The sequence below is a fragment of the Bradyrhizobium sp. AUGA SZCCT0431 genome (assembly GCF_018131065.1).
Classification (GTDB): domain Bacteria; phylum Pseudomonadota; class Alphaproteobacteria; order Rhizobiales; family Xanthobacteraceae; genus Bradyrhizobium.
Window position 1 is genome coordinate 1 of sequence record NZ_JAFCLR010000057.1, and the last position, 45,028, is coordinate 45,028.

General features: G+C 62.9%; 41 protein-coding genes and 2 pseudogenes. 18 read left to right on the forward strand and 25 right to left on the reverse strand.

The window, feature by feature from the left end; translation table 11 throughout:
• Positions 1-651: 651 nt before the first annotated feature.
• From JQ567_RS34695 to JQ567_RS34705, 3 genes are all read left to right on the forward strand, one after another.
• Positions 652-1,266 (forward strand): hypothetical protein, encoded by a 615-nt coding sequence (locus tag JQ567_RS34695; protein ID WP_212442987.1) that lies wholly within the window; start codon positions 652-654, stop codon positions 1,264-1,266.
• A 40-nt stretch (positions 1,267-1,306) separates the two neighbouring features.
• A complete protein-coding gene (locus JQ567_RS34700; RefSeq protein WP_212442988.1) occupies positions 1,307-2,032 on the forward strand; it encodes a hypothetical protein in 726 nt (241 codons plus the stop codon).
• Positions 2,033-2,341: 309 nt separating this feature from the next.
• Positions 2,342-2,992, forward strand: a complete 651-nt coding sequence (locus JQ567_RS34705) for a glutathione S-transferase family protein (protein WP_212442989.1) — start codon at positions 2,342-2,344, stop codon at positions 2,990-2,992.
• A gap of 73 nt (positions 2,993-3,065) precedes the next feature.
• On the opposite strand, the gene murI is transcribed toward JQ567_RS34705, so the two are convergent.
• Together murI and purB are read right to left on the reverse strand one after the other, a co-directional pair.
• Positions 3,066-3,863: a glutamate racemase gene (gene murI, locus JQ567_RS34710; RefSeq protein ID WP_212442990.1), complete on the reverse strand. Its 798-nt coding sequence runs from the start codon at positions 3,861-3,863 to the stop codon at positions 3,066-3,068.
• A 345-nt stretch (positions 3,864-4,208) separates the two neighbouring features.
• Positions 4,209-5,516: an adenylosuccinate lyase gene (gene purB, locus JQ567_RS34715; protein ID WP_212442991.1), complete on the reverse strand. Its 1,308-nt coding sequence runs from the start codon at positions 5,514-5,516 to the stop codon at positions 4,209-4,211.
• A gap of 541 nt (positions 5,517-6,057) precedes the next feature.
• Between purB and JQ567_RS34720 the strand changes: the two genes are divergently transcribed.
• From JQ567_RS34720 to JQ567_RS34730, 3 genes are all read left to right on the forward strand, one after another.
• A complete protein-coding gene (locus JQ567_RS34720; protein WP_212442992.1) occupies positions 6,058-6,654 on the forward strand; it encodes a TetR family transcriptional regulator in 597 nt (198 codons plus the stop codon).
• 119 nt (positions 6,655-6,773) lie between these two features.
• Entirely contained in the window at positions 6,774-7,526 is a 753-nt protein-coding gene (locus JQ567_RS34725) for a metallophosphoesterase (protein WP_212442993.1), read from the forward strand.
• Positions 7,527-7,529: 3 nt separating this feature from the next.
• On the forward strand, positions 7,530-8,978 hold the full coding sequence (locus JQ567_RS34730) for a bifunctional serine/threonine-protein kinase/universal stress protein (protein ID WP_212442994.1): 1,449 nt from the start codon (positions 7,530-7,532) through the stop codon (positions 8,976-8,978).
• 4 nt (positions 8,979-8,982) lie between these two features.
• Here JQ567_RS34730 and JQ567_RS34735 read toward each other — a convergent pair whose 3' ends face one another.
• Entirely contained in the window at positions 8,983-9,873 is an 891-nt protein-coding gene (locus JQ567_RS34735; RefSeq protein WP_212442995.1) for a LysR family transcriptional regulator, read from the reverse strand.
• 120 nt (positions 9,874-9,993) lie between these two features.
• Between JQ567_RS34735 and JQ567_RS34740 the strand changes: the two genes are divergently transcribed.
• A complete protein-coding gene (locus JQ567_RS34740; protein ID WP_212442996.1) occupies positions 9,994-10,719 on the forward strand; it encodes an SDR family oxidoreductase in 726 nt (241 codons plus the stop codon).
• A gap of 26 nt (positions 10,720-10,745) precedes the next feature.
• On the forward strand, positions 10,746-11,126 hold the full coding sequence (locus tag JQ567_RS34745; protein WP_249165923.1) for an Atu4866 domain-containing protein: 381 nt from the start codon (positions 10,746-10,748) through the stop codon (positions 11,124-11,126).
• 48 nt (positions 11,127-11,174) lie between these two features.
• Here the strand turns inward: JQ567_RS34745 and JQ567_RS34750 are convergent, their stop codons facing one another.
• From JQ567_RS34750 to JQ567_RS34770, 6 genes are all read right to left on the reverse strand, one after another.
• Positions 11,175-11,351, reverse strand: a complete 177-nt coding sequence (locus JQ567_RS34750) for a hypothetical protein (RefSeq protein ID WP_212442997.1) — start codon at positions 11,349-11,351, stop codon at positions 11,175-11,177.
• Positions 11,352-11,457: 106 nt separating this feature from the next.
• A complete protein-coding gene (locus tag JQ567_RS34755; RefSeq protein ID WP_212442998.1) occupies positions 11,458-11,643 on the reverse strand; it encodes a hypothetical protein in 186 nt (61 codons plus the stop codon).
• Positions 11,644-11,646: 3 nt separating this feature from the next.
• Positions 11,647-11,778 (reverse strand): hypothetical protein, encoded by a 132-nt coding sequence (locus JQ567_RS38755; RefSeq protein WP_283816608.1) that lies wholly within the window; start codon positions 11,776-11,778, stop codon positions 11,647-11,649.
• 197 nt (positions 11,779-11,975) lie between these two features.
• The gene (locus JQ567_RS34760; protein ID WP_212442999.1) at positions 11,976-12,428 is read right to left on the reverse strand and encodes a hypothetical protein; all 453 of its coding nucleotides are present in this window, start codon (positions 12,426-12,428) and stop codon (positions 11,976-11,978) included.
• 107 nt (positions 12,429-12,535) lie between these two features.
• Complete coding sequence (locus tag JQ567_RS34765; RefSeq protein ID WP_249165924.1) at positions 12,536-13,123, reverse strand: hypothetical protein; 588 nt, start codon at positions 13,121-13,123, stop codon at positions 12,536-12,538.
• A 219-nt stretch (positions 13,124-13,342) separates the two neighbouring features.
• A complete protein-coding gene (locus tag JQ567_RS34770; RefSeq protein WP_212443000.1) occupies positions 13,343-13,894 on the reverse strand; it encodes a hypothetical protein in 552 nt (183 codons plus the stop codon).
• Between the two features lie 124 nt (positions 13,895-14,018).
• On the opposite strand from JQ567_RS34770, the gene JQ567_RS34775 reads away from it, so the two are divergent.
• A complete protein-coding gene (locus JQ567_RS34775; protein ID WP_192734137.1) occupies positions 14,019-14,312 on the forward strand; it encodes an antibiotic biosynthesis monooxygenase in 294 nt (97 codons plus the stop codon).
• A gap of 241 nt (positions 14,313-14,553) precedes the next feature.
• Positions 14,554-16,260, forward strand: a complete 1,707-nt coding sequence (locus tag JQ567_RS34780) for a phospholipase D-like domain-containing protein (RefSeq protein WP_212443001.1) — start codon at positions 14,554-14,556, stop codon at positions 16,258-16,260.
• A 15-nt stretch (positions 16,261-16,275) separates the two neighbouring features.
• Here JQ567_RS34780 and rpe read toward each other — a convergent pair whose 3' ends face one another.
• Positions 16,276-16,977, reverse strand: a complete 702-nt coding sequence (gene rpe, locus JQ567_RS34785) for a ribulose-phosphate 3-epimerase (protein WP_212443002.1) — start codon at positions 16,975-16,977, stop codon at positions 16,276-16,278.
• A gap of 258 nt (positions 16,978-17,235) precedes the next feature.
• Here rpe and JQ567_RS34790 point away from each other — a divergent pair, with 258 nt between their 5' ends.
• Complete coding sequence (locus JQ567_RS34790; RefSeq protein ID WP_212443003.1) at positions 17,236-17,982, forward strand: EF-hand domain-containing protein; 747 nt, start codon at positions 17,236-17,238, stop codon at positions 17,980-17,982.
• A 121-nt stretch (positions 17,983-18,103) separates the two neighbouring features.
• Here JQ567_RS34790 and JQ567_RS34795 read toward each other — a convergent pair.
• The 5 genes and pseudogenes from JQ567_RS34795 to JQ567_RS34815 form a co-directional block, all read right to left on the reverse strand.
• A pseudogene (locus JQ567_RS34795) lies at positions 18,104-18,193 on the reverse strand (IS5/IS1182 family transposase); the annotation flags it as partial.
• A gap of 124 nt (positions 18,194-18,317) precedes the next feature.
• Positions 18,318-18,851, reverse strand: coding sequence for an isoprenylcysteine carboxylmethyltransferase family protein (locus tag JQ567_RS34800; protein WP_249165925.1), 534 nt, complete (start codon positions 18,849-18,851; stop codon positions 18,318-18,320).
• 73 nt (positions 18,852-18,924) lie between these two features.
• A pseudogene (locus JQ567_RS34805) lies at positions 18,925-19,685 on the reverse strand (IS5 family transposase).
• A gap of 160 nt (positions 19,686-19,845) precedes the next feature.
• Positions 19,846-20,841: a P1 family peptidase gene (locus JQ567_RS34810; protein WP_212443005.1), complete on the reverse strand. Its 996-nt coding sequence runs from the start codon at positions 20,839-20,841 to the stop codon at positions 19,846-19,848.
• An 83-nt stretch (positions 20,842-20,924) separates the two neighbouring features.
• The gene (locus JQ567_RS34815; RefSeq protein WP_212443006.1) at positions 20,925-23,705 is read right to left on the reverse strand and encodes a PAS domain S-box protein; all 2,781 of its coding nucleotides are present in this window, start codon (positions 23,703-23,705) and stop codon (positions 20,925-20,927) included.
• A gap of 363 nt (positions 23,706-24,068) precedes the next feature.
• Between JQ567_RS34815 and JQ567_RS34820 the strand changes: the two genes are divergently transcribed.
• On the forward strand, positions 24,069-24,470 hold the full coding sequence (locus JQ567_RS34820; protein ID WP_212443007.1) for a response regulator: 402 nt from the start codon (positions 24,069-24,071) through the stop codon (positions 24,468-24,470).
• A 16-nt stretch (positions 24,471-24,486) separates the two neighbouring features.
• Here JQ567_RS34820 and JQ567_RS34825 read toward each other — a convergent pair whose 3' ends face one another.
• The 7 genes from JQ567_RS34825 to JQ567_RS34855 form a co-directional block, all read right to left on the reverse strand.
• A complete protein-coding gene (locus JQ567_RS34825) occupies positions 24,487-25,989 on the reverse strand; it encodes an HWE histidine kinase domain-containing protein (protein ID WP_212443008.1) in 1,503 nt (500 codons plus the stop codon).
• Positions 25,990-26,003: 14 nt separating this feature from the next.
• Positions 26,004-32,285: a HAMP domain-containing protein gene (locus JQ567_RS34830; RefSeq protein ID WP_212443009.1), complete on the reverse strand. Its 6,282-nt coding sequence runs from the start codon at positions 32,283-32,285 to the stop codon at positions 26,004-26,006.
• 310 nt (positions 32,286-32,595) lie between these two features.
• Positions 32,596-33,714 carry a branched-chain amino acid ABC transporter substrate-binding protein gene (locus tag JQ567_RS34835; RefSeq protein ID WP_212443010.1) on the reverse strand — a complete coding sequence of 373 codons (1,119 nt, stop codon included), beginning with the start codon at positions 33,712-33,714 and terminating at the stop codon, positions 32,596-32,598.
• 174 nt (positions 33,715-33,888) lie between these two features.
• The gene (locus JQ567_RS34840) at positions 33,889-34,638 is read right to left on the reverse strand and encodes an ABC transporter ATP-binding protein (RefSeq protein WP_212443011.1); all 750 of its coding nucleotides are present in this window, start codon (positions 34,636-34,638) and stop codon (positions 33,889-33,891) included.
• Positions 34,635-35,480 carry an ABC transporter ATP-binding protein gene (locus JQ567_RS34845; RefSeq protein ID WP_212443012.1) on the reverse strand — a complete coding sequence of 282 codons (846 nt, stop codon included), beginning with the start codon at positions 35,478-35,480 and terminating at the stop codon, positions 34,635-34,637. Before JQ567_RS34845 ends, JQ567_RS34840 begins: the two co-directional genes overlap by 4 nt.
• Positions 35,477-36,778 (reverse strand): high-affinity branched-chain amino acid ABC transporter permease LivM, encoded by a 1,302-nt coding sequence (livM, locus tag JQ567_RS34850; protein WP_212443023.1) that lies wholly within the window; start codon positions 36,776-36,778, stop codon positions 35,477-35,479. Before livM ends, JQ567_RS34845 begins: the two co-directional genes overlap by 4 nt.
• 35 nt (positions 36,779-36,813) lie before the next feature.
• Positions 36,814-37,731, reverse strand: coding sequence for an ABC transporter permease subunit (locus tag JQ567_RS34855; protein ID WP_212443013.1), 918 nt, complete (start codon positions 37,729-37,731; stop codon positions 36,814-36,816).
• Positions 37,732-38,097: 366 nt separating this feature from the next.
• Between JQ567_RS34855 and JQ567_RS34860 the strand changes: the two genes are divergently transcribed.
• Together JQ567_RS34860 and JQ567_RS34865 are read left to right on the forward strand one after the other, a co-directional pair.
• Positions 38,098-38,259: a hypothetical protein gene (locus JQ567_RS34860; RefSeq protein ID WP_212265932.1), complete on the forward strand. Its 162-nt coding sequence runs from the start codon at positions 38,098-38,100 to the stop codon at positions 38,257-38,259.
• A gap of 199 nt (positions 38,260-38,458) precedes the next feature.
• Positions 38,459-38,968, forward strand: a complete 510-nt coding sequence (locus JQ567_RS34865; protein ID WP_212443014.1) for a hypothetical protein — start codon at positions 38,459-38,461, stop codon at positions 38,966-38,968.
• Here JQ567_RS34865 and JQ567_RS34870 read toward each other — a convergent pair.
• The 3 genes from JQ567_RS34870 to JQ567_RS34880 form a co-directional block, all read right to left on the reverse strand.
• Positions 38,948-39,340 carry a carboxymuconolactone decarboxylase family protein gene (locus tag JQ567_RS34870; RefSeq protein WP_212443015.1) on the reverse strand — a complete coding sequence of 131 codons (393 nt, stop codon included), beginning with the start codon at positions 39,338-39,340 and terminating at the stop codon, positions 38,948-38,950. The genes JQ567_RS34865 and JQ567_RS34870 overlap by 21 nt on opposite strands.
• Positions 39,341-39,482: 142 nt before the next feature.
• A complete protein-coding gene (pcaD, locus tag JQ567_RS34875) occupies positions 39,483-40,265 on the reverse strand; it encodes a 3-oxoadipate enol-lactonase (protein WP_212443016.1) in 783 nt (260 codons plus the stop codon).
• A 103-nt stretch (positions 40,266-40,368) separates the two neighbouring features.
• Complete coding sequence (locus JQ567_RS34880) at positions 40,369-41,724, reverse strand: 3-carboxy-cis,cis-muconate cycloisomerase (RefSeq protein ID WP_212443017.1); 1,356 nt, start codon at positions 41,722-41,724, stop codon at positions 40,369-40,371.
• Between the two features lie 257 nt (positions 41,725-41,981).
• Between JQ567_RS34880 and JQ567_RS34885 the strand changes: the two genes are divergently transcribed.
• The 4 genes from JQ567_RS34885 to JQ567_RS34900 all read left to right on the forward strand — a co-directional run bounded on the left by JQ567_RS34885 (position 41,982) and on the right by JQ567_RS34900 (position 44,950).
• Complete coding sequence (locus tag JQ567_RS34885; RefSeq protein WP_211996306.1) at positions 41,982-42,428, forward strand: CoxG family protein; 447 nt, start codon at positions 41,982-41,984, stop codon at positions 42,426-42,428.
• Between the two features lie 221 nt (positions 42,429-42,649).
• Positions 42,650-43,135, forward strand: coding sequence for a (2Fe-2S)-binding protein (locus JQ567_RS34890; RefSeq protein ID WP_212443018.1), 486 nt, complete (start codon positions 42,650-42,652; stop codon positions 43,133-43,135).
• A gap of 65 nt (positions 43,136-43,200) precedes the next feature.
• Complete coding sequence (locus JQ567_RS34895) at positions 43,201-44,004, forward strand: xanthine dehydrogenase family protein subunit M (RefSeq protein WP_212443019.1); 804 nt, start codon at positions 43,201-43,203, stop codon at positions 44,002-44,004.
• A gap of 37 nt (positions 44,005-44,041) precedes the next feature.
• Entirely contained in the window at positions 44,042-44,950 is a 909-nt protein-coding gene (locus tag JQ567_RS34900; protein WP_212443020.1) for a MoxR family ATPase, read from the forward strand.
• Positions 44,951-45,028 lie beyond the last annotated feature (78 nt).

Below are 45,028 nucleotides of genomic sequence, written 5' to 3' on the forward strand. Positions count from 1 at the left end.
GGCCTTCCCTGCGCAATGGCTTTACGGCTTATAACGCGATCTCCCCGGTGAACGGGCTTTCTTGCCACCGTCGCTCCTGATCAGCTTTTGGCCTCTCAGGAACTTGACACCAGCAACGGGGTGTCAGGACCACGCGCCTTCGCCGTACGCCTCTGTCGCGTTACGTCTTCGCAACTTCAGCGTCCACCGCAACCCGTCCAACGTCCGTGACGACGGCCGACGCCCTCTGAGTGGGACGGGATGGCCAAATATGTATGCCTGATTTGGTTTCTGGAAAAGCGAAATATTTTTTATTTCGGGGCTTGACATCATTTCCGAAAATCAGAACTGATTTGCCCGTCGGGTTGATTTGTCGCACCCGGATCGCGAGATTGCGCTTGCGCGCGAGGCGACGCAGTTCGCGAAATGACCGGTCCCGTTCACCGAAAATTAGCGCTCGCTTCGGATTCCAGTTTACAACCGTTGGATGTGACGGCTAGCTTTACGGCGAGGTGGCGAGCGTCCATTCTCCTTTGTCGCGCAGCCGCAAAGAGTGGAAGTGCGAGGGACGAGCGCCATCGACAGTGCGGTGTCCGAGGTCGTTCACGAAAGGTACGGGAAGCCAGAGTGAACCGACGCCTCTTATTGGGAATTACGTTCGGAGCGATGTTGATGGCAGGAGGCGAAAACGCCGTCGCGACATCTGCCGAAACCTCTCCGCCAAAGCCCCCGAACTGCCCTGATCTGCCTGAGCGTAAAAACCTGATCCTGGCCGACGGGTCGATTGCAGATGTGAGAATTGTGCAATTCGGCCCTACAAATCTCTACATACCGAACAGTTGGGTACGGCCTTATTGGTTTTACAAAGATCCTGTCACCGGGACGATTTTATCGGGCGGTCTCGCTTTTGTTCCTGAACTCCATGAAGTGGAGTGCCCGGGAGTGGTCCACACGCTCAGCCCTGATCAAAGCGGTCCAGTAATGACGTTGTGGTCGAGCAAAAAAGGACCTTTGCCGACCATCTCGGTTGGCGAGGTGTCGATGTTGCGCATCACCGCTGATTTGCCCAACCCGGGCGAACGGCTGCGTGTTGTTTATGGCCGCTTGCACCACTTGCCCAAATTGAAGCCCGTGCCGGGTATCGTGGTCTATCTGGGAATAGATGCGGAAATTCGAACAACAAACGTAGAGAGCCCGGCCATCGAGGATTTGGTTCGCTGGATGGCTTCACCGCCCAATCGCCGCGACAACGCGCGTGAATTTGTATTGAAGGTCGAAAGTCGATGACTGCGAGATGCAGCGCATGGTAACGCGGGCATGCTATCGCATGGGCCTGACGCTTGCTGCTGCCGTATTCGCGTGGGCGGTGCCAATTGGCATCTGTACCTCTTCTGCCCGCGCGGATTATCTTCACTTCTCCTCGCTCGATATGACCCCGGTCCGGATCAGCCTGGTCAACAAAGTTGTCGGGAAGGCCGACTTCCCCGATCTCGTAGTGCCGCGGGCCTACATATTTTTCGTCAATGGCTTTCCGCCAAGCGAGGGACCGTTACCCTCGCAACTGAGTTCGAACGACGTCAACCTGATGTTCGTTGACGGTACAGGTGAAGCCTGGACGGTGGCAACGGCGGATCGGGCGCGACGAGACGGTATCGACCCCGCCACGGCCGGTCATCGCATGCGCGCTGAAGAGACGATCGTTCAGATCAGCCCCAGCAAAATATCGAGTGTAGCCTATGCGGATGCGATGCGCGACGACGTGCCGCGATCTGCCCCGAAGCGTCAGGACGACGATTTCGACGGACTGGCGCATTACCGGGGCGTCTCCAGTTTTTCCTACTATGTCGGCGGCTCCGACGACGAGTTTTTTTCAGCGCGCTGTCAGGAGGCGCTGAACCCTGTATTCCAGTGCCTCTACACGATGTCGATTACCGAAGGCGTCGTGGGCTCTGCCACGTTTGTCGACTTTCGCCTTTATGGCGGTCGCGCCTATGCCAACCGCCGGCTGCGCTTTGCTCGCGAGGTGGCGTGCCGTTATCTCACCCGCTGCTGAGCCCGGTCTAAGCAGCTACCTCAACCGCTGCTCATAGATCAGGTGAAGCGACTGATATCGGCGGCAAAGCTGTCTTGCGGGTACGCTGGCCAACCCTGGCACAGGTTGCTTGAACGAGACCTTGCGGGCTTCAATCCGTCCTGCGGGCTTCGCCGAGAGAGGGGTTTCAGGTCGTTCGCCGGTACGGCCGCGCGCAGAAGGTGAAGTCCTCCAGCCAAAAAAGACGAGGTAAGCTGTCGGGAGCCGCGCCGGTCGTTCGTCCTCCGAACGCAAATCTCGACGGCATCATGCAAAAACCGGAGCCCTCCAATGATCCCCACCATCACGGCCTTTGAAAGTTCGCCCGACCGCGGCAAGGGACAGGCACGTGACATGCGTGTTCGTTGGGCATTCGAAGAAGTAGGCCAACCTTACGACGTTCGTCTTGTTTCGTTCAGCGAGATGAAGGAGCCCGCGCATTGTGCGCTTCATCCTTTCGGGCAGATTCCGACCTATCAAGAAGGCGATCTCGCTCTGTTCGAGTCGGGGGCGATCGTGTTTCATATCGCGGAGCGCCATGCAGGCCTGTTGCCTGACGATGCGAATGCCCGGGCGCGCGCGATCACATGGATGTTCGCCGCGCTCAGCACGGTGGAGCCGCCGATCGTTGAATTCGGAATGGCCAGGCTTTTTGAGGGCGACAAGCCCTGGTCCGCGCAACGCATGCCTCTCCTCGAGGAGCGCGTCCGTCACCGGCTGGGCCAACTTTCGCTTCGCCTTGGCGATGCCGACTGGCTCGATGGTGCGTTCAGCGCCGGTGACCTGATGATGGTGGCTGTGCTGCGCAGGCTGAATGCGTCGAGCATATTGGACGAACATCCGAACCTCTCCGCCTATGTCGCCCGCGGCGAAGCGCGGCCGGCCTTCAAGCGTGCTTTCGATGCTCAATTGGCGGTTTTTACCGCGGCTTCGAATCCGTAGGATCGGTGGAGCCAACGGGTCGCGCGATTGCGCGCCCGGTGACAGGCTCCGCGATGGCTTAATCCAACGTCCGCTACGCCGGCACCCGCCCGCCGAAAAACGGCATTAGTGCCTGGCTCAGCGTGTGCGGCCGCTTCGAGGTAAAAACCATCTCGGCGCCGGCGGTGTCGGATTCGCGGCCGGGTCCGCCGAGCAGATCGGAGACGCGCCGCGCGATGGCGGGTGCGGGGTCGATCCAGTCGACCGGCCATGGCGCCAACTTCACCAGGCGATCCAGCAACAGGGGATAGTGGGTGCAGGCCAGCACGACGGTATCTGTGCGGGCGGCATCGCCGGCGCCGTTGCCGACGAAGCAGGGCGCCAGTTCGGTCGAGATGTCCTTGTCGCTGACGTAAAAGCCGCTGAGCGCGCGTTCGGCCAATGCGGCGAGCTCGGCCGAGCCGACCAGCGTGACCTCGCAGCCCTGCGCGAAATCGTCGATCAGCTTTCTGGTGTACTCCCGCTTCACCGTGCCCTTGGTGCCGAGCACCGACACGCGTTTGGTTCTTGAGCTGGCGCAGGCCGGCTTGATCGCGGGCACGGTGCCGACGAACGGCACAGAATAGGCGCTGCGCAGATGCGACATGACCAGCGTGGAGGCGGTATTGCAGGCGATCACCACCAGATCGGGGGAGTGGGCCGCGATCAGTTCGCCGACCAGCGGCACGACGCGGGCGATGATCTGTTCTTCGGTATGGTGGCCATAGGGGAAGAATGCATCGTCGGCGACATAGACGTAATGGGCGTCGGGCCGTGCGCCCACGATCTCGCGCAAGACGGTGAGGCCGCCAAGGCCGGAATCGAAGACAAGAATCGTTGGAGGAGCTGCCACGCTGCGACTTTAGCCGATCCGCGGTTACCGTTGGGTTGATTTGAGGGTCCCGGCGGCCTGTTCATCGGGCCGTCGCCAGCGCAAGAACTTTGGAATAAGCCAATTTGGGATGATTCAAATCGCTTTGGCAAGGGCGGAAAGCCATGGCAGCGCCGTGACAGCCGCGGACTCGATTCACCTCTCCCGCTTGCGGGGTTGAGACGAGCGAAGCTCGCTCTAAGGTCGACGCACGAAGTGCGGCGGGTTGGGGCTCTCTCCACACGAACAGTCTGACTCGCGGCAGCACCCCCACGCCAGCCCAGCCCTGCCCGCAAGCGGGAGAGGGGGCGCAGTCCCTACGCGTCGTCAGCTCTCGCCGAACACGCGCTTGAAGATCGTGTCGACGTGCTTGAAATGATAGCCGAGGTCGAAGCGTTCTTCGATTTCGGCGTCGCTCAGATGCTTCTTCACGTCGGGGTCTTTTTTCAGCAACGTCAGGAAATCGCCTTCGCCGCGCCATACCGGCATGGCGTTGCGCTGCACGTATTTGTAGGCGTCCTCGCGGCTGGCGCCCTTTTGCGTCAGCGCCATCAAAATCCGCTGCGAATGCACGAGGCCGCCGAGGCGGTCGAGGTTCTTCTGCATGTTCTCGGGGTAAACCAAAAGCTTCTCGACCAGGCCGGCGAGGCGCATCAGCGCGAAATCGAGCGTCACGGTGGCATCGGGGCCGATCATGCGTTCGGCGGATGAGTGCGAGATGTCGCGCTCGTGCCAGAGCACGATGTTCTCCATCGCCGGCATCGCATAGGCGCGCACCATGCGCGACAGACCGGTGAGATTTTCCGACAGTACCGGGTTGCGCTTGTGCGGCATCGCCGAAGAACCCTTCTGGCCCTCGGAGAAGAACTCTTCGGCTTCCAATACTTCCGTGCGCTGCAGGTGGCGAATTTCGGTGGCGAGGCGTTCGACCGAGGAGGCGATGACCCCGAGGGTTGCAAAATACATCGCGTGGCGGTCGCGCGGGATCACCTGCGTCGAGATCGGCTCCGGCGTCAGTCCCATCGCCTTGGCGACATGTTCTTCGACGCGCGGATCGATCTGCGCAAAGGTGCCGACGGCGCCCGAGATCGCGCAGGTGGAGACTTCCTTGCGGGCGGCGATCAGGCGCTCGCGGGCGCGGGAAAATTCAGCATAGGCATAAGCGAGCTTGAGGCCGAACGTCACGGGCTCGGCATGAATGCCGTGGGAGCGGCCGATGGTCGGCGTCATCTTGTGTTCGAAGGCGCGCTTCTTCAGCGCGGCCAGAACCTTGTCGATATCGGTAAGCAGCAGGTCGGCGGCGCGGGTGAGCTGCACGTTGAAGCAGGTGTCGAGCACGTCGGAGGAGGTCATGCCCTGATGAATGAAGCGCGCCTCGGGGCCGACGATCTCGGCCAGATGGGTCGTGAAGGCGAGGACGTCGTGCTTGGTCTCGCGTTCGATCTCGTCGATGCGGGCGATGTCGAAGGTGACGTTACGCGCCTTGGCCCAGACGGTTTTGGCGGCTTCCTTGGGGATGACGCCGAGTTCCGCCTGCGCGTCGGCTGCATGCGCCTCGATCTCGAACCAGATCTTGAAGCGGGTCTGCGGCTCCCAGATGGCGGCCATTTCCGGGCGGGTGTAGCGGGGGATCATCGACGACTCCGGCGAATTGTTTTTTACGCCGTGCTTTAGCAGGGCCGCCCAAATGAGACAAACAAAGCGAGACAAACGGCCGGGAAAAACGGCTGGGTAACGCCGGGCCAGGCTGGGGCGGAGTGCCCGGCGGAAGGGGCGGCCGGAAGGGGGTCCCAATCACGAAAAACTGAATGACAGATATTGAAATCTGTCAGCGAGACATGCTATATCCTTCTTCGACGCCACGGATAGGGGCGTCATCCGGGTTCGCTGGCACTGAGCCCGGGTATTTGAAGAGGACTTAAGCCATGACAATCGAAATCATTAATCTGACGACACAAATCACCCGCTGGCTGAACGCCCGGGTGGCCCGCCATCTGGAAGCCCAGGCGACCCGTTTGGGACCGCTGAAAAGCTGAACCTTCTAAAGGCTAGAGCATTGATGCTCTAGCTTCCTGTTTTGACGCGTTTTCTTCACGCGAACCGGTATGCACTTCGCTCGAAAACGCTCTTAGGGGGATTAAATGACCACCCGTTCCATCATTTCGCAGGTGTGCGCATGAACGAAGTCGTGGTTTTGACCCCTGAGCGAATTCTCGAGGTTACCGAGGACGTATTGCGCCGCTACGGGCTGGCCAAGGCCACGGTGGTCGACGTTGCCCGTGCGCTGGATGTCAGCCACGGCAGCGTCTACCGCCATTTCCCCAGCAAGGCGTCACTGCGCCAGGCGGTTGCAAAACGCTGGCTCGACCGCGCCAACGCGCCGCTGCAGAAGATCGCGGAATCCTCCGGACCGGCGCCGGCCAGGCTCGAGAAGTGGCTGCGCACGATGTTCGAGATCAAGTACAAGAAGGTCTCCGAAGATCCCGAGATGTTCCAGACCTACCTGACGCTGGCCCGCGAGGCCTGCGAGGTCGTCCACGCGCACAAGGAGCGCCTGGTCGGTCAGGTCGCGGATATTCTGTCCGACGGCGTGAAACAGGGGGTATTCCAGGTCGCCGACGTCAAGGTTTCAGCGCGCGCGGTGTTCGACGCCACCATCCGCTACCATCACCCCGCGCATTCGGACGAATGGAGCAATCCGGAAACGGCTGCTCGGATCGACGCGCTGCTGGCGCTGGTGATCAAGGGCCTGGAAGCGCCAAAGAAGCGCTGATCCGAGCGGGCCCCTGACATCCCAGTCTTCCGCATCATTGCGGGCCGCATGCCTCCCGGTGTTTGATATCCATCAAGGCACGTGCCGGCAGCGGCGCGATCATGGACGCGGAGGAAGCTGTGCGTCTCGCAATCTTTGCGGATATCCATGCCAACCGGCAGGCGTTCAGCGCCTGTCTTGCGGCGGCACGCGCGCGCGGCGCGGAGCGGATCATCTGCCTCGGCGACATCGTCGGCTATGGCGCCGACCCCGAATGGGCGGTCGAGACCATGATGGACCTTGTCCATGACGGCGCCGTCGCCGTGCGCGGCAATCATGACAACGCCATCGGCACGCCGTCCGAGACCATGAATGCCGCGGCCCAGGCCGCGATCGAATGGACGCGCGGCCGGCTGAGCGCGCCGCAGCGGCGGTTCCTCGCCGAATTGCCGCTGACGCGGCAGGAGGACGATCGCCTCTACGTGCATTCCGAAGCAAGCAGTCCGGCGCGATGGCGCTACGTTGAGGGTACGGCGGAAGCCGCCCGCAGTATCGAAGCGACGGACGCACAGCCCCATGTCCACGTTACCTTATGCGGTCATATCCATCAGCCCGCGCTTTACTCGATGTCGTCGGCGGCGAAGATGACGAGCTTCGTGCCGACCTCGGATGTCCCGGTGCAGTTGCTCGGTGGCCGGCGCTGGCTGGCCGTTGTCGGCTCGGTCGGGCAGCCGCGCGACGGCAATCCGGCGGCGGCGTTTGCGATGCTCGATACCGCGACGCGCGAGATCACCTATTGCCGCGTGCCGTACGACGTCGAGACCGCGGCGGACCGGATCCGCGCCAACGGCCTGCCGCGCTGGCTGGCCGATCGCCTGCTCGAGGGGCGCTGAGCGATGGCGAAGCCTTCGATTGAGTCGGGCGCCGAGCTCGACGGTTTTGCGATCGGCGAGCGCGTGCATCAAGGCGGCATGGCGACGCTGTGGAGCGTGACCCATCCCGGCATCAATGTGCCGCTGCTGATGAAGATCCCGAGGATTTCCGAGGGCGAGGATCCGGCCGCGATCGTCTCATTCGAGATGGAGCAGATGATCGTGCCGCGGCTCGCCGGCCCGCACGTGCCGCTTTGTTTCGGCTCCGGCAATTTCGACCGGCAGCCTTATGTGGTGATCGAGCGCATCCCCGGCAAAACGCTGTATGACCGGCTCGGCGATCTGCCGATCCCGTATGAAGAGGCGAGGGTGATCGCCGGCAAGATCGCGACCGCGCTCGCCGACCTGCACCGGCAGAACGTCATCCACCACGACATCAAGCCGAGCAGCATCATGTTTCGCGAAACCGGCGAGGCCGTGCTGACCGATTTCGGGCTGTCGCATCACAATCAATTGCCCGATCTGCTGCAGGAAGAATTCCGTTTGCCCTACGGCACCGCGCCCTACATGGCGCCGGAGCGCCTGCTCGGCGTGCGCGACGATCCGCGCAGCGATTTGTTTTCACTGGGCGTGCTTTTGTATTTCTTCACGACGGGCGTACGGCCGTTCGGCGAAAGCGAGACCCTGCGCGGCATGAAGCGGCGGCTGTGGCGCGATCCGTATCCGCCGCGCCAATTGCGGCCGGATTATCCGCTTTGGCTGCAGGAAATCGTGCTGCGGTGCCTGGAAATCGAACCGGTGTGGCGTCACCCGACGGCGTCGCAACTGGCGTTCGAGCTGGCGCATCCGGATCAAGTCAAACTCACCGCGCGGTCGGAGCGGTTGCAGCGCGATCCGATCACCACGGTGTGGCGCCGCCGCTTCAATCGCGGGCTGACGCTGCCGAAACCCAAATCGGATGTGGCAGCGCAACTGGCGTCGGGGCCAATCGTGGCCGTCGCCATCGATACCGAAGAAGGTTCGGGACCGCTCAATGAATGCCTGCGCATGTCAGCCGAGCAATTGCTGGCGACGCTGCCATCGGCGCGGCTCGCCTGCATCAATGTCCTGAAACTCGGCCGCATCACCATCGACCGGACGCTCGACGAGGAGGGCAACAACAAGCACATCGACCGGCTGGTCGCGCTCCGGCACTGGGCCTCGCCATTGAAACTCGATGAGAGCCGGCTCACGGTGCATGTGCTGGAAGCGATCGATCCCGCATCCGCGATCCTGGAATTCACCGGGGTCAATCAGGTCGACCATATCGTCATCGGCGCGCGACGGAATTCGATGATGCGGACGTTTCTGGGCAGCGTCTCGGCCAAGGTCGCGGCTGAGGCGGCCTGCACGGTGACCGTGGTGCGGCCGCCGCGGTCGGCCATGGCGCCGGTGCAGCAAGATGGGCGCAAGCCGAACGCGATCGAGGCTTAAGGTTTCATCTGAAGCGCTGGACGTGATCGATCAGCGCGCGCAGTTTCGGGGCCGTGTTGCGGCGGCTTGGATAATACAAGTAGAAACCGGCGAAGCGCGGGCAATATTCTTCCAGTACGGACACGAGCTCACCGCGCTCGATCGAGGCGCGAAAGCTCGCTTCCATGCCAAAGGTGATGCCATAGCCGGCGATGGCGAGCTTGATCATCAGCGCCATGTCGTTGGTCGTGATCTCGGGTGCGACGGCGACGCTGAACTCCTTGCCGCGCTCCGCGAATTCCCAGCGATAGGGTGCGACCTTGGGCGCGGGGCGCCAGCCGATGCAGCGATGGCCTGCAAGCTCGCTCGGATGTAAAGGCAGCCCGAACCGGTCGCGGTACGCCGGCGCGCAAACCGCAAGCTGCCGCTCGTCGCCCGCGACGGACACCGCGATCATGTCCTGCTCGATCACTTCGCCGAGCCTGACGCCGGCATCGTATCCCTCGGCGACGATATCGAATTCCTCGTCGGTCACGGTGATGTCGATCTGGATTTGCGGATTGGCCTCGGCAAACGCCGCCAGGAATGGGCCTGCGAGAAAGCGTTCCGCGATCGAGGAGACGGCCAGCCGCAGCTGCCCGCGCGGCAGCCCGCGCAAATTCCCTGTGGTCTCGATGGCCGCACGCATCTCCGCAATCGCGGGCGCCGTCGCGGCGTAAAGGCGTTCGCCGGCCTCGGTCAGGCTGACGCTGCGCGTCGTGCGCTGCACCAGTGCAATCCCGAGGGTCTCTTCCAGCCGCCGGATGGTCTGGCTGACCGCCGAGCGCGTGACCCCCAGGCGGTCGGCCGCCGCGCGAAAACTCCGCTCCTCGGCCACGAGGGCGAAAACGGCCAGCGCATTGAGATCCGGCTCCATTGGTTAGATTTTCTTTCCATGTTGGGAAGAAATGGTCGTCTTCCGGCGACAATGGGCCAGATCTAACTTCCTGGCAACCGCTCATGGCGGCTCGCAAACCAGCCAGGAAAGAGACCAGACATGTCCCTCAACAAAGTCATCCTCGTCACGGGCGCTTCGAGCGGCATCGGCGCCGCCATCGCCCGGGAGGTCGGCGCCGCCGGCGCGAAGGTCATGCTCGGTGCGCGCCGCACCGACCGGCTGGACGCGCTCGCGGAGGAAATCAGGGCCAGGGGCGGGGAGGCCATGCCGCGCCGCGTCGACGTCACCGACCGCGCCGATGTCGCGGCGTTTGCGGAAGGCGCGCGGCAGACCTGGGGCCGCGTCGACGTCATCGTCAACAATGCCGGCGTCATGCCGCTTTCGCTGATGGCCTCGATGAAGGCCGATGAGTGGGATCGGATGGTCGACGTCAACATCAAGGGCGTGCTGCACGGCATTGCCGCGGTGCTGCCGGAGATGACGTCCCGGGGCTCCGGCCATGTCGTCAACATCGCCTCGATCGGCGCGCTTTCGGTTTCACCAACCGCCGCGGTCTATTGCGCGACCAAATATGCGGTGCGGGCGATCTCGGATGGGTTGCGGCAGGAACACGACAACATTCGCGTCACCTGCATCCATCCCGGCGTGGTCGAGAGCGAGCTTGCCGATACGATCACCGATCCGGTGGCCGCGGAAGCGATGAAAACCTACCGCGCCATTGCGCTGCAGCCCGACGCGATCGGCCGCGCCGTCCGCTTCGCCGTCGAACAGCCCGATGATGTCGACGTGAACGAGATCGTTATCCGGCCGACAGCCTGCAAATAAGGAGGCAGCCATTTAAGGAGGCAACCATGGGTCTTCGTTTTCACAGGCAACCGCCAACGCGCAGTTACATGATTGCCGCTATCGCGCTGTTCGCCGGCGCTGTCGTGTTACCCCTCGAGAAAGGTCTTGCTCAGATGAACTCAGGTCAGAAATCTGCTGCCCAGCCGGCACAAAACCATTCCTACGCCGGGATGTGGATCACGGCCGACGGGAACATCCGCCACAATCTGCTTCCGAACGGCCGCTACGACGAAGCCCGCGGCAATCGCGAGAGCGCCTACCAGGGGCGCTATGAGATCAGGGGAAATCACATCGATTACTGGGATGACACCGGTTTCACCGCCGATGGCGAATTCATCGACGGCGTGCTGCATCACGGTGGCATGATCCTGCGTCGGAAGGAATAGCGGTTCCGCGCCAGCACCCCACGCACAGGCAGCTTGGGCCGCCTGGCGTCAGGCGGCGCGAACCTGATCGATCGGGCGCTTCACGTCGCGTGACGGTTTGGTGTCGCGGTCCTGCCAGACGTCGAAGAACTGGATGATTTCGCGGCAGGGTTCGCAACGGAACATATTGCGCGACGACGTCGTCTCCGACATCTCGTTCAGACAGCTTGGGCAAAGCGGATTCATGGCTCTCTCGAAATTCTTTGACTGTAAAATTCTTAGCTTGAGCGAACAGTTCCCACGCACGGCGCAAAAATGCGAACAGGCCGGCTTCGATTTGGGGGAACGGTGTTTAGCGGCGATCCTGTAACTGCGTCCGGCTTTCCAATTCGTAAAGATCGGACCGGGAACCGCTATCGAGCCGGTCCATCGCCGGCCGGCGCCGCTCATACCGGCTGCAGAAGAATTCGAGATCGGGACGCGGGCGCCGCGCGATCAGGCGCTTGCGCCTCATCGATCGCCTGGCGATCACGCCCATGGTTCACATCCAGCGGGGAGCGCGATTGTCTGTTCGCCTCTTGTTGCCGGGCTCTGCCGCTACCAGGCAAACGGTGACGGCTGCATTCAGGGCCAGCCACAACGCCACGCCGGTCCAGACAAATGTCATCGTCATGATGCCGCCCTCCGCGAAATTCGGAAGCGCGTTGTGCGTGATTTGCCTGAATCCGTGAAGACCGGTCTTCTACGGTAGGCCGCATCAATATTGAGCATGCGGCAGCGCAATATGAATTGCTGCAGGTGCGGTGCGTAACCTGCGTGACGGTATTATTCGCGAGCCAGCGGATCGTCCACGCTAGCTATGCGCCGGACTCACTCGAGTGTTTGCACAGGCGGCGGCGTCGTTGCCGCGGGCGCTGCTGTCATCGCTGCAGGCGCTGGTGACGTTGCCGCAGGCGCCGATGGCCTCACGCTCGGCGTCGCAGGGTTTGCTTCGTTCCTGGTCGTCGCGACACGCGCATCTTTTTCGACGCGAGCGGCGGCGGGCCTGGTTTCGCGAGCAACTTCCGCTCGCGCGCCGCGCACGCGCTCTTTCGAGGCTTGCCGGCGCGGACGCTGCGATCCGGATCGATCAATTCCCCAGGACCGCGCGATCGCCGGTCCTGCCGAATAGCCGATGAAGGCGCCTGCGACCGCGCCAATCGGCCCCAGCACCACAGCGCCCGACACCGCACCCAGTGCGGCGTCGCCAGCCCGGTGCTGCGCAAAGGCTACGGAGGGCGCAAGCAGCAGGATCATGGCGGCTGCGGTGAGGGCTTTGGTCATGGACTGGTTCCGTCGAGAATGAACCGCGACGGTGTTCCGGCTTTATGGCCAGACAATGAAGGTTAATGGCCAACACGATGGCCAAGACGATGACGCTTTGGGTTCCATCAGCCGCGAGCGGAACCCTGGCGAGTGCCAGCCGGCCGGGCCGCGTCTTCGCGACGTGCACGCTCGAGGATATCGCGCACCGCTACGGCGTCTCGAATGCAGTGAAACCCGTAATGGCCGGTGTAAGCGGTATCGGAAGCACGGGGCGAAATGCCGGACGCGAAAAACAGGGCGCAGGGGCGGCCGCGGCCAATGTCGAGAATCTCGAAGGTCGCGTCCATATCGCTGAACAAGGTGTCGGTCACGGTTGGCTTGCCGAAGGTGCGCACGATCAGCGCGCGGCGATTGGTGATCACGTACAGCGTCTGCAGGTCGCGCAGCAGCACCAGCAGAGGTGTGCCCACCATCGCCACCCCGAGCACCAGGAGGACCTTGGCCGATTCGGCGATCCAGCCCCTGGTGACCGCAATCGCGACGAGAGCCAGCCAGGGAATTCCGATCCACCACAGAAATCGCCAAAACATCATGCGGGCAATGCCATCGGGCTGCCCCTGCCACAGCACGCGCTCGCCGCGTTGCAGCGACTGGGCCAGCAGCCATCGCAGCTTCGCGGTAAACAGCGTCGATCGGATTTCATCCATGCTCATGCCCCGTTGGTCGCTTGGAGTGCAGGAATGGTTCGGACCGCGCCGCCACAACGTTGGATGGCACGGTTGCGCAAGCGGGATGTGGCGGAAACGCTAGAGCGTGATGATTTCTCTTCGATTCATCATCCCGCTCTAGTCTTTTGTTTGAGCATGATCTCCGCGCAAACGCTGCGCGTTTGTCGCGAGGGAAAACCGGTTCCCACTTTTCCGGATCATGCTCTAGTCGCGCTGCGTGTTTCCGCTACGTGCGCGCTCGAGAATGTCCCGCACGGCGGAGGGATTTCGAATGCAACGAAACCCGTAGCGGCCGGTATAGTCGGTATCGGGCGACCGGGTCGAAACACCGGACGCGAAATTCAGGTGGCCTGCGCCGCGGCCGATGTCGAGGATCTCGAATGTCGCGTCCATGTCCTCGAACGAGGTACCCTTGACGGTCGGCCTGCCCCAGGCCGTGCGCAGAATCAGCGCGCGGCGATTGGTGATCACGCATAGCGTCTGCCAATCGTACAGCAGCATCACCAGGGGTGCCGCGATCATCATGGCGCCGAACAGCAGAAAGAACACCGCCGATTGATCGATCCAGCCTTTGGCGGTAGCGACGACGGCGAGCGTCAGCCACGGGAATCCGATCCACCACAAAAACCGCCACATCATCATGTCGGCGACAGCGTCGGGCTGGCCCTGCCAGAGCACGCGTTCGCCGCGTTGCAGTGCCTGGGCAAGCAGCCGCCGCAGCTTCGCGGAAAACAGTGTCGATCGAATTTCATCCATGCTCACGCCCGTTGGTCGCTTGCGGTGCAAGAATGGTTCGGACCGCAACGTTGGATGGCGCGGTTGCCGGGGATGGCGTAATATGCGGCGTGGGGCTTCTGCTACCGGTGAAGGAGGGTTTCCCATGTATGCCGCCATTCGTCAGGGCAAGGCAAAGACCGGCATGGCCGAAGAACTGGCACGCAGGATCAAGGAAGGCGCGATTCCGATTATCAGTGATGTCGAAGGGTTCATGGCCTACTACGTGGTCTATGCGCCCGACGACACCGTGACGGCGATCAGCATCTTCAACAATTACGCAGGCGCCGAGGAGTCGAACCGGCGCGGGATCGCCTGGATCGAACAAAACCTGACGCCGTTGCTCACGGGACCGGCGACGGCGGTTGCCGGACCGGTGATCGTCCATACGCTGGCGTAATCGGCAGATCGCAGCGGCGTTAAAGAGAGCCCGGATTAATTTCCCCTTCGCGGGTGCGGACCGCAGTGCGCTGCAGGTCAAGTGAACTTGCAAGCCTGAATTTGTAAGCTGCGTCACATTTGCGCTGGCCAATTCCTGCTATCGTTTAGGTTGCATTTATGCAATGGCAACCAAATTGCGGCCGGCGCAATTAGCGCGGGTCCAGTCAGGTATTGCAGGCAAGTTTTGCCAAGGGGGAGATATGAGCAGCGAGGATTTCCAGGTCACCGGCACCAACAAGGCCGCGCTTTTCACATTGAAACTTCACCGCGGCGATGGGATGTGCCTTGTCGCGATGAACTGGAAAAAGGGCAAACCGCCCCCGGATTTCGTCGGCTTTGCGATCGAAAGCAAACCACCGGACCAAAATAAGTTCTTTCCGTTGAACAACCGCGTAGCGTTCCCGACCGCGGACGGGGAGGTCAACCCCATTCAACTATCGACGCTGGTCTCGCCGATCCAGAAATTCCGCTGGGTTCACTTCCCGCGCAATGCCAATCTCGCGGGCGATTTTACCTATCGCGTCACGCCGATATTCATGGATGACGAAGACAGGCTGAGCCAAGGCGAGCCACAGGAAGCTGCCATCGAACTTCGGCGCGAGACCTATCCGGGTCAGCTCAATGTGACATTCACCCGTGGCTTCGTGTCGTCCCAGGCATTCGTCGATCGGTTCGACAAGTTCGGGCCGATCAAAACGCTGCTTCCGGCCAAGGCCGACCAGGGGCTCAAGTTCAAACCGACGCATCCCCAAACAGAGAAGGCGCTGGCCTGGATGGGGTTCGAGGCGCGCGAGACCATCCTCGATCTGCTCGACCAGGCGATCAAGGACAAGGCCGATGTCCGCGTTGTCGCCTATGACCTCAGCGAGCCCGAGGTGGTCAGTCGGCTCGAGAAGATCGGCAAACGCCTCAGGATCATTATTGATGACAGCAAGGAGCATGGCGAGACCACGTCCGGTGAAAGCCAGGCCGCGAAGCGCCTGGTCAAATCGGCGGGCAAAGCGAACGTCAAGCGCCAGCACATGAAGAGCCTGCAGCACAACAAATCCATCATGGTGAGCGGTCCGACCGTGAAGAAGGTCGTGTTTGGGTCTACCAATCTGAGTTGGCGCGGCCTCTATGTGCAAGCCAACAACGCGCTGGTGGTGGAGGGCGCCAAGCCGGTCGCGTTGGCGTTCGCGGCGTTCGACAATTACTTCGACAATGAAAAGACATTCGATGACACCGCCTCCGCCGAGATGGTGGATCTGGGTTTGAAGAACATCAACGCCAAGGTCGCGTTTTCCCCGCACTCGAAAGCGAATTCGTTGCTCGATCAGATCGGCAAGGACATCGCCGGAACCACGTCCTGTCTGTTTTACTCGCTGGCCTTCCTCTCGATCACGCCCGGCGTGATCAAGGAAAGCATCAAGAGGGTATCGAAGAAGACGGGCATCTTCGTTTACGGCATTGCCGACAAGAAGGTCGGCGGTATTGACCTGCAAATGCCGAACGGCAATATCGCGCCGGTATTCGCCGCGGCACTCGACAAGAACATTCCCGCGCCGTTCAACAAGGAGCCTACCGGCGGCGGCGGAAACCGGATGCATCACAAGTTCGTGGTAATCGATTTCGACAAGCCGACGGCACGGGTCTATCTCGGCTCCTACAATTTCTCGATCCCGGCCGACCGGAAGAATGGCGAAAACCTGCTACTGATCCGTGACCGGCGCGTAGCGGTGTCCTATACCATCGAGGCGCTCCGCATTTTCGACCACTATCATTTTCGTATTGCGCAACGCGAGGCCAAGAAGGCGAGGAAGAAGCTGCAGCTCGCCAAGCCGCCGCGCCATCGAGGCGAGAAACCTTGGTGGGATGACGACTATACCGATCCGCGAAAGATCAGGGACCGCGAGCTGTTCGCGTAACAGGGACGCGAGGAGCTAGATCGCTTCGCCGCGCGCCATTGCGGCGGCATTGCGGATCGCTGATATATTGGTCTTGTAGGCTTCCACGGTGCCGCCCTTGAATACCGCGGAGCCGGCGACCAGTGCGTTGGCGCCGGCGGCGGCGAGTTCGCCCGCGACCTCAGGACCGACGCCGCCGTCAACTTCAATGTCGATCGGACGGCCCGCGGTCATCGCACGGATGTCGCGGACCTTGCCGAGCGCCGAGCGGATGAAGGCCTGGCCGCCGAAGCCGGGATTAACCGACATCACAAGCACGAGGTCGATCAGGTCGATCACGTATTCGATTGCGCTTACCGGCGTGCCCGGATTGAGCGAGACGCCGGCCTTCTTGCCGAGCGCGCGGATCGCCTGCAGCGAGCGATGCAGATGCGGACCGGCCTCGGCGTGGACGGTGATTTGATCGCACCCGGCCTTGGCGAAGGCTTCGAGATAGGGATCGCACGGTGCGATCATCAAATGCGCGTCGAAGATTTTCTTGGTATGCGGGCGCATCGCCTTGATGACGTCGGGGCCGTAGGAAATGTTCGGCACGAAGTGCCCGTCCATCACGTCGAGATGGATCCAGTCGGCGCCGGCGGTGTCCACCGCGCGGACTTCCTCGCCCAGTTTGGCGAAATCCGAAGCCAGGATCGACGGGGCGATGATGAGCGGACGCGACGCAAATTGCTGGGACATGTGCGCTCCGGTGCACTTGGGACAGAATGGCCCCGCGTATCATGCAGCGCGGCCGGGGGCAATGCGGCCGCTATGACTCCGGTCGGGCGGAAAAATCTGCCGCGGCGGGCAGCTATTGCCGGTCATGTTCCCGCCTTGGCGGACCGGCCGGGATCAGGAAAACCGCGGTTTTGTTGGGTTTCTCGCCGTGGCACGGCGCTTGCTGAGGAACCGGCATGAACGAGGGGCCGCGCTGAGCGGCGTTGTTGGGGTTCTGTCATGTTGCTTGCTCTTGGTGCCGCGTCATCAGCGATCGATGCCCTGCAGGCGCTGACTTCCTCGAAGTCGTCGTCCGCAAAGGCCACCGGAACTGCCAAGGCTGGCCTGTTCGACTCGTTCGCGAGTGCCTCGGCCTCGACCGGTTCGAGCAGCAGCGCCGGAGGTAACGGCGGTTCGCAGATCTCGCCGGCAACCATGAGCGCGCTGCTGGCTGCGCAAAGCCAGTCCTCGACGGGGTCGACGTCACCGGCGTCGACGAGCCGCTCGGACTCGCTCAAGAGCCTGTTCTCGCAAATCGACGGCAATGGCGACGGCAAGATCACCAAATCGGAATTCAACGATGCGCTCGGCGCCGGCGGCACCAATCTGGATAATGCCGACAGCGTCTTCGGGAAGCTCGACAAGGACGGCGACGGTTCGGTCAGCCTTGGCGAATTGGCGTCGGCGCTGAAGGGCGGCAAGGGCCGCCACCATCGCGCCGCCGGCGGTTCGGGCGAGAACGGATCGAATTCCGATCCCCTGATGCAGGCGCTGCAGGGCGCATCCAGTACGTCCGTCACCAACAGCGACGGTTCGGTGACGACATCGCTGACCTATGCGGACGGTTCCAAGGTCACGATGACGTCGGCTGCATCGGGAAGTTCCTCGAGCGCCGCAACGTCTTCGTACAATTTCATCGAGCAGATGATTCAGCGTCAGGCGCAGGCGATTTCAGCCTCGGCCGCATCGCTCTCGCTTAGCGCCTGAACCTTTTTGTTTTGACGCGTTTTCTACCGCAGATAAGTATACGCTATCTGCGTAAACTTGATTGCTATGCGAACCGGGGTCCACTTCGCTTGAAAACGCTCTAGGGTCCAGACTCAATTGATTAAAGCCAGAATGCCACGGCGGCAACGAGGCACAGGGCTGAGAAGTAGTTCCGAGCGAGTTTGTCGTAGCGCGTTGCGATGCGCCTGAAACCCAACCGCTTCGCCAATGGGGAGATGTTCTTTTCCGAGGGCCGTTAGCGTGCCTGCTCGCGGCGCCGGTGAAGCGTCCGAGACCGGTCGCGAGCAGCGGCTCGCACAACCGCGGGCCACCGATCATTTCGACCGCCATGGGGTCATCCGCGGTATCCAGCGCGGGACGGCGGCGCGGAACGCCTCGTACTCTCTCCCAAACGTCCGCTCGAGCGTGGGTTCTTCGTACGCCACGACGAAGACGTGGAAGGCGAGCCAGAGCAGCGCGCCGTAGACGATGAGGCGCCAATCGCCCATCAGCACCGCTTGACCCAGGATGATGGCAACGACCGCGACGTATATTGGATTACGCACATAACGGTAGAGACCGGTCACCACGAGATTCCGGGTCGGCGCGATGGGCGCGGGGGTGCCGAGACCCTGCAGCGCGAAACGCGCAAATGCGTCAACGAGCCCAGGCACGCCTGCGCGAATCATTATCGCGCCGATGCCGCGCGTCAGCTCCAGACCAAGGAACGGCGGCCGGAGTTGCCAACCCGTGATCGACCATGGAACGAGCCCCGCCAGCGTACATGGGGCGACCACGAAGAAAACCGCCGAGCCCAGGACGGCAATGGTTCGTTGCACGGCGGTTCCCGACACTCGCTGCGAGCTCATTTCATGGTTTCCCGTCGTCATCCGGGTGCCGACACGCTCGCCATGTTATCCCAAAAGCGGAAACCGCGCACGACTAAAGCCAGAATGCCACGGCGGCAACGAGGCACAGGGCTGAGAAGTAGTTCCGAGCGAGTTTGTCGTAGCGCGTTGCGATGCGCCTGAACTCCTTGAGCCTGCAGTAGCCGCGCTCGATGACGTTGCGATCCTTATAGGCTTGCTTGTCGTGACGTATGCGTTTCTTCCGATTTGACCGGCCTGGGATCACCGGTTTGATGCCGTCCTTGCGCAGAGACTTGCGGAACGAGTTGCTGTCATAAGCCTTGTCACCGAGCAACTCGGCGATGCCGTCGAGCAGACTGACACATGGCCGGCCCGACTGTGCAGTCGGCGGTGTTGCCAGGCGTGAGGATCAAGACCCACGGGCGGCACAGCTTATCGACAAGGCGGTGAATCTTGCTGTTGCGCCCGCCCTTGGTGATGCCAATCGCCTGTTCCGACGCCCCCCCCTTTTCCGCCGCCAGCGCAGCGATGCGCTTTGACATGCGTGCTGTCGAGAGCCATTCGTTCCGGCGGTTCAGCAGGTTCGGCCGCCGCCTCGAAGATGCTCTGCCAAATTCCCTGCGCACTCCAGCGGTTGAAGCGATTGTAGACCGTCTCGGCCGGCCCATATTCCGGCGGACAATCGACCCATCGACATCCGCTCTTGAGCACATGCATGATCCCGCTCAAAATGCGCCGATTGTTCTTCGGCTTCACGCCACGGCGATTGCTTGGAATAAACGGCTCAATCCTCGCCCATTGCCCGTCGCTAAACCAAAACAAGTTCGCCCGCATCTGTTGGCCCCCCCGATTCGGTTGACCAACCCGTTGAATCTCAACATGGTTATATTGGGTCTTAACCCTAAGAGACCCGGCGACGCTTCGGTAGTCGCGACCATTTTTGTTTGAGCATGATCTTTTCGGAAAACCGGTTCCCACTTTTCCGGATCATGCTCTAGCCGAAGCGATCCCCCCACGCCGGTAGCGCGCCCAGAAAGGGCAGCGCGGTCGCCTGGTGGACGCCGCGCGCAATCGCGCGGGCAACCACATTGGCCGCCACCATCCCGAGTTCGGTGAGGCCGTGCCGCGGATCGACCGGCTTCCTGCCGGTGGCCGCCGCAAACACCACGTCGCCGTCGGTTGGCGCATGCACCGGGTAGATCGCGCGCGCCATGCCGGTTTGTGCGATCATCGCGAGGCGCTTGGCCTGCGCTTTCGTCAGCACCGCGTCGGTGACGACGACGACCAGCGTGGTGTTTTCTCCGGAGATCGGTTCCGGGCCACCCTTGAGCCGCGCCTTCAGCATGTCCTTTGTGAATGACGGCGGCAGTCCGCGTCCGCCATATTCGTCGCCGATTTCGAACGGCGCCGCCCAGAACCACGGTCCATCGCCGACCGTGACGCTGCCGACGGCATTGACCACCGCGAGCGCCGCCACCATGACGCCATCTTCGGTTTGCGCGGAGGCCGAGCCAAGGCCGCCCTTGAAATTGGCCGTGGTGGCGCCAAGGCCGGCGCCGACGCTGCCGAGCGCGAAATCGGTCCCCGCCGCGCAGGCGGCGGCATAGCCGAGATCGCGATAGGGCGGGAAACGTCCCCAGGCCTTGTTGCCGCCGTTCAGAAGATCGAAGCAGATCGCGCCGGGCACGATCGGTATAATCGCTTCGCGGATCCGCAGGCCGCGTCCCTGTTCGGCGAGCCAGGCCTGCACGCCGCCTGCGGCGTCCAGCCCAAGCGCGGAGCCGCCGGAGAGCGTGATCGCGTCGACGGCCTCGACCGTGGCTTCAGGCTTGAGCAGGGCTTCATCGCGGGTGCCGGGGCCGCCGCCGCGGACATCGATCGACGCGGTCGCGGGGGTATCGAAAATGATCGCAGTCACCCCGGATGCGACGGAAGCGTCGTCGGCGTGGCCGACGCGAACGCCGGAGATGTCGGTAAGAAGGTTTTTCAAGATGCCGGTCCGTTCAAGCCCGCACCGATTGCGGCCATCGATATCTGGTCATCCTCGCCGATATATCGGCCGTCAACAAGGCTTCAACTGCCAAGCGCCAGTCTGAACATCCTGGCGAGTTCGGACTTGCGGTACGGCTTGGCGAGCAGCAGCACGCCGGAATCGAGGCGGCCGTGGTGAACGATGGCGTTTTCGGTATACCCTGATGTGTACAGGGTCTTCAGCGACGGGCGTCGTTTCAGCGCCTCGTCGACCAGCTGGCGGCCATTCATCATGCCCGGCATGATGACGTCGGTGAAGAGCAAATGCAGCGTCGGGGCGGTATCGATGATCTGCAGGGCCTCGCTGGCATTGGCCGCCTCGAGCGTGGTGTAGCCGAGGCTTTCGATCTGCGTCATCACGTAACGGCGGACCAGCGAATCGTCTTCGACGACGAGAACGGTCTCGGTGCCGCCCTCGACATTGGCTGATATCGCGGCTTCGGCGGCGGTCTGGTTCAATCCCGTGGCGCGCGGCAGGTACATCTTGACCGACGTGCCGTGGCCTTCCTCGCTGTAGATCTTGATATGGCCGCCTGACTGCTTGACGAAACCGAACACCATGCTGAGCCCGAGGCCGGTGCCCTTGCCGACCTCCTTGGTGGTGAAGAAGGGATCGAACACCCGCTCGATCAGCGCTGCGGGGATTCCGGTGCCGGTATCGCTCACCGCGACCATCACATAATGGCCGGGCACGACCTCGCTGTTCATGCCGGCGTAGTTCTCGTCGAGATAGATGTTGCCGGTCTCGAGCGCGAGCTTGCCGCCATTGGGCATGGCGTCGCGCGCGTTGAGAGCAAGGTTGAGCACCGCCGTCGAGAGCTGGTTCGGATCGACCAGGGCCGTCCATGCATCCTCGGCCAGCAGCGGCGTGATCTCGACGTTTTCGCCGAGCGTCGGGTGCAGCAGTTTGGCGGCCTCCAGCACCAGCCCATTGACGTCGACTTCAACGGGCTGCAGCGGCTGCTTGCGGGCAAAGGCCAGCAGATGCTTGGTCAGGTTGGCGCCGCGTTCGGCGGCTTCGTCGATCAATCTGGTAATGGCGACGAGTTCGGGCTTGTCGGCAACCGATTCCTCCAGGATTCCGATGGTCCCGGTGATCACGGTCAGGATGTTGTTGAAGTCGTGCGCGACGCCGCCGGTCAGCTGGCCGATCGCGTCCATCTTCTGGATGTGCCGCAACTGGGCTTCCGCCGCCTGCTTCTCGGTGAGGTCGCGGCCGATGAAGAAATGCCGTTTCACCGGCTCCGACCACGTGCCGGTCCAGTTCAATGTGACGGACTGTCCGTCCTTGTGCATGTAGCGGGTCTCGAAATTTCGCAGCTGGTTTCCGCGCCGCGCCGCGCGCATCTCGTTGCGCGTGCTGTCGAGATCCTCGGGGTGGATGAAATGGATGGCGCTCCGGCCGATCATTTCGGCCGGATCGTAACCGAGAATGATCTTGGCGCTCGGACTGACCTGGATGAAATTCCCGCTGCTGTCGGTGACGAAGATCAGGTCGTGCGAGGTTTCGAAGATGCGTTGCCGTTCTTCGATCTCCTGGTTGAGCGCCTTTTGCGTTCGCTTGCTATCGGTAATGTCGCGCGCGATCTTCGATGCGCCGACAATTTCGCCGGCGGCGGACCGGATCGGCGCGATGGTCAGCAAGACATCCACGCTTCGTCCGTCCTTGTGGGTGCGCACCGTTTCGAAGTCTTCGATCCTCTCGCCACGGCGGACCTGTTGGAGGATGTTGCGAACCTCGGCGCGGCGGTCTGCCGGAACAATGAGGTCAACGTGCCGGCCCACGGCTTCGATCGAAACGAACCCGAACAGGCGCTCGGCGGCGCGATTCCAGCCGGTGATGATGCCGTCGAGCGATTTGGTGATGATGGCGTCGTTGGAGGATTCGACGACCGCGCTGAAAAGACGTTCGCGCTCGGTGTGGAGGCTGCGCTCGGACGCCGCCTGGCGGCGCAGCTTTTCGAGCAGCCGGGCCAACTGGCCTTGCAGGGCGACATTGTCGATCAGCAGCACTGCGAGGACGAAACTGGCCGCACAAAGTCCGTAGATCCGGCCGGCGTAAAACCCCAGATCGAACCTGGCCGCGTTGAGAATTCCGGACAGCGCGATGTCGTACATCCAGGCACACATCACGACCATCAGCCAGACGTCGAGCACGGAATGCGGTCGCCGATGCCACAGGATCAGCAGCGCCGCGAAGCTGAGAAGCACTTCCGCCGACAGGGTACCGATCAGGATGTAGGTGAAATGTCCGCCACTGATCATCGTCGGCAGCAGGTCATGTCTGGCGGTGACGAACCAGGCGGCAAAGGAAATGGCAGCCGCAACCGCGATGATGCTGCCCAGGATCGCCCGTACCTCGGATCCCGGTATTTTCGGGCCGCCATCCTTGTCCTTCAGGAACGCATAGCCGAGCACGAGAACCGGAAATCCGATGTGCCAGATCTGATAAAGCCAGGCCGTTGTCTGCGGGCCGGCATTGAGCAGCCCGGTCGGAGCAAAGACACCTGGAAAGGTCAGGGCGTGAACGATCGCAGCGGCCGCGGTGAACAAATAGCCGCTCGCGAGCAGCAGCAGCGCCCGCGAGCGCACGATCGAGAACTGCGAGAACAGCAGGATCGCGGTGATGAGATCGTTGATCGCGAGCGCGGATTGATAACTTGGAATGAAAGCCGGGACGGGGGCAAGCGGCACTCTGGCAAAAACTGCCGCGATGACAAACAGAACCGTCGAGACGCCGACCACTGCCAGCGCAGCCCTGCGGTCGCGGCTGGTTGCCGGCAGGGTCGATAGAAAGATGTTGCGTTCGTCAGCCGTCTGCATCGTTGTCCCTGGCAAACTGGCATCGAACGCGCCACCGGGCCAGCACCAAATGCGCGAACATTAACCTATCCACCGAAGTGGGGTATCTAGCCGATAGGCGGATTTCGATCGGGAGGACTAACAGACCTAAAACAGGCAGGAGACGCGGAGCTGCTCAGGGGCCGAAATGGGCACGTCAAGTCTACAATGAGGTCGGGCCAAATGGAATCAACTCAGGGTACATACTACCTGTTCGGCCCCTGCTCGGAAAGGCTTGGTCAAGGTAACCGCCTCTTTACCGAAACGTCGAATAAAGTGAGGAGCGTTGCGCCTGCATCGGAAGTTTTCATCGTAGGCTGTTGCACGACGGTCTGGGATTTTTTGATGCCCCGTGTTCTTGTGATCGACGACCAATCGGACGTGCGCACGATGATCTCGATCGTGCTGCGGATCAACCAATTCGAAATCGTCGAAGCCGCCACCGCCGAAGCGGGATTGAAGGCATTCGAAGCTGCCGATTTCGACCTCGCGATCGTCGATATCTTCCTGCAGGGTTCGAACGGCTCCGATGTTATCGCGAGGATGCGCGAACGGGTGCCCGACCTGCCTGTTGTCGCGATATCCGGCATGACGGCGCTCGACTTCCTGTCCAAATCACCTGAACTGGCTGACGTGGTCTGCCTGCAAAAGCCGTTTCGTCCGAACGACCTGATCCGCGCGATCGACGCGGCCCGTGAAGCGGTGCGGCCATCGGCGGGCTCCGTTGCCGGGGCGACGGCGCTGTAATCCGCCCCTTCAGCCGTCACGGCCGGGACGACTGTCCAACGCGCCTGCTGCCGGCTTTATCCGCCACGGTTTCCCGAGGCGGAACCGGATCGGGCGCGGTCTGGCGCGCCAGCGGAACCACGAGCCGGCACACGAGACCTTCGGGCCGCCAATCGAATTCGGCCTTTCCGCCGAGTTGCGACTCGATGCTGGCGATAACGCTCCGTGTGCCGAATCCCCTTGATACCGGTTTTTCGACCACCGGCCCGCCGGTCTCCATCCAGACGAGTTCGAGAAGGCCCGACTCGAGCTCCCACTTTACCGATAGCCGGCCTGTCAACGCCGACAGGGCGCCATACTTGGCCGAATTGGTGACGAGCTCGTGCAGCGCCAAGGCCACCGTCTGTGCGGTCGCCGGTTGCAGCTGCACCTCGGCGCCGCGCAATGCGATCTGATCGCCCATCGAATATGGCGCCAGCTCTTCGTCGATCAGCTTGCCTATTTCAGCGCCTTGCCAGCTCGACAGCGAAAGCACGGTGTGCACCCGTGCGAGCGCGGTGATGCGGCCTTCCACCGAGCGGATGTAGCTCTTGACGTTTTCGCCGCGCGTCAGCCGAACGATCGACTGCGCCAGCGCCAGCGCGTTCTTGGCGCGGTGGTCGACTTCGCGGGCGAGCAGGTTTTGGCGTTCTTCGGCCTGTTTGCGTTCGGTGATGTCGACCGTCACGCCGCTGACGCGGATGACGCGGCCGTCCTTGTCGGTGCTCGCCGCGGCCGTTCCCGCGCACCAGCGCACTTCGCCATCCGGGCGGATGACGCGAAATTCCGCCTCGTACGATTTTGCGCCTCTGGCGAAACTCGCCCACGCATCGTGCAGTTCCGGGACGTCGTCCGGATGGATCAGGGCCTGAATATTGGCCGGTGTCAGCTCAATGCTGCCGGGATCGACGCCGAGAATTTGATACTGGCCCTCGTCCCACATCCAGTCGCCATTGACCCAGTCCCAGTCCCACGACCCCATCTTTCCCGCGGCGATCGCCAGACTCCGGCGCTGCTCGCTTTCCAAGAGCCGCGCATGGGATTCTTCCAGTTCGGCGGTGCGGGCGCGAACCCGGTCCTCGAGCTCGACGTTGAGCCGCTCCAGCTGACGGGTCTTGCGATAGAGTTCGGCGAACACCTTGATCTTGGCGCGCAACACTTCAGGCACCACCGGCACCGGAACGTAGTCGACCGCGCCCATCTCGTAGCCGCGCAGCCGGTCCAGATCGCTGACCTGGATCGCCGAGATGAAGATCATCGCCGTCTTCTGGAAACGGGGATGTTCGCGGATCATCGCGGCGAGCTCGAAACCGTCCAGTTCCGGCATGCAAACGTCGACCAGGATGATGGCGACGTCGTTCTTCAGCAGGAACTCGAGCGCCTCGCGCCCCGAGGCGGCCGAGACCAGGTTCTCTCCAAGCTCCTTCAGGATGACCTCATAGGCGAGCAGCTTTGCCGGCTGATCGTCCACCAGAAGTATGTTTACTTTCTCTTGGTCCATCATCTGCACGCCGATCAGCGGTGGAGCCACATACGGATGGCGAGGAGTAACTGCTCGGTGTTGACTGGTTTTGCCAGATAGTCCGACGCTCCGGCCTCGAGGCACTTCTCGCGGTCGCCCTTCATCGCCTTCGCGGTGAGCGCGATGATAGGGAGGCGGCCAAACGACGGGTTTTGCCTGATGACCCCGATGGTCTGGTAGCCGTCCATTTGCGGCATCATGATATCCATCAGCACGATCGCTATCTTGGGATTGGATTCGACCAGCGCAATGGCCTCATGCCCGGTGGTCGCCGTCAGCACCTTCATGCCGCGCCGTTCCAGCACGCTCGACAGCGCGAAGATGTTGCGGGCGTCGTCGTCCACCAGAAGCGCGGTCTTGCCAACGAGATCCTCATCGGAACTATTGAGCTTCTCCAGCATCCTCTGCTTTTCGACCGGCAATTCCGTGATCACACGGTGCAAAAACAGCGACGTTTCGTCGAGCAGGCGTTCCGGCGATTCCACGCCCTTGACCACGATGCTGCGGGCCATGGTGTGGAGTTCCGCGTCTTCCTCGGCGGAAAGTTCCCGTCCCGTGAACACGACCACCGGCACGTTCGACAGCGCCTCGTCGTTGCGGATCTGGTCGAGCACCTCGAAACCGCTCATGTCCGGCAACCGCAGGTCCAGCACGACGCAGTCGCAGGGGTTGTCGCGCAGGGTCGAGAGGGCGCCGGCGCCGGTATCCGTGGTGAGAATCTCGATGTCCACGTGATCGAGCAGGGCCTTGATGCTCATCTGCTCGGCGGCGTTGTCTTCCACGATCAGAAGACGCTTGCGCCGCGGCTTGGCGTACTCCTTGATCTGGGACAGTGCGGCGCTGACGCCTTCGGTCGTGGTCGGCTTGTTGACGAACGAGAATGCGCCGCGTGCCAGCGCGTGCTGGCGGTCCTCGTCGAGCGTGATGATCTGCACCGGAATGTGCCGGGTCAGCGGATTGTGCTTGAGCTGGCTGAGCACGGTCCAGCCCAGCATGTCCGGCAGGAACACATCGAGCGACACCGCCGTGGGCTGGAACTGCTTGGCGAGTTCGAGCGCTTCGGCGCCGCGATTGGCGACCAGGACCTTGAAGCCCTTGTCGCGGGCGAGATCGATCAGCACCCGCGCGTAATGCGGATCGTCCTCGACGATCAGGAGGATGGTGTCGCCGGCCTCGAGGTTGAGCCGGTCATCCGGCAGTTGCTCGATCACCCGCTCCTGGATCGCGGCAACCGGCAGCGCCGGCGCGGTCAGATAGGGCGACGGGGCAGGGGTGCGCGGCGCGACGGTGGGCCCGGAATATTTCAAGGGCAGATATAGAATGAAGGTGCTGCCCTTGCCCGGGGCGCTGCGCAGATGAATCTCGCCGCCGAGCAGGCTTGCAAGTTCGCGGCTGATGGCGAGGCCAAGGCCGGTGCCGCCATATTTCCGGCTGGTGCCGGCATCCGCCTGCTGGAACGCTTCGAAGATCAGCTTCTGTTTTTCCGGCGGAATGCCGATGCCGGTGTCGGTGACCTCGAAGGCCACGACGGCGGGGGCATGGTTCAGGATCGGGTGCTCCGCGCTCCATCCGCCGAGCGCGGCGGACACGGTCAGCCGCACGCCGCCTTCGGCGGTGAACTTGAACGCGTTCGACAGCAGGTTCTTCAGCACCTGCTGCAGGCGTTTGGAGTCGGTTACCATGCTGCGGGCGAGGTTCTCGTCGACGCTGATGTTGAACGAGAGCTGGCGGTTGTCGGCTTCGTGCCTGAACGGCCGGCCGACGGTTTCCAAAAGGCTCGAGGTGAGGATTTCCTCGGCGTCGACCGTCACCGTTCCGGATTCGATCTTCGACAGGTCGAGAATATCGCTGATCAGATTGAGCAGGTCGGTGCCGGCGCCGTGGATGGTGCGGGCGAATTCGACCTGCTTCGCCGACAGATTGCCGTCGGGGTTTTCGGTGAGCTGCTGGCCGAGGATCAGGATGCTGTTGAGCGGCGTGCGCAGCTCGTGCGACATGTTGGCGAGGAATTCGGACTTGTACTTCGACGTCAGCGAAAGCTCGGTCGCCTTCTCCTCGAGCGCGCGCCGCGCCTGTTCGATTTCCTGGTTCTTTCTTTCCACCTCGACGTTGCGTTCGGCGAGCTGCTGGGCCTTCTGCTCGAGCTGTTCGTTGGTCTGCTGCAGTTCCTTCTGCTGGGTCTGCAGTTCGCCGGCGAGCTGCTGCGACTGCTTCAGCAGGCCTTCGGTCTGCATCGTGGCCTCGATGCTGTTGAGCACGATGCCGATACTGTCGGTGAGCTGTTCGAGGAAGGTCATCTGTGAGGTCGTGAACGAGCTGACGGAGGAAAGCTCGATCACCGCCTTGACCTGGTTTTCGAACAGGACGGGCAGCACCACGAGGTTTTTCGGAATCACGCGGAGCAACGCCGAATTGATCGGCACGGTGTCAGCCGGGATGTCCGAGATCACGCGCTGGCGCTTGTCCAATGCGGATTGCCCGATCAGTCCCTCGCCGAATTGCACGAATTGCGGGTGAGGGTGGTTGCCGTCGCCGGCGTAAGCCGAGAGCAGGCGCAGTTGCCGGTTGTCTTCGCTTTCGACGCGGTAGATGACGCCCATATGGGCGTTCACCAGCGGCGTCAGTTCGGTGAGCAGCAGCCGGCCGACCGTGGTGAGATCGCGCTGGCCCTGCAGCATGTTGGTGAATTTGGCGAGGTTGGTCTTCAGCCAGTCCTGTTCCGAGTTCACGTCCGTGGTCAGGCGGAGATTGCCGATCATGGTGTTGATGTTGTCTTTGAGCTCGGCGACTTCGCCGCGCGCATCGACCTGGATCGAGCGGGTGAGGTCGCCCTTTGTCACCGCGGTCGCGACCTCGGCAATGGCGCGCACCTGCGAGGTCAGATTGGCGGCCAGCAGGTTGACGTTACCGGTGAGGTCCTTCCAGGTGCCGGCGGCGCCCGGCACGTTGGCCTGACCGCCGAGCCGTCCTTCGACGCCGACTTCGCGCGCCACCGAGGTGACCTGATCGGCGAACGTCGCCAGCGTCTCGGTCATGTTGTTGATGGTATCGGCGAGAGCGGCGACTTCGCCCTTCGATTTCACCGTCAGGTCCTGCTTCAAATCGCCGTTGGCGACCGCGGTCACCACCTTGACGATGCCGCGCACCTGTTCGGTGAGGTTGGCGGCCATGAAGTTGACGGTGTCGGTGAGGTCCTTCCAGGTACCGGCGACGCCGGGCACCTGCGCCTGTCCGCCGAGCTTGCCTTCGGTGCCGACCTCGCGCGCGACGCGGGTGACTTCGCCGGCGAACGCGTTCAACTGATCGACCATCGTGTTGATGGTGTTCTTCAGTTCGAGGATTTCGCCCTTCACGTCGACCGTGATCTTGCGCGACAAGTCGCCGCGCGCCACCGCCGTGGTGACCTCGGCGATGTTGCGGACTTGCGTCGTCAGGTTGGCCGCCAGCAGGTTGACGTTGTCGGTCAGGTCCTTGAACGTTCCGCCGACGCCGGGCACCACCGCCTGGCCGCCGAGGCGTCCCTCGGTACCGACTTCACGCGCGACGCGGGTCACTTCGGCCGCGAACGAGCGCAGCTGTTCGACCATCGTGTTCAAGGTGTCCTTGAGCAGCAGGATTTCGCCACGCACGTCCACCGTGATCTTCTTGGACAGATCGCCGCCGGCGATCGCGGTCGCGACCTCGGCGATGTTGCGGACCTGCGCCGTCAGGTTGGAAGCCATGAAGTTGACGTTGTCGGTGAGATCCTTCCAGGTGCCGGCGACTTCAGGCACTTGCGCCTGGCCGCCGAGCTTGCCTTCGGTGCCGACTTCGCGCGCCACGCGCGTCACTTCGGAGGCGAAGGCGTTGAGCTGGTCGACCATCGTGTTGACGGTGTTCTTCAGCTCGAGAATTTCGCCCTTGACGTCCACGGTGATCTTCTTGGACAGATCGCCCTTCGCCACCGCCGTGGTCACTTCGGCGATGTTGCGGACCTGGCCGGTGAGGTTGCCGGCCATCGAGTTGACGTTGTCGGTAAGATCCTTCCAGGTGCCGGCCACACCGGGCACGTTGGCCTGGCCGCCGAGCCGGCCTTCGGTGCCGACCTCGCGCGCCACGCGGGTCACTTCGCCCGCGAAACGGTTGAGCTGGTCGACCATCGTGTTGAGCGTTTCCTTGAGCTGCAGGATCTCGCCGCGCACGTCCACGGTGATCTTGCGCGACAGGTCGCCGCCGGCGATCGCGGTCGCCACTTCGGCGATGTTGCGGACCTGCGCGGTCAGATTGCCGGCCATCGAGTTGACGCTGTCCGTCAAGTCCTTCCAGGTGCCAGCGACGCCGGGCACTTCGGCCTGGCCGCCGAGCTTGCCGTCGGTACCGACCTCGCGCGCCACGCGCGTCACTTCGCCGGCAAAGGCGTTGAGCTGGTCGACCATCGTGTTCAGCGTTTCCTTCAGCTGAAGGATTTCGCCCGACACGTTGACGGTGATCTTCTTGGACAAATCGCCCTTGGCGACGGCGGTGGCGACTTCGGCGATGTTTCGCACCTGGCCGGTGAGGTTGCTGGCCATCGAGTTGACGCTGTCGGTCAAATCCTTCCAGGTGCCGGCGACGCCGCGCACCAGCGCCTGGCCGCCGAGCTTGCCTTCGGTGCCGACCTCGCGCGCGACGCGCGTCACTTCGCCGGCAAACGCGTTGAGCTGGTCGACCATCGTGTTGACGGTGTCCTTCAGCTCCAGAATTTCGCCGCGCACGTCCACCGTGATCTTCTTGGACAAGTCGCCATTGGCGACCGCCGTCGTCACTTCGGCGATGTTGCGGACCTGAGCCGTCAGGTTGCTGGCCATCGAGTTGACGCTCTCGGTGAGATCCTTCCAGGTGCCGGCGACGCCGAGCACGTTGGCCTGACCGCCGAGCCGCCCGTCGGTACCGACTTCGCGCGCGACGCGCGTCACTTCGCCGGCAAACGCATTGAGCTGGTCGACCATCGTATTGAGCGTTTCCTTCAGCTGAAGGATTTCACCCGACACGTTCACCGTGATCTTCTTGGAAAGGTCGCCGCCCGCGATCGCGGTCGCGACGTCGGCAATGTTGCGGACCTGCGCGGTCAGGTTGGAGGCCATGAAGTTGACGTTGTCGGTGAGGTCTTTCCAGGTACCGGCGACGCCGGGCACCTGGGCCTGACCGCCCAATTTTCCTTCGGTGCCGACCTCGCGCGCGACGCGCGTCACTTCCGAAGCGAAGGAGTTGAGCTGGTCCACCATCGTGTTGATGGTGTCTTTCAATTCCAGAATTTCGCCGCGGACGTCGACCGTGATCTTGCGCGAGAGGTCGCCGCGGGCGACGGCGGTGGTGACGTTGGCGATGTTGCGGACCTGCGCGGTGAGGTTGCCGCACATCGCGTTGACGGAGTCGGTGAGATCCTTCCAGGTGCCGGCGACGCCGGGCACGATCGCCTGACCGCCGAGCTTGCCGTCGGTGCCGACTTCGCGGGCCACACGTGTCACTTCGGAGGCGAACGAACGCAGTTGGTCCACCATCGTATTGATGGCTTCCTTCAGCTGCAGGATCTCGCCGCGGACGTCGACCGTGATCTTTTTCGACAAGTCGCCATTGGCGACCGCGATGGTGACTTCGGCGATGTTGCGGACCTGGCCGGTGAGGTTGTTGGCCATGGAGTTGACGCTCTCGGTCAAATCCTTCCAGACGCCGGTCACTTCCGGCACCTGCGCCTGGCCGCCGAGCTTGCCCTCGGTGCCGACCTCGCGCGCCACGCGCGTCACTTCCGAGGTGAACACGCTGAGCTGTTTGATCATCGTGTTGACGATGTTGGCGGACTGCAAAAATTCGCCGCCCAGCGGGCGGCCATCGACATCGAGTTGCACGGTCTGCAGCAGGTCTCCCTGCGCCACGGCGGCGACCGCCCGGGTCACCTCGCGCGTTGGCCATAGCAGATCGTCGATCAGGGTGTTGACCGACCCTTCCATGTCCGCCCACGAGCCGCTCGAAAGATCGAATTTGACGCGCTGGCGGGTTTTGCCCTCGCGGCCGACGACCTGTCCGACCCGCTCCAGTTGCTGCGCCATTCGTTGATTGGCGGCGACGATCTCATTGAAGGTGTCGGCGATCTTGCCCTCGATGCCGAGATGATCGCCGGTCATCCGCACCGAGAAATCGCCGGAGCGCATCGCCTGCAGCGCGTGCAGCAGGTCCTGCATCGGGTCGGGCTTGCCATTCGCTTGCGGTTTGGCCTTCGACACACGGCGGACCGGGGCTTCAGGGGAAAGATCACTCATGGTGTCTCCTCGCGGCGAGGTCGCGCGAATCTGAATGCTGGTATGCGATCTGCGTCATAAGACGTGTCGCCCAGTCCGAGATCAAGGTGGAACAATAGTGATGCAGCAAAATCAATGACATGGAACCCAGCCCGAACTATTCTCCAAAACCTTCGGCTCCATTTGGTTCCACAGCCCCCCGGAAAAAAGTTCCGTATCGCGAACGGCCGTTAACCTTTGTGGCGTTCCGGGTTTCCTTGATGGACACGCTGCAAACGAAAACGCCCCGGCAAGCCGGGGCGTTCGTTGCTAACAAAAGCGGTAAGGGGTCTTAAGAACCCTTCGGATTGATCTCGGTGTAGTTGCCCTTGGCATCCCACTTGTAGACGACGTAGTCGATCGCCTTGATGTCGCCCTTGGCATCGAAGCCCATCTTGCCGAGCACGGTATCCCACTCGCCGGCCTTGATGGTTTCCATCACCTTCTTCGGATCGGTCGTACCGGCCTTTGCCACCGCCTTCGACCAGACCTGAATCGTGGCGTAGGTGTAGAGGGTGTAGCCTTCGGGATCGATGTTCTTGGCCTTGAACTTGGCGACGATCTCCTTGGCGGTCGCCTTGTTGCGCGGGTCGGGACCGAAGGTGAACAGCGTGCCTTCGGCGGCGGGACCTGCGATCGAGGCGAACTCCTTGTCGTTCAAGGCGTCGCCCGCCATCAACACCGTCTTCAGGCCCTGGTCGCGCATCTGGCGCAGGATGAGGCCGGATTCCTGATGGTAACCGCCGACAAAGACCAGATCGATATTGTCGCGCTTCAGCCGCGACACGATCGCGTTAAAATCCTTGTCGCCCTTGTTGTAGGATTCGAACATCTTCTCGGTGACGCCGGCCTTGTTGAGCGCCTTCTTGGTTTCGTCGGCGAGGCCTTTGCCGTAGGTGGTCTTGTCGTTGAGGATGGCGACGTTCTTGCCTTTGTAGTTCTTGACGATGTAATCGGCGGCGACCAGGCCCTGCTGATCGTCGCGGCCGCAGACGCGCGCCACGTTCCAGAGCTTGCGCTCGGTGAACAGCGGGTTGGTCGAGGCCGGCGTAATCTGCAGCACGTTGCCGTCGGCATAGGCTTCCGACGCCGGGATCGACGAGGACGAGCAGAAGTGACCGGCGACGAACGGGATCTTCGCGCTGGCGAACTTTTCCGCCACCGAGCGCGCCTGCTTGGGATCGCAGGCATCGTCGCCGACCTGCAGCGCCAGCTTCTTGCCGGCGACGCCGCCGGCGGCGTTGATGTCGGCCACCGCCTGTTCGGCACCGTTTTTCATCTGCCGGCCGAACGCGGATTCGCCGCCCGTCATCGGGCCCGCCACTGCAATATTGATGTCCTGCGCCAGCGCGCTTGCCGATAGCGCAAACGTTGCGCCCAATGCCAGGCCGATGAGTTTCAGTGATTTCATGAGTGTCCTCGCGGGGATAATCGCTACGGGACGCACCCGGTGGCCCGGGTACGCAAACCGGGGCCATTGTCCGCTGATTTTGCGGCGAAGTCATCGGCAAATTTCGGGCAAATCCACGGTCCGTTCGCAGCATCTTGCCGCAGCGGGCGGTTTTCGCCGCCGGCCTGGGCAACGCTAGCCCCGCCGGCCGCCCTCCAGATAGGCGGCGCGGATTTCCGGGCGCTGCAGCAATTCGCTGCCGGTGCCGGAGAGCGTGATCAGGCCGTTGACCATGACATAGCCGCGATGGGCGAGTTTCAGCGCGTGATTGGCGTTTTGCTCGACGATCAGCACGGTCAGGCCGTCCTGCCGGTTCAGGGTCCGGATGGCGTCGAAAATCTGCCGCGCGATCAGGGGGGCCAGGCCGAGCGACGGCTCATCGAGCATCAGCAGGCGCGGCCGGCTCATCAGGGCGCGGCCGATCGCCAGCATCTGCTGCTCGCCGCCCGACAAGGTGCCGCCGCGCTGGGTCATGCGCTCCTTGAGCCGCGGGAACAGCGTAAAAATGCGCTCCAGGCCGCTGGCGCGGTCGGCCTCGCTGGAGTCGGTCGCGTCGGCGCCCATCTGCAGGTTTTCCGCCACGCTCATGCGCGGGAAAATCCGGCGGCCTTCCGGGGATTGGGCGATGCGCAGCCGCGCGATCTCGTGCGTCGGCACGGCGGTGATGTCCTGGCCGTCATATTCGATCCGGCCGGCGCGGGCGCGGGGCCTGCCGAACACCGTCATCATCAAAGTCGATTTGCCGGCGCCGTTGGCGCCGATCAGGGCGACGATCTCGCCGGCGCCGACCTCGAGATCGACGCCTTTCAGCGCCTCGATCTTGCCATAGGCCGCGCGCAGGCCGCGGATCGCCAGCAGCGGCGTTGTTGGGGATGATGCGGTCACGTTCCGCTCTCCATCACCGCGATGGCTTCCTCCTCGTCGGCGCCGAGATAGGCGGCGATCACCTTGGGGTCGTCGCGGACGTGTTGCGGCGTGCCCTCGGCGATCTTGACGCCGTAGTCCATCACGACGACGTGGTCGGAGATTTCCATCACCACCGACATGTCGTGCTCGATCAGGAGGATCGAGGTGCCCTGGTTCGCGCGGATCGAGAGCAGCAGTTCGCTCAGGCTTGCGCTCTCCCGCGCGTTGAGCCCGGCGGCCGGCTCGTCGAGGCAGAGCAGTGCGGGTTCAGTGCACATCGCGCGCGCGATTTCGAGGCGGCGCTGATCGCCATAGGGCAGGTTGCCGGCGGCATCGTCGGCGCGGTCCAACAGATCAATGCGCTCCAGCCACGTTCGCGCCAGATCGATCGCCGCTTTCTCCGCGACGCGCCAGGACGGCGCGCCGATCAGCCCGAGCAGGGTAAGGCCGGAGGCGCGCATCAGCGCATTGTGCTGCGCCACCATCAAGTTCTCCAGTGCCGTCATGCCGGGGAAGAGCCGGATGTTCTGGAAGGTGCGCGCGACTTTCGCCTGCTTGGAAATCCGGAAATCGTTCAGCCGTTCGAGCTGGATGGTGTGGCCGTCATCATGCGCCAGCCGCAAGCTGCCGCTGGTCGGCTTGTAGAAGCCGGTGATGCAGTTGAAGACGGTGGTCTTGCCGGCGCCGTTCGGTCCGATCAGCGCGGTGATCTTGCGCCGTTCGGCGCCGAAGGAGAGGTCGTTGACCGCGACGATGCCGCCGAAGCGCATCGACAAATGATCGACGGAAAGGATGTGGTCAAGGGTGTGATCGGCGCTCATCCGTGCCCCTCCTTGACGAGGTCGGACGAGATCGCCTGGTTGCGCTCCAGGAACACGGTCGGCGCGCGATGACCGATCAGGCCGCGCGGGCGCCAGATCATCAACAGCACCATCGCCATGCCGAACACCAGCATGCGGTACTGGTCGAGCCCGCGGAACAGTTCGAAGCCGCCGATCATGGCAAGCGCCGCCAGCGCCACGCCCAGCTGCGAGCCCATGCCGCCCAGCACCACGATCGCCAGCACCAGCGCCGATTCATGGAAGGTGAAGGATTCCGGACTGATGAAGCCTTGTCTGGTCGCGAAGAACGCGCCGGCGAGACCGCCGAACATCGCGCCGGTCGCAAACGCCGTCAGTTTTGTCGTTGTCGTGTTGATGCCGAGCGCGCGGCAGGCGACCTCATCCTCGCGCAAGGCTTCCCAGGCGCGGCCGATGGGCAGGCGGCGCAGGCGAATCGTGACCCAGTTGGTGAGCAGCGCCAGCGCCAGGATCAAATAGAACAGAAAGACGATGCGGTGGGTCGGTGAGAATTCGATGCCGAGTTTGACCGCAAGCCCGTCGTCGCCCGGCGACAGCGGAATGCCGAACATGGTCGGCCGCGGAATGCCGGAGACGCCGTTCGGACCGCCGGTCAGGCTTTGCCAGTTGAGCAGGACGAGGCGGATGATCTCGCCAAAGGCGAGGGTGACGATGGCGAGATAGTCGCCGCGCAATCGCAGCACGGGAAAACCGAGCAGCACGCCCCAGAACGCGGCGAGGATGCCGGCCAGCGGCAGGCAGATCCAGAACGACAGTCCGAAATTGGTCGCCAGCAGCGCGTAGGAATAGGCGCCGACCGCGTAGAACGCGACATAGCCGAGGTCGAGCAGGCCGGCGAGGCCGACCACCACGTTCAATCCCCATCCGAGCATGACGTAAGTCAGCACGAGGATGCCGAGGTCGAGAATGTAGCGTTCGTTGTAGAAGATCACCGGCACCAGAAAGGTGAAGATCAAGAGCACCGGCGCGACGAGGCGACCCGCGAGCGAAAGCGCCGATGTTACCTGTGCCGGCACGACGCGCACGGTGCCGACCGGTCCCCACCATTGCCGCAGCAACTCGACGACGATGCTGCCGCCGAACACGGTCGCGACCATCATGGCGAGGTCGCCGAAGCGGGTCCAGTAGGTCAGCTGTCCGTCGGATCCTGCTTCGGTGCGCACGCCGATCATCAGCGAGAACAACACCAGCGCGACCAGCGCGCTGATCAGGGCTTTCTTGAAGATGAAGGCGACGCCGGGTGCGCGTGTGGCTTGCATGGCGGCGGCGGGGTTTGCGCTCACGCTGCGGCCCGTCAGACTTTTTCGACTTCAGGCCGGCCGAGCAGGCCGGTCGGAAGGAAGATCAGCACGACGATCAGGATCGAGAACGCCGCGACGTCCTTGTACTCGACCGAGAAGTAGGCCGACCACAGCGTCTCGATCAGCCCGATCAGCAGTCCGCCCAGCATCGCGCCGGGCAGCGAGCCGATGCCGCCGAGCACGGCGGCGGTGAACGCCTTGATGCCGGCGACGAAGCCCATGAAGAAATCGACCAGGCCGTAATAGAGCAGGTACATCATGCCGGCGACCGCGGCGAGCGCCGCACCGATCACGAAGGTCATGGAGATGGTGCGGTCGACGTCAACGCCGAGCAGCGAGGCCATGGTCTGGTCCTGCTCGCAGGCGCGCATGTCGCGGCCGAGCCGCGTGCTCGATACCAGCCAGGTGAACAGCGCGAGCAGCACGACGGTCGTGATCACCACGATGATCTGGATGTTGGACAACTGCACCACGAAGCCGCCGGAGCCCTCATGCAGCGTGTAGCCGCCGGTGATGATCGGCGGCACCGGCTTGACGCGCGCGCCCTGGGCGACTTGGGAATAATTGGTCAGCACGAATGACATACCGATGGCCGACAGCATCGGGGCGAGGCGGAACGAATGCCGCAGCGGCCGGTAGGCGATGCGCTCCACCGTCCAGCCATACAGCGCGGTGATCGCCATCGATACCAGCAGCACGATCAGCAGGATCAGGGGGATTGCGGTCAGGCCGAACGAAACCAGGATCAGGAACGTGATCAGGGCAATGAAGCCGCCGATCATGAAAATATCGCCATGAGCGAAATTGATCATGCCGACAATGCCATAGACCATGGTGTAGCCGATGGCGATCAGGCCGTAGATCGAGCCGAGCACGAGGCCGTTGATCAGTTGCTGGGCGAAATAATCCATGCGCTGCCGTTGGAGCCTGTTCGGCTGAGCGAACAGGCTCTAGTTTTGTTTTGACGCGTTTTCTTCACGCGAACCGGTATCCGCTTCGCTCGAAAACGCTACGTCCGTGAGCGACACGGCGAGGGCCCCCGGCAGCCTTGTCCGACGCGTCGTATCGTTTTCTTACAGTTTGGAACCGGGGGCGGCAACAGCGCTGGCTCCAGCTTAAAGGGCTTGTACAGAGCTAGTTTTGAGCTCCCGGTTCCCCGGTCACAATGCCAACACGGCTTTGCCGCGCAATCATCCCGCCGGAACCGGTGTTCCCCTCGCAACCAAAGCCCGGACTTTCCGTTGCCCCCGACTGTGTTCAACAAGGGAGATCCCCACATGAGCAACCCGACCCAAAAGCCGGGCCAGCAGAACCAGAATCCGGGTCAGAAGCCAGGCCAGCAGCAGCAGGGCGGCGGTCAAAAGCCCGGTCAGCAGCAGCAGGATCCGAGCCGCCGTCAGGGCGAGCGACCGGGCGAGATGCCCGATCAGGACCGCTAGTTCGCAGGACCGCTGGTTCGAACGTAAGCGAGAGTTAAGGAAGGCCCCGCCGAAAGGCGGGGCTTTTCCTGTATGCGGCCAGGCCGGCCGCCGTCCAATTAAGGTAAACAAATGGTTTAAATTGCCGCTCGCCGTTTAAGGGAGTTACGTCGCCGTCAGCCCGCCGCCTCGAAGCGCGGCGGAGCCAACGGGAAGCGACATGGCCAAACACTGGCGGATCAGTTCACTCAGCGGCGCGCTGCTGGCGGCGTATTTCATCCCGGCCTGGACCATCATCGCGTTCAAGATCATGGTTTCGCCGATCCATGGCCTCTACGACCGGCCCAACATTTCGCTCGCTTTGTTCGTCAGCGATCATCTGCAACTGGCGGGCACGGCGACCGTCCGTTTCGCCTGGCTATTGGCGCTCGGGCGGATGACGGTCGTGGCGTTCTTTGCGGTCTTCCTGGTGTTCGTGACCCGCGCGGCGATCCGCAAGAGTGGCGGCTGCAACGAAGCGCTCGGCATGGCGCTGGCGATCGGCAGCGTCATCAGCTTTGCGGGCGTGCTGATGGCGTCGCAGGCCGGTGAGACCGCCGCCCTTCGGATGCATGCGGCCGAACTGTTGATGATGCTCGGCACCGTGATCGTGATGCTGGTCGAGGCGCCGGCGCAGAGACCGGCGGATGCCGGCGCCGGCTCGGGCGAGCTATCCCTTCAGCAGACCTAGTTCGGCGACGATCCCTGCGGCTTCCTTGACGGCGTGGTTGGCCGCGGGCACGCCGCAATAGATCGCCTGCTGCAGGATGATTTCCTTGATATCATCGGGCGTGAAGCCGCCCTCGGCGAGGGCCGCGCGCACATGCAGGCGGAATTCATCCCATTGGCCGAGCGCGACCATGGTGCCGATCACGAGCACGCGCCTTGTGCGGTGATCGAAATGCGGCCGGGTCCAGATATCGCCCCAGGCATAGCGGGTGATCAGGTCCTGGAAATCGGTGTTGAACGCGTTGCGGCCCGCGATCGATTTGTCGACCCATTCATTGCCGAGCACTTTTCGGCGCTGGGTCATGCCGTTCTCGCGGCGCTTGTCGTCGTCCATGGGTTCTCTCCTTTCGTCATTGCGAGCCACCGGGTCGCGCGAATGCGCACCCGATGATAAACTCCGCGAAGCAATCCATTGTCCCGTTGAGGAAGTATGGATTGCTTCGTCGCTTCGCTCCTCGCAATGACGGCTGTTAGAGTTAGCGTTGCGTCAGGAAGCCGACCACCGCGTCGGTGAAGGCGTGCGGTTGCTCGACATTGGAAATATGTGCGGCATCGAGGATCGTCATGCTGGCGCCGGGAATCTGGCTGCGGATGAATTCACCGGCTGCAATCGGCGTCGACATGTCGTGGCGTCCGGCGATCACCAGGGTCGGACTCTTGATCTTCGGCAGCATCTCGCGGTTATCCAGCGTCGACAGCGCCTCGCAGCAGGCGAGGTAGCCCTCGACGGGTGTTGCCAGCATCATCGCCTTCATGTTGGCGGTGATCTGCGGCTCGCGCTCGCGAAAATCCGCCGTCAGCCAGCCCCCGATCACGGTGTCGGCGACCGCGGCGATGCCGCCTTCCTTCACCGCCTTGATGCGGTTGTGCCAGTTGGTCGGGTCCGGATAGTGGCAGGCGGTGTTGGCGAGGATGAGTTTGCCGAATCGATCAGGCGCGTTGGCCCCCAGCCATTGTCCGACCATGCCGCCCATCGACAGCCCGCACCAATGCGTCTTGGCAATATTGAGATCGTCGAGGATCGCCAGCACGTCGCGGCCGAACCGTTCCATCGAATAGGGGCCGGGCGGCACGTTGGACTTGCCATGGCCGCGCCGGTCGTAACGGATGACGCGAAACACCTGCGTCAGCGCCTTCATCTGCGGCTCCCACATCTGCATGGTCGAGCCCAGCGAATTCGACAGCATCAGCGTCGGTCCGCCGTCGCGGCCTTCGACGGATACGTTGAGCAGGCACCCATCGGCGTCGATCATCGGCATGGTGTTTTCCCTCGTCATGCGCGGGCTGGACCCGCGCATCCATCAAAAAAGACTCTATTCAAGAAGATGGATTGCCGGGTCAAGCCCGGCAATGACACCTAGCTTATTTCTCGTCCAGTGATGCGAGCAGGCGGTCGATCAGGGCTTGCGAGGCGCCTTGATAGGCCATCGGCTCGAACAGTTCTGCGATCGTCCCGGCGCTGAGCTGCGCGGTGACTTTTGCATCAGACGTCAGCACGTCGCGCAGATGTTTCTTTTCGGCGACCGCTTTCTTGCTGGCCGCCTCGATCAGATGATGTGCGTCGCTTTTGCCGATCTTCTCAGCCAGCGCGAATGTCACCGCTTCCGCCATGATCAGCCCATCGGTGGCGTCGAGATTGGCGCGCATCCGCGCCACATCGACTTCCAGTCCTTCGGCGATATCGACTGTCGCGGCCAGTGCCCCCGAGGTGACCAGCAGCAAGGTCGGCAGGGTCGGCCATTCCGCGTGCCAGGGGCCGGCGCTGCGTTCGTGGTCCTGAACCTGGGCGGCAAAAATCGTCGCCGCCAGATTGGGCGCCATGGTGGCGGCGGCGAGCGCGGTCGCGGCCGCCACGGGGTTGCGCTTGTGTGGCATGGTGGAGGAGCCGCCGCGGCCTTCGCCTGATGGTTCAAAGGCTTCGCCGACGTCGGTCTGCATCATTAGGGAAACATCGCGGGCGATCTTGCCGCAAGTGCCGGCGAGAATGGCGAGCACGGATGCGGCCTCCGCGATGCGGTCGCGGTGGGTGTGCCAGGGCGCCTCGGGCAGCGGCAGTTTTAGCTCCTGCGCCAGTTGTTCGGCGACCGCCAATCCCTGGTCGCCGAGCGCGGCGAGCGTGCCGGCGGCGCCGCCGAACTGCAGCGCCAGCGTCTCGCTGCGCAGCCGCCGCAGCCGCTTCTGCGAGCGATGCAGGGCCGCGGCATATTCGGCGAGCTTGAGCCCGAACGGCATCGGCAGCGCATGCTGCAGCCAGGTGCGGCCGACCACCGCGGTGTTGCGGTGCTGGCGCGCCAGTTTGGCAAAGCCGGCGATGGCGCGGGCGGTGTCGTCAAGCAGCGCATCGATGCCGGCGCGCAGGCCGAGCATGGCGCCGGTATCGATCACGTCCTGGCTGGTCGCGCCCCAATGCACGTAGCGCGCGGCGTCGGCGTCCAGCTTCGCCACGTTCGCCGTCAGCGCCTTGACCAGCGGGATCGCGAGATTGCCCGACCGCGTCGCGGCCTCGGCCAATGCCGCGAGGTCGAATGATTCGGCCCGGCAGGCGTTCGTGATCGGGCCCGCCGCCTTGTTCGGAATAACGCCGGTCGCGGCTTCGGCGCGGGCCAGCGCGGCCTCGAAATCCAGCATGTTCTGCAGGCATGCGGCATCGTCGCACACCGCGCGCATCGCGGCGCTCGACAGCATCGGGGCAAGCAACGGGGACAGGGATGTGCTCATCTGTGCGAGGACCTAACCATCCCCCGTTGGCTCTGCCAACCCGGTTGGTAATACCAACCGGGTTGGCAATGCCGGCGCCCCTGATTTTCTGGCGGTATCCCGGTCACAACACCGGGAGCCAAAATTTGCGGCATTGCGGCGATCCCTGTTGGGCTTTGCGAATATGCATCGCTCATCGTCCCAAGGCGGCCTTTCCTTATGCGCGGCCGTGCATTACTTGGGAGAACGGTTTTGAAGCGTTACAGGAGGCATCCACCATGGCCATGACGATGAACGGCGAAGTCCAGCTTGCGGCGCCGCGCGAGGCCGTGTGGGCCAAATTGAACGATCCGGAGGTGCTGAAGGTCTGCATCCCCGGCTGCGAGGAGCTCGAGAAGACCGAGGACAATGGCTTCCGCGCCACCGCCAAAATGAAGGTCGGGCCGGTCTCCGCCCGCTTCAAGGGCAAGGTCACGCTGAGCGATCTCGACCCGCCCAACGGCTACAAGATCTCGGGCGAAGGCGAGGGCGGCGTTGCCGGTTTCGCCAAGGGCGGCGCCACGGTGGCGCTGGCCGAAAAGGATGGCGGCACCTTGCTGAGCTATAATGTCGAGGCCCAGATCGGCGGCAAGCTGGCCCAGCTCGGACAGCGCCTGATCAACGGCTCGGCCAAGAAACTGGCCGACGAGTTCTTCGCCAATTTCGCCAAGGCGGTGCAAGGTTGATCCCGGGTTGAGGCTTGGCTGCCTCTTGGCCCCGCCCAAGATTCCCGCCTCAAGTCCAGCCCGAATATCCCGTCAAGAGTCCCGCTAAGCCGTATCTGGCCATGCCGGAAGTGAGTGACTGCCACGGTTGCTCATTGCCGGGATGGCCCATATTATGGCCTTGGAACGATTTTAAACGCCTGCGCAGCCGATATGCGGCAGTGCAGCTCAAGAGAGTGCTGATGGCCAAGATTTCCCTGATCGTGAACGGCAATCCCGTAAACGCCAATGTCGACTCCCGTACCCTCCTGGTCCAGTTTCTCCGCGAAAACCTGCGGCTGACCGGCACCCATGTCGGCTGCGATACCTCGCAGTGCGGCGCCTGCGTCGTCCATCTCGACGGCAAGGCGGTCAAATCCTGCACCACGCTGGCTGTCATGGCCGATGGCCATGAAGTGCGGACCATCGAGGGCCTGGCCGCCGACGGAGAGCCGCTGCATCCGATGCAGGAAGCCTTCCGCGAGCACCACGGCCTGCAATGCGGCTTCTGCACCCCCGGCATGATCATGACGGCGGTCGATTTGGTGCACCGCAAGGGCAACGACCTCTCGGACCACGTCATTCGCGAAGAGCTCGAAGGCAATTTGTGCCGCTGCACCGGCTATCAGAACATCGTGACCTCGATCGCCGCCGGCGCCAAGGCGATGGCCAAATCCGACCTTGCTTAAATCTGACCTGGCGTAAGTCCGCCTCGCATCATCGAATTCATCGCGACCGCGATCAGGAAGTTCTCATGTACGAATTCAAATACCATCGCCCCGCGACCGTGCGTCAGGCCGCCAATCTCCTGGTGAAGAACGAAGACGCCAAGGTGATCGCCGGCGGTCACACGCTGGTGCCGGTCATGAAGCAGCGGCTCGCGAGCCCGCCGCATCTGGTCGATCTCTCCCATATCGAAGGCCTCGACGGCATCGAGATGAAGGGCCGCTCGCTGGTGATCGGCGCCACCGCCAGGCACGCCGCGGTCGCGACTTCGGCCGTCGTCGGCGAAGCCATTCCGGCGCTGGCCGAACTCGCCGGCATGATCGGCGATCCTGCGGTACGCCACAAAGGCACCATCGGCGGCTCGCTCGCCAACAACGATCCGACTGCGGATTATCCCGCCGCGGTGCTGGCGCTCGGCGCCACCATCGTCACCAACAAGCGCCGGCTGAAGGCCGAAGAATTCTTCCAGGGCCTGTTCACGACGGCGCTCGAAAGCGACGAGATCATCACCAAGGTGATGTTCCCGGTGCCGAAGAAGGCGGCCTATATCAAATTCCGCAACCAGGCCTCGCGCTACGCGCTGGTTGGCGTGTTCGTCGCCAAGCGTCCGTCGGATGTCCGCGTCGCCGTCACCGGTGCCGGCTCGGACGGCGTGTTCCGCGCCGAACCGTTCGAAGAGGCGTTGAAGAAGCGCTTCTCGCACAAGGTGCTCGATGGCGTTTCCGTTCCGGCCGAAGGGCTGAACAGCGACCTGCATGGCAGCGCCGAATATCGCGCGCATCTGATCGGCGTGCTGACGCGCCGCGCCGTCGAAGCCGCGACGGCGAAGTAAGTTTGCCGTTTCCCGGCTCAGCAAGATTGGCTTTGTCATGAGTGCATCGGCGCTACCGAAATCCGTCGATGCGATGCAGGAATTGCTGACCTCGCGCGGCTATCTCGCCGAGCGCTCGCTGGCGACGGTGACCTATCTGTCGCTGCGAATGGGACGGCCGTTGTTCCTCGAAGGCGAGGCCGGCGTCGGCAAGACCGAAATCGCAAAGGTGCTGTCGGCCGCCCTTGGCCGCAAACTGATCCGTCTGCAGTGCTACGAAGGCCTCGACGTTGCCTCCGCGGTCTACGAGTGGAACAGCGCCGCGCAGATGATCGCGATCCGGCTGGCGGAAGCCGGCGGCGACACTGACCGTGACCAGCTTTCCAGCGATATCTTTGCCGAGCGTTTCCTGATCAAGCGGCCGCTGCTGCAGGCGCTGGAGCCCGATGTGGCCGGCGCGCCGGTGCTGCTGATCGACGAACTCGACCGCGCCGACGAGGCGTTCGAGGCGTATCTTCTGGAAATCCTCTCGGACTTCCAGGTCACGATTCCCGAATTCGGCACCGTGAAGGCGCCGCAAGCGCCGATCGTCATCATCACCTCGAACCGCACCCGTGAAATCCACGACGCGCTGAAGCGCCGCTGCCTGTATCACTGGGTGGATTATCCCAATGCCGAGCGCGAGCTGGCGATCGTCAAATCGCGCGTGCCGGATATTTCCGCAAAGCTCTCGCAGCAGGTGGTGCGCTTCGTGCAGGCGCTGCGCGATCAGGATTTCTACAAGTCGCCGGGCGTTGCCGAGACCATCGACTGGGCCACCGCGCTGACCGAACTCGACGCCCGCTCGCTGACGCCGCAAGTCGTCGGCGACACGCTGGGCGCGCTCCTGAAATACCAGGACGACATCGCGCGGATGCAGGGCGACACGCTGCAGAAGGTTTTGAAGGAAGCGACGAGCGATAACTGATCGTCATTCCGGGATGGTCCGAAGGACCAGACCCGGAATCTCGAGATTCCGGGTTCGATGCTTCGCATCGCCCCGGAA

Coding starts and splice junctions, on each gene's coding strand:
- JQ567_RS34695 (WP_212442987.1), top strand. CDS start 652: ATGGCAGGAGGCGAAAACGCCGTCGCGACATCTGCCGAAACCTCTCCG.
- JQ567_RS34700 (WP_212442988.1), top strand. CDS start 1,307: ATGGGCCTGACGCTTGCTGCTGCCGTATTCGCGTGGGCGGTGCCAATT.
- JQ567_RS34705 (WP_212442989.1), top strand. CDS start 2,342: ATGATCCCCACCATCACGGCCTTTGAAAGTTCGCCCGACCGCGGCAAG.
- purB (WP_212442991.1), bottom strand. CDS start 5,516: ATGATCCCCCGCTACACCCGCCCGGAAATGGCCGCCATCTGGGAGCCG.
- JQ567_RS34720 (WP_212442992.1), top strand. CDS start 6,058: ATGAACGAAGTCGTGGTTTTGACCCCTGAGCGAATTCTCGAGGTTACC.
- JQ567_RS34730 (WP_212442994.1), top strand. CDS start 7,530: ATGGCGAAGCCTTCGATTGAGTCGGGCGCCGAGCTCGACGGTTTTGCG.
- JQ567_RS34735 (WP_212442995.1), bottom strand. CDS start 9,873: ATGGAGCCGGATCTCAATGCGCTGGCCGTTTTCGCCCTCGTGGCCGAG.
- JQ567_RS34740 (WP_212442996.1), top strand. CDS start 9,994: ATGTCCCTCAACAAAGTCATCCTCGTCACGGGCGCTTCGAGCGGCATC.
- JQ567_RS34745 (WP_249165923.1), top strand. CDS start 10,746: ATGGGTCTTCGTTTTCACAGGCAACCGCCAACGCGCAGTTACATGATT.
- JQ567_RS34750 (WP_212442997.1), bottom strand. CDS start 11,351: ATGAATCCGCTTTGCCCAAGCTGTCTGAACGAGATGTCGGAGACGACG.
- JQ567_RS34755 (WP_212442998.1), bottom strand. CDS start 11,643: ATGGGCGTGATCGCCAGGCGATCGATGAGGCGCAAGCGCCTGATCGCG.
- JQ567_RS38755 (WP_283816608.1), bottom strand. CDS start 11,778: ATGACGATGACATTTGTCTGGACCGGCGTGGCGTTGTGGCTGGCCCTG.
- JQ567_RS34760 (WP_212442999.1), bottom strand. CDS start 12,428: ATGACCAAAGCCCTCACCGCAGCCGCCATGATCCTGCTGCTTGCGCCC.
- JQ567_RS34765 (WP_249165924.1), bottom strand. CDS start 13,123: ATGAGCATGGATGAAATCCGATCGACGCTGTTTACCGCGAAGCTGCGA.
- JQ567_RS34770 (WP_212443000.1), bottom strand. CDS start 13,894: ATGGATGAAATTCGATCGACACTGTTTTCCGCGAAGCTGCGGCGGCTG.
- JQ567_RS34775 (WP_192734137.1), top strand. CDS start 14,019: ATGTATGCCGCCATTCGTCAGGGCAAGGCAAAGACCGGCATGGCCGAA.
- JQ567_RS34780 (WP_212443001.1), top strand. CDS start 14,554: ATGAGCAGCGAGGATTTCCAGGTCACCGGCACCAACAAGGCCGCGCTT.
- rpe (WP_212443002.1), bottom strand. CDS start 16,977: ATGTCCCAGCAATTTGCGTCGCGTCCGCTCATCATCGCCCCGTCGATC.
- JQ567_RS34790 (WP_212443003.1), top strand. CDS start 17,236: ATGTTGCTTGCTCTTGGTGCCGCGTCATCAGCGATCGATGCCCTGCAG.
- JQ567_RS34800 (WP_249165925.1), bottom strand. CDS start 18,851: ATGAGCTCGCAGCGAGTGTCGGGAACCGCCGTGCAACGAACCATTGCC.
- JQ567_RS34815 (WP_212443006.1), bottom strand. CDS start 23,705: ATGCAGACGGCTGACGAACGCAACATCTTTCTATCGACCCTGCCGGCA.
- JQ567_RS34820 (WP_212443007.1), top strand. CDS start 24,069: ATGCCCCGTGTTCTTGTGATCGACGACCAATCGGACGTGCGCACGATG.
- JQ567_RS34825 (WP_212443008.1), bottom strand. CDS start 25,989: ATGGACCAAGAGAAAGTAAACATACTTCTGGTGGACGATCAGCCGGCA.
- JQ567_RS34830 (WP_212443009.1), bottom strand. CDS start 32,285: ATGAGTGATCTTTCCCCTGAAGCCCCGGTCCGCCGTGTGTCGAAGGCC.
- JQ567_RS34835 (WP_212443010.1), bottom strand. CDS start 33,714: ATGAAATCACTGAAACTCATCGGCCTGGCATTGGGCGCAACGTTTGCG.
- JQ567_RS34845 (WP_212443012.1), bottom strand. CDS start 35,480: ATGAGCGCCGATCACACCCTTGACCACATCCTTTCCGTCGATCATTTG.
- livM (WP_212443023.1), bottom strand. CDS start 36,778: ATGCAAGCCACACGCGCACCCGGCGTCGCCTTCATCTTCAAGAAAGCC.
- JQ567_RS34855 (WP_212443013.1), bottom strand. CDS start 37,731: ATGGATTATTTCGCCCAGCAACTGATCAACGGCCTCGTGCTCGGCTCG.
- JQ567_RS34860 (WP_212265932.1), top strand. CDS start 38,098: ATGAGCAACCCGACCCAAAAGCCGGGCCAGCAGAACCAGAATCCGGGT.
- JQ567_RS34865 (WP_212443014.1), top strand. CDS start 38,459: ATGGCCAAACACTGGCGGATCAGTTCACTCAGCGGCGCGCTGCTGGCG.
- JQ567_RS34870 (WP_212443015.1), bottom strand. CDS start 39,340: ATGGACGACGACAAGCGCCGCGAGAACGGCATGACCCAGCGCCGAAAA.
- pcaD (WP_212443016.1), bottom strand. CDS start 40,265: ATGCCGATGATCGACGCCGATGGGTGCCTGCTCAACGTATCCGTCGAA.
- JQ567_RS34880 (WP_212443017.1), bottom strand. CDS start 41,724: ATGAGCACATCCCTGTCCCCGTTGCTTGCCCCGATGCTGTCGAGCGCC.
- JQ567_RS34885 (WP_211996306.1), top strand. CDS start 41,982: ATGGCCATGACGATGAACGGCGAAGTCCAGCTTGCGGCGCCGCGCGAG.
- JQ567_RS34890 (WP_212443018.1), top strand. CDS start 42,650: ATGGCCAAGATTTCCCTGATCGTGAACGGCAATCCCGTAAACGCCAAT.
- JQ567_RS34895 (WP_212443019.1), top strand. CDS start 43,201: ATGTACGAATTCAAATACCATCGCCCCGCGACCGTGCGTCAGGCCGCC.
- JQ567_RS34900 (WP_212443020.1), top strand. CDS start 44,042: ATGAGTGCATCGGCGCTACCGAAATCCGTCGATGCGATGCAGGAATTG.